General features: G+C 63.1%; 56 protein-coding genes (1 of these 56 cut by a window edge). 32 read left to right on the forward strand and 24 right to left on the reverse strand.

Annotated elements, in window-relative coordinates:
• Positions 1-100 precede the first annotated feature (100 nt).
• The 3 genes from cbiB to H1S03_RS00015 all read right to left on the reverse strand — a co-directional run bounded on the left by cbiB (position 101) and on the right by H1S03_RS00015 (position 3,197).
• A complete protein-coding gene (gene cbiB / locus H1S03_RS00005; RefSeq protein WP_185802609.1) occupies positions 101-1,000 on the reverse strand; it encodes an adenosylcobinamide-phosphate synthase CbiB in 900 nt (299 codons plus the stop codon).
• The gene (locus H1S03_RS00010) at positions 997-1,953 is read right to left on the reverse strand and encodes an aminotransferase class I/II-fold pyridoxal phosphate-dependent enzyme (protein ID WP_185802610.1); all 957 of its coding nucleotides are present in this window, start codon (positions 1,951-1,953) and stop codon (positions 997-999) included. Before H1S03_RS00010 ends, cbiB begins: the two co-directional genes overlap by 4 nt.
• A 233-nt stretch (positions 1,954-2,186) precedes the next feature.
• The gene (locus H1S03_RS00015; RefSeq protein WP_185802611.1) at positions 2,187-3,197 is read right to left on the reverse strand and encodes a glutathione S-transferase family protein; all 1,011 of its coding nucleotides are present in this window, start codon (positions 3,195-3,197) and stop codon (positions 2,187-2,189) included.
• 210 nt (positions 3,198-3,407) lie between these two features.
• Here H1S03_RS00015 and H1S03_RS00020 point away from each other — a divergent pair, with 210 nt between their 5' ends.
• From H1S03_RS00020 to H1S03_RS00035, 4 genes are all read left to right on the forward strand, one after another.
• Positions 3,408-3,743, forward strand: coding sequence for a hypothetical protein (locus tag H1S03_RS00020; RefSeq protein WP_185802612.1), 336 nt, complete (start codon positions 3,408-3,410; stop codon positions 3,741-3,743).
• A 300-nt stretch (positions 3,744-4,043) separates the two neighbouring features.
• Positions 4,044-5,642 (forward strand): OpgC family protein, encoded by a 1,599-nt coding sequence (locus tag H1S03_RS00025; protein WP_185802613.1) that lies wholly within the window; start codon positions 4,044-4,046, stop codon positions 5,640-5,642.
• Positions 5,643-5,645: 3 nt separating this feature from the next.
• On the forward strand, positions 5,646-6,365 hold the full coding sequence (locus H1S03_RS00030; protein WP_221892543.1) for a RibD family protein: 720 nt from the start codon (positions 5,646-5,648) through the stop codon (positions 6,363-6,365).
• Positions 6,362-6,913 (forward strand): cytochrome b, encoded by a 552-nt coding sequence (locus H1S03_RS00035; protein WP_185802615.1) that lies wholly within the window; start codon positions 6,362-6,364, stop codon positions 6,911-6,913. Before H1S03_RS00030 ends, H1S03_RS00035 begins: the two co-directional genes overlap by 4 nt.
• Here the strand turns inward: H1S03_RS00035 and H1S03_RS00040 are convergent.
• The 4 genes from H1S03_RS00040 to H1S03_RS00055 are packed head-to-tail and all read right to left on the reverse strand — an operon-like array spanning position 6,910 to position 10,066.
• Positions 6,910-7,686 carry a class I SAM-dependent methyltransferase gene (locus tag H1S03_RS00040; RefSeq protein WP_185802616.1) on the reverse strand — a complete coding sequence of 259 codons (777 nt, stop codon included), beginning with the start codon at positions 7,684-7,686 and terminating at the stop codon, positions 6,910-6,912. The two genes, H1S03_RS00035 and H1S03_RS00040, sit on opposite strands and share 4 nt — an antisense overlap.
• Positions 7,683-8,705, reverse strand: a complete 1,023-nt coding sequence (locus H1S03_RS00045; protein WP_185802617.1) for a glycosyltransferase family 4 protein — start codon at positions 8,703-8,705, stop codon at positions 7,683-7,685. The genes H1S03_RS00040 and H1S03_RS00045 overlap by 4 nt, the downstream gene beginning before the upstream one ends.
• The gene (locus H1S03_RS00050; protein WP_166193204.1) at positions 8,702-9,094 is read right to left on the reverse strand and encodes a 6-pyruvoyl trahydropterin synthase family protein; all 393 of its coding nucleotides are present in this window, start codon (positions 9,092-9,094) and stop codon (positions 8,702-8,704) included. The genes H1S03_RS00045 and H1S03_RS00050 overlap by 4 nt, the downstream gene beginning before the upstream one ends.
• A 12-nt stretch (positions 9,095-9,106) precedes the next feature.
• Positions 9,107-10,066 (reverse strand): zinc-dependent alcohol dehydrogenase, encoded by a 960-nt coding sequence (locus H1S03_RS00055; RefSeq protein ID WP_185802618.1) that lies wholly within the window; start codon positions 10,064-10,066, stop codon positions 9,107-9,109.
• A 38-nt stretch (positions 10,067-10,104) separates the two neighbouring features.
• Between H1S03_RS00055 and mdoH the strand changes: the two genes are divergently transcribed.
• The 4 genes from mdoH to H1S03_RS00075 all read left to right on the forward strand — a co-directional run bounded on the left by mdoH (position 10,105) and on the right by H1S03_RS00075 (position 14,826).
• A complete protein-coding gene (gene mdoH / locus H1S03_RS00060) occupies positions 10,105-11,922 on the forward strand; it encodes a glucans biosynthesis glucosyltransferase MdoH (RefSeq protein WP_185802619.1) in 1,818 nt (605 codons plus the stop codon).
• 89 nt (positions 11,923-12,011) lie between these two features.
• Complete coding sequence (gene dgcN / locus H1S03_RS00065; RefSeq protein ID WP_185802620.1) at positions 12,012-13,007, forward strand: N-acetyltransferase DgcN; 996 nt, start codon at positions 12,012-12,014, stop codon at positions 13,005-13,007.
• A complete protein-coding gene (gene dgcA / locus H1S03_RS00070; RefSeq protein ID WP_185802621.1) occupies positions 13,004-13,969 on the forward strand; it encodes an N-acetyl-D-Glu racemase DgcA in 966 nt (321 codons plus the stop codon). Before dgcN ends, dgcA begins: the two co-directional genes overlap by 4 nt.
• A gap of 2 nt (positions 13,970-13,971) precedes the next feature.
• Positions 13,972-14,826: a D-amino-acid transaminase gene (locus H1S03_RS00075; RefSeq protein ID WP_185802622.1), complete on the forward strand. Its 855-nt coding sequence runs from the start codon at positions 13,972-13,974 to the stop codon at positions 14,824-14,826.
• A gap of 96 nt (positions 14,827-14,922) precedes the next feature.
• On the opposite strand, the gene H1S03_RS00080 is transcribed toward H1S03_RS00075, so the two are convergent.
• A complete protein-coding gene (locus tag H1S03_RS00080; protein WP_166193185.1) occupies positions 14,923-15,219 on the reverse strand; it encodes a DUF1244 domain-containing protein in 297 nt (98 codons plus the stop codon).
• 65 nt (positions 15,220-15,284) lie between these two features.
• Positions 15,285-16,025 (reverse strand): N-formylglutamate amidohydrolase, encoded by a 741-nt coding sequence (locus H1S03_RS00085; protein WP_185802623.1) that lies wholly within the window; start codon positions 16,023-16,025, stop codon positions 15,285-15,287.
• Between the two features lie 183 nt (positions 16,026-16,208).
• Between H1S03_RS00085 and pyk the strand changes: the two genes are divergently transcribed.
• From pyk to pheT, 6 genes are all read left to right on the forward strand, one after another.
• Entirely contained in the window at positions 16,209-17,654 is a 1,446-nt protein-coding gene (gene pyk / locus H1S03_RS00090; protein WP_185802624.1) for a pyruvate kinase, read from the forward strand.
• On the forward strand, positions 17,651-17,878 hold the full coding sequence (locus H1S03_RS00095; RefSeq protein WP_166193176.1) for a hypothetical protein: 228 nt from the start codon (positions 17,651-17,653) through the stop codon (positions 17,876-17,878). The genes pyk and H1S03_RS00095 overlap by 4 nt, the downstream gene beginning before the upstream one ends.
• A gap of 135 nt (positions 17,879-18,013) precedes the next feature.
• A complete protein-coding gene (gene rpmI, locus H1S03_RS00100; RefSeq protein WP_166193173.1) occupies positions 18,014-18,214 on the forward strand; it encodes a 50S ribosomal protein L35 in 201 nt (66 codons plus the stop codon).
• 15 nt (positions 18,215-18,229) lie between these two features.
• Entirely contained in the window at positions 18,230-18,601 is a 372-nt protein-coding gene (rplT, locus tag H1S03_RS00105; RefSeq protein ID WP_166193170.1) for a 50S ribosomal protein L20, read from the forward strand.
• Positions 18,602-18,778: 177 nt separating this feature from the next.
• Positions 18,779-19,852 (forward strand): phenylalanine--tRNA ligase subunit alpha, encoded by a 1,074-nt coding sequence (pheS, locus tag H1S03_RS00110; RefSeq protein WP_185802625.1) that lies wholly within the window; start codon positions 18,779-18,781, stop codon positions 19,850-19,852.
• Between the two features lie 455 nt (positions 19,853-20,307).
• Positions 20,308-22,722, forward strand: a complete 2,415-nt coding sequence (gene pheT, locus H1S03_RS00115) for a phenylalanine--tRNA ligase subunit beta (protein WP_185802626.1) — start codon at positions 20,308-20,310, stop codon at positions 22,720-22,722.
• A gap of 33 nt (positions 22,723-22,755) precedes the next feature.
• Here pheT and H1S03_RS00120 read toward each other — a convergent pair whose 3' ends face one another.
• From H1S03_RS00120 to H1S03_RS00140, 5 genes are all read right to left on the reverse strand, one after another.
• A complete protein-coding gene (locus H1S03_RS00120; protein ID WP_185802627.1) occupies positions 22,756-24,333 on the reverse strand; it encodes an ABC transporter ATP-binding protein in 1,578 nt (525 codons plus the stop codon).
• Positions 24,330-25,439, reverse strand: a complete 1,110-nt coding sequence (locus H1S03_RS00125; protein ID WP_185802628.1) for an ABC transporter permease — start codon at positions 25,437-25,439, stop codon at positions 24,330-24,332. Before H1S03_RS00125 ends, H1S03_RS00120 begins: the two co-directional genes overlap by 4 nt.
• A complete protein-coding gene (locus H1S03_RS00130; protein WP_166193155.1) occupies positions 25,436-26,515 on the reverse strand; it encodes a microcin C ABC transporter permease YejB in 1,080 nt (359 codons plus the stop codon). Before H1S03_RS00130 ends, H1S03_RS00125 begins: the two co-directional genes overlap by 4 nt.
• 6 nt (positions 26,516-26,521) lie before the next feature.
• A complete protein-coding gene (locus H1S03_RS00135; protein ID WP_249777754.1) occupies positions 26,522-28,429 on the reverse strand; it encodes an extracellular solute-binding protein in 1,908 nt (635 codons plus the stop codon).
• A gap of 202 nt (positions 28,430-28,631) precedes the next feature.
• Positions 28,632-30,062 carry a c-type cytochrome gene (locus H1S03_RS00140; RefSeq protein WP_185802629.1) on the reverse strand — a complete coding sequence of 477 codons (1,431 nt, stop codon included), beginning with the start codon at positions 30,060-30,062 and terminating at the stop codon, positions 28,632-28,634.
• 169 nt (positions 30,063-30,231) lie between these two features.
• Here H1S03_RS00140 and H1S03_RS00145 point away from each other — a divergent pair, with 169 nt between their 5' ends.
• The 3 genes from H1S03_RS00145 (at position 30,232) to H1S03_RS00155 (ending at position 32,807) form a co-directional block, all read left to right on the forward strand.
• Complete coding sequence (locus H1S03_RS00145; RefSeq protein WP_185802630.1) at positions 30,232-31,086, forward strand: prephenate dehydratase; 855 nt, start codon at positions 30,232-30,234, stop codon at positions 31,084-31,086.
• Positions 31,087-31,209: 123 nt separating this feature from the next.
• Positions 31,210-31,827 (forward strand): TetR/AcrR family transcriptional regulator, encoded by a 618-nt coding sequence (locus H1S03_RS00150; RefSeq protein ID WP_185802631.1) that lies wholly within the window; start codon positions 31,210-31,212, stop codon positions 31,825-31,827.
• Positions 31,824-32,807, forward strand: a complete 984-nt coding sequence (locus tag H1S03_RS00155; RefSeq protein ID WP_185802632.1) for a glutathione S-transferase C-terminal domain-containing protein — start codon at positions 31,824-31,826, stop codon at positions 32,805-32,807. The genes H1S03_RS00150 and H1S03_RS00155 overlap by 4 nt, the downstream gene beginning before the upstream one ends.
• On the opposite strand, the gene cobT is transcribed toward H1S03_RS00155, so the two are convergent.
• The 4 genes from cobT to H1S03_RS00175 form a co-directional block, all read right to left on the reverse strand.
• On the reverse strand, positions 32,804-34,672 hold the full coding sequence (gene cobT, locus H1S03_RS00160; RefSeq protein WP_185802633.1) for a cobaltochelatase subunit CobT: 1,869 nt from the start codon (positions 34,670-34,672) through the stop codon (positions 32,804-32,806). The genes H1S03_RS00155 and cobT overlap by 4 nt on opposite strands.
• A 75-nt stretch (positions 34,673-34,747) precedes the next feature.
• Positions 34,748-35,467, reverse strand: coding sequence for a hypothetical protein (locus H1S03_RS00165; RefSeq protein ID WP_185802634.1), 720 nt, complete (start codon positions 35,465-35,467; stop codon positions 34,748-34,750).
• Positions 35,468-35,562: 95 nt separating this feature from the next.
• Positions 35,563-36,549, reverse strand: coding sequence for a cobaltochelatase subunit CobS (gene cobS / locus H1S03_RS00170; protein ID WP_166193134.1), 987 nt, complete (start codon positions 36,547-36,549; stop codon positions 35,563-35,565).
• Positions 36,550-36,625: 76 nt separating this feature from the next.
• A complete protein-coding gene (locus H1S03_RS00175) occupies positions 36,626-36,856 on the reverse strand; it encodes a DUF2842 domain-containing protein (protein ID WP_185802635.1) in 231 nt (76 codons plus the stop codon).
• 202 nt (positions 36,857-37,058) lie between these two features.
• On the opposite strand from H1S03_RS00175, the gene H1S03_RS00180 reads away from it, so the two are divergent.
• Both H1S03_RS00180 and H1S03_RS17700 read left to right on the forward strand, forming a co-directional pair.
• Complete coding sequence (locus H1S03_RS00180; RefSeq protein WP_166193128.1) at positions 37,059-38,081, forward strand: M42 family metallopeptidase; 1,023 nt, start codon at positions 37,059-37,061, stop codon at positions 38,079-38,081.
• A gap of 2 nt (positions 38,082-38,083) precedes the next feature.
• Positions 38,084-39,364 (forward strand): N-acetylmuramoyl-L-alanine amidase, encoded by a 1,281-nt coding sequence (locus H1S03_RS17700; protein ID WP_347339189.1) that lies wholly within the window; start codon positions 38,084-38,086, stop codon positions 39,362-39,364.
• On the opposite strand, the gene H1S03_RS00195 is transcribed toward H1S03_RS17700, so the two are convergent.
• Positions 39,331-39,813 carry a hypothetical protein gene (locus tag H1S03_RS00195; protein ID WP_185802636.1) on the reverse strand — a complete coding sequence of 161 codons (483 nt, stop codon included), beginning with the start codon at positions 39,811-39,813 and terminating at the stop codon, positions 39,331-39,333. The two genes, H1S03_RS17700 and H1S03_RS00195, sit on opposite strands and share 34 nt — an antisense overlap.
• A gap of 385 nt (positions 39,814-40,198) precedes the next feature.
• Between H1S03_RS00195 and H1S03_RS00200 the strand changes: the two genes are divergently transcribed.
• Together H1S03_RS00200 and H1S03_RS00205 are read left to right on the forward strand one after the other, a co-directional pair.
• Positions 40,199-41,662 carry a PRC-barrel domain-containing protein gene (locus H1S03_RS00200; protein ID WP_185802637.1) on the forward strand — a complete coding sequence of 488 codons (1,464 nt, stop codon included), beginning with the start codon at positions 40,199-40,201 and terminating at the stop codon, positions 41,660-41,662.
• 235 nt (positions 41,663-41,897) lie between these two features.
• Positions 41,898-42,242 carry an antibiotic biosynthesis monooxygenase family protein gene (locus H1S03_RS00205; protein ID WP_185802638.1) on the forward strand — a complete coding sequence of 115 codons (345 nt, stop codon included), beginning with the start codon at positions 41,898-41,900 and terminating at the stop codon, positions 42,240-42,242.
• 45 nt (positions 42,243-42,287) lie between these two features.
• On the opposite strand, the gene yghU is transcribed toward H1S03_RS00205, so the two are convergent.
• Positions 42,288-43,124: a glutathione-dependent disulfide-bond oxidoreductase gene (gene yghU / locus H1S03_RS00210; protein ID WP_185802639.1), complete on the reverse strand. Its 837-nt coding sequence runs from the start codon at positions 43,122-43,124 to the stop codon at positions 42,288-42,290.
• An 84-nt stretch (positions 43,125-43,208) separates the two neighbouring features.
• On the reverse strand, positions 43,209-43,889 hold the full coding sequence (locus H1S03_RS00215; RefSeq protein ID WP_185802640.1) for an HAD family hydrolase: 681 nt from the start codon (positions 43,887-43,889) through the stop codon (positions 43,209-43,211).
• A gap of 42 nt (positions 43,890-43,931) precedes the next feature.
• On the opposite strand from H1S03_RS00215, the gene H1S03_RS00220 reads away from it, so the two are divergent.
• The 3 genes from H1S03_RS00220 to H1S03_RS00230 all read left to right on the forward strand — a co-directional run bounded on the left by H1S03_RS00220 (position 43,932) and on the right by H1S03_RS00230 (position 45,989).
• Positions 43,932-44,378, forward strand: coding sequence for an acyl-CoA thioesterase (locus tag H1S03_RS00220; RefSeq protein ID WP_185802641.1), 447 nt, complete (start codon positions 43,932-43,934; stop codon positions 44,376-44,378).
• A 71-nt stretch (positions 44,379-44,449) separates the two neighbouring features.
• A complete protein-coding gene (locus H1S03_RS00225) occupies positions 44,450-45,568 on the forward strand; it encodes a T6SS phospholipase effector Tle1-like catalytic domain-containing protein (RefSeq protein ID WP_221892544.1) in 1,119 nt (372 codons plus the stop codon).
• A complete protein-coding gene (locus H1S03_RS00230; protein WP_185802643.1) occupies positions 45,561-45,989 on the forward strand; it encodes an OsmC family protein in 429 nt (142 codons plus the stop codon). The genes H1S03_RS00225 and H1S03_RS00230 overlap by 8 nt, the downstream gene beginning before the upstream one ends.
• A gap of 164 nt (positions 45,990-46,153) precedes the next feature.
• Here H1S03_RS00230 and H1S03_RS00235 read toward each other — a convergent pair whose 3' ends face one another.
• Positions 46,154-46,810, reverse strand: a complete 657-nt coding sequence (locus H1S03_RS00235; protein ID WP_185802644.1) for a cob(I)yrinic acid a,c-diamide adenosyltransferase — start codon at positions 46,808-46,810, stop codon at positions 46,154-46,156.
• Between the two features lie 45 nt (positions 46,811-46,855).
• On the opposite strand from H1S03_RS00235, the gene H1S03_RS00240 reads away from it, so the two are divergent.
• The 8 genes from H1S03_RS00240 (at position 46,856) to xseA (ending at position 55,553) form a co-directional block, all read left to right on the forward strand.
• Positions 46,856-48,301: a cobyric acid synthase gene (locus H1S03_RS00240; RefSeq protein WP_185802645.1), complete on the forward strand. Its 1,446-nt coding sequence runs from the start codon at positions 46,856-46,858 to the stop codon at positions 48,299-48,301.
• Between the two features lie 35 nt (positions 48,302-48,336).
• Positions 48,337-48,606, forward strand: a complete 270-nt coding sequence (locus tag H1S03_RS00245) for a WGR domain-containing protein (RefSeq protein ID WP_185802646.1) — start codon at positions 48,337-48,339, stop codon at positions 48,604-48,606.
• Between the two features lie 102 nt (positions 48,607-48,708).
• Positions 48,709-49,500, forward strand: coding sequence for a ribose-5-phosphate isomerase RpiA (rpiA, locus tag H1S03_RS00250; RefSeq protein WP_185802647.1), 792 nt, complete (start codon positions 48,709-48,711; stop codon positions 49,498-49,500).
• Positions 49,501-49,554: 54 nt separating this feature from the next.
• Positions 49,555-50,904 carry a glutathione-disulfide reductase gene (gene gor / locus H1S03_RS00255; protein ID WP_185802648.1) on the forward strand — a complete coding sequence of 450 codons (1,350 nt, stop codon included), beginning with the start codon at positions 49,555-49,557 and terminating at the stop codon, positions 50,902-50,904.
• Between the two features lie 63 nt (positions 50,905-50,967).
• Positions 50,968-52,149 carry an FtsH protease activity modulator HflK gene (gene hflK, locus H1S03_RS00260; protein ID WP_185803044.1) on the forward strand — a complete coding sequence of 394 codons (1,182 nt, stop codon included), beginning with the start codon at positions 50,968-50,970 and terminating at the stop codon, positions 52,147-52,149.
• Positions 52,149-53,111, forward strand: a complete 963-nt coding sequence (gene hflC / locus H1S03_RS00265; protein WP_185802649.1) for a protease modulator HflC — start codon at positions 52,149-52,151, stop codon at positions 53,109-53,111. Before hflK ends, hflC begins: the two co-directional genes overlap by 1 nt.
• A gap of 177 nt (positions 53,112-53,288) precedes the next feature.
• A complete protein-coding gene (locus tag H1S03_RS00270; protein WP_185802650.1) occupies positions 53,289-53,882 on the forward strand; it encodes an OsmC family protein in 594 nt (197 codons plus the stop codon).
• Positions 53,883-53,966: 84 nt separating this feature from the next.
• The gene (gene xseA / locus H1S03_RS00275) at positions 53,967-55,553 is read left to right on the forward strand and encodes an exodeoxyribonuclease VII large subunit (RefSeq protein WP_185802651.1); all 1,587 of its coding nucleotides are present in this window, start codon (positions 53,967-53,969) and stop codon (positions 55,551-55,553) included.
• On the opposite strand, the gene H1S03_RS00280 is transcribed toward xseA, so the two are convergent.
• The gene (locus H1S03_RS00280) at positions 55,550-55,939 is read right to left on the reverse strand and encodes a dsRNA-binding motif domain-containing protein (protein WP_185802652.1); all 390 of its coding nucleotides are present in this window, start codon (positions 55,937-55,939) and stop codon (positions 55,550-55,552) included. The genes xseA and H1S03_RS00280 overlap by 4 nt on opposite strands.
• A protein-coding gene (locus H1S03_RS00285; RefSeq protein WP_185802653.1) for a thioredoxin domain-containing protein crosses the window boundary here: on the reverse strand, positions 55,936-56,260 show its 3' portion. Its footprint extends 1,808 nt past the window's final position; the window shows 325 of its 2,133 coding nt (coding positions 1,809-2,133); its start codon lies off the right edge, out of view; it ends in the stop codon at positions 55,936-55,938. Before H1S03_RS00285 ends, H1S03_RS00280 begins: the two co-directional genes overlap by 4 nt.

The raw sequence follows: 56,260 nt of genomic DNA on the forward strand, positions 1-56,260 counted from the left end.
CCTCATCGCTCAGTTCATGTCGCCGCATCACAACCTCCTCTGTCGGAGATACTGAATCACGCGACGAACGAATGGGGAAGCCTGATTATGGGGACAGACCCTAGGCCAGCCAAAGCATCAGGCTCAACACCGCCAGCAAAGCCGTCAGCAAACCCCACGCCCGCCACATCAGCCGGGTCGCGGCCACGATGTCGCGCCGGGCGGGATCGCGGCCCTGCGGGTTCAGCCACGGGTCGTTCGACGGCCCTTCGGCATAGTCGCGCGGTCCGGACAGGCGCAGACCCAGGGCGGCGGCCATGGCGCTTTCGGGCCAGCCCGCATTGGGGGAGCGATGTCGCCGCGCATCGCGCCACATCACCGGCCAGACCGCCCGGTTCAGGGATGCGACCGCGATCAGGCATCCTGTCAGGCGGGCGGGGATCAGGTTCATCACATCGTCCAGACGGGCGGCGGCCCAGCCGAATGCCTCGTACCGGGCGGAGCGATGGCCGATCATGCTGTCAGCCGTATTCACCGCCTTGTAGATCAGCAAGCCGGGCAGCCCGGCCAGTACGAACCAGAACGCCGGCGCGACGACGCCGTCCGACAGGTTTTCCGCCCCGCTTTCGATTGCCGCCCGTGCAATCGCTGCTTCGTCGAGCGTTTCAGTGTTCCTGCCCACGATCATCGAGACGGCGTGTCGCCCCTGGTCCAACCCGGCATCCAAGCCCTCAGCCACCGCACGGACATGCGTGGTCAGGCTGCGCTGCGCCAGCAGGATCGCCACGATCACGATATGCAGCGGCCCGGGCAGGAACGACAGCACCCATCCCAGCCCGCCGGATGCGAGCAGCAGCAGGCAGAGCGCCAGCACGCCCGCGCGCCGTGAACGGTCGTTCAGGCGACGTTCCAAGGCGGCGACCATCTGTCCCATCCCGACGGCGGGATGGGGGATGCGCGACCACAGCCACGCCGGCTCACCCACCAGAGCATCCAGAAGCAGGGCGGCGGTCAGGATCACGCCAGCGCCCGTGCAATACGCTCCAGCCCGGACGCATCGGCGGGCAGGCCCAGCCTGATCCAGTCGGGCCGGTCCTCGAACACGCGGCTCCAGATATGATGGCGGGCCAGTCTGGTCTGCGTGGCGAGGCCGTCGTGCACCACATACAGCCGAAACAGGCTGGTGCCACCTACGATGCGCGCGCCGCTCATCGTCATCACCCGGTCCAGATGACCCGCCATCGACGCCAGATGAACCCGCGTATCCTCGGCCCAGTCGGGGTCGCTCAGGGCTTGCGTGCCGATCGTCAAGGCAGGGCCGGAGGCCGCCCACGGCCCCAGATGCTGCCGCAACAGACGGGCATTTTCCTGCGAGCAGATCGCGAAGCCCAAGCGCAGGCCAGCCAAGCCCCAAAACTTCCCGAAGCTTTTGAGCACGACGAAGTTCGGGTGGCTGGCATGCGCGACATGTGAGGCACAGCCGACATCCGCGAAGCTCTCATCCACGATTGTCAGGGTTGTGTCATGCGGTGTCACCCGGTGCAGCCGTCCGTCGGGATTGTTGGGGTGAACAACGATCCGCGTGGCCGGAACCACTTGCGACGGTTCCGTATCCTCCACCGCGAAGCCCGCTGCGCGAAAGGCCGCGGCATGCTCGTTATAGGTAGGGCCCGAGACATGCACCGGACCCGCCCCGGCCAGGGCCGGCATGGCCGCGATCAGGGCCGAGGCGCCGGGCGCTATGACGACCTCGGCCTCATCAGGTATGGCCCAGAAAACGCGCGCCGCGTCCTCCAGCGCCGCGAATGCGGCGCGGTCCGGCAGGTCGGTCCAGCTCGACATGTCGATGGGGGGGATCGGATAGGAATTGGGATTGATGCCGGTGGACAGATCGAGCCATCCCGCGCGTGTGCCCCCATGACACGCGATAGCACGATCCAGATCTCCGCCGTGCTCACGCTCTGGTCGAATCATGATTATTCAAATAACCTCAGGGTTGTTAGAAGTCCGCCTCGGATGCTAGGGTCACAGGACCATGCAGTTCAGGCGGGTTCAAGGGCAAGCGCTTCCGACGTGGGGAAGGAGTGCTGCGGGGGGTGAGTGACAGGCCCTGAAGAAGGGCGATGCCGATCTTGGCCGGGGGGCGGATCGGCGTCAGGTCAGGGATGCGAACAGCCGACAGGCCGTTTGCCCCAACCGATTGTCACTCACCCATTCTGCCCTTCAGGGCTGTCAGGCACGTCTGGGCCGCGACCATGCGGGCGCGTCCAGTCGGTGTTCGGCCCGACGGGAACGATCCGGTGCGGATTGATATTTGCATGACTGTAGTAATAGTGCCGCGCGATATGGTCGAAATGAACCGTCTCCGCGACACCGGGCCACTGGTACAGTTCCCGTGTATAGTCCCACAGATGCGGATATTCGATCAGCTTGGCGCGATTGCACTTGAAGTGCCCGTGATAGACCAGATCGAAGCGGAACAGCGTGACGGCCAGCCGCCAGTCCGCCTCGGTTATCCGCGCGCCCATCAGGTAACGACGCGTGGTGAGGCGATCCTCCAGCCAGTTCATCGTATCGTTGAGGGCACCCACAGCCTCATCATAGGCGGATTGGGTCTTGGCGAAACCAGCACGATAAACGCCGTTGTTCAGCGTTTCGTAGATGCGCGCGTTTACCGGCTCCATCTCCTCACGCAGGTCTTGCGGCCAGAAATCGAGGGTGTTGCCTGTCAAACCGTCGAACGCATCGTTGAAAATGCGGATGATCTCGGAGCTTTCGTTGTTGACGATGGTGCCGGTCTGCTTGTCCCACAGAACGGGCACGGTCACCCGGCCCGAAACGTCTGGATCGGCCTTGATATAGATCTCGCGCAGGAAGGATTTGCCGAACAGGGTGTCGCCCGTCGCGCCGGGAAACGTCTCGTCGAAGGTCCATCCATCGTCGAGCATGTGGGGATGCACGACGGAAATGCTGATATGGTCGGTCAGCCCCTTGAGCACGCGAAAGATCAACGCCCGATGCGCCCATGGGCAAGCATATGAGACATAGAGGTGATATCGCCCGCTTTGCGCCGCGAACCCCGTCTGCCCCGACGGCCCGGCGGTTCCGTCCGGTGTGATCCAGTTGTGAAACGATGTCGGTTTGCGATCGAATGAACCGTCATCGGTGTGGTCCAGCAAATCCTCACTGACCCATTTTCCTTCGACCAGCTTGCCCATGATGCTACCTCCCTGTTCAGCTGATTATGTGACGTAGGTCCTCGGCTGATAAGGGCGAAGTTTCGGGCTAAACTGTTTACGGCCCGACAGCGCGATATGCGCCTATTTGGTGGGTCGACACGAATCTTTCTTCGTGTTGGGGTAAGACGACTTAATATATCCGGTTTGGTCATGCGAACTCGGATCATGCTTCGCGAATGAGGGGATCAGATGGACATTCACCTGCCGGAACACATCGTGGCGGAGCTTGGGCATGTGGAGCCAAGCGACCGCAAACACCGGCTTCGTGTGCGTGACGGGTCGCTGGTCGTCGATGTGATCGACCTGGACGAGACTGGATTTTCCGTCGCATCCGATGCGGCCCCCCTGCGCGGTGCTGTGGCCGTTCTGGATGGCTCGCGTCATATCGCCGATTGCCTTATCGTGGCAGCTGAGGGCGAGGGGCGTATCATGCGCTACGAGTACAAGCGGTGGACGCAGGTCTCACCAAAGGCCCCCTTGGACTACGTTCGGGAGGAGAACGCGCCCATAGCCCTGTTGCGATAATCGCGGCGGACCTGTCGGGGGCAGGTGTGTCTACCGGATAGAACCGATATTGTGGTCCCGGTATTGCTGTCCGGGGCACGGTTTCCATAAGTCGCTCTTGCCCGGGCAGTGGCATCACAGGCGGGTGCGTGGCCTCGGCATGATGCCAACGTGCTGGCGAATGCACACTCGTCGATCACTTAGATGGAATGGATTGCTGCGATGCCGGACCTCGATGAGCATGGCGTTCCGACCGATCAGTCGCGCGCGCACGACCCGATCCGTGGCGGCCTGTCCCCGGGGCATTGAGAGACGGCGCAAATGACCACAGCTCAATCTGCTACCCCGCTGGCCACACCCGCGAAATATCGCGATCCCAGATTGGATTTCTTTCGCGGGCTGGCGATGTTCGTCATCCTGCTGGCGCATACGCCCGGCAATACGTGGACGTTGTGGGTTCCCGCGCGGTTCGGATTCTCGGACGGGGCGGATCTGTTCGTCTTCTGCTCGGGCATGGCGTCGGCGCTGGCCTTTGGCGGCATCTTCGCCAGGGCGGGATGGTGGCTGGGCACGGCCCGGATCGCGCACCGAATATGGCAAGTCTACTGGGCGCATATCGGCATCTTTCTGGTCACGGCGCTGCTGCTTTTTTCCATCGACCATTTCGGTATGGGCGACCCGGCGGTCCGCTATATCGAACGACCCTATATCGTGCCGTTCTTTACCCAGACGGGCGAGGCTTTGCTGGGTCTTCTGACGCTCGGCTATGTGCCGGGGCTGTTCGACATCCTGCCGATGTATATCGCTATCCTGGCGATGATTCCGGTTGTGATGTTGATCCATCGAGCGCTGGGAACCGCAGCTGTCCTAATCGCCGTGGGCGCAATGTGGCTGTGCGCCAACCTGTCGGGCTGGGCACTGGAGGTGGAAGACCCCGCCCCGCTGGGCACCTTCGGAGAAAGACTTTACGTGACAGGACAAGCGCTGTCCTTTCTGAGCCTGCCCGGCAATCCATGGGGTGATGGGCGCTGGTTCTTCAATCCATTCGCGTGGCAGATCGTCTTTTTCAGCGGCTTCGTCCTCGGCATGAAATGGGTGCCCGCCCCGCCGCGCAGTCGCAGGCTGTTTTGGGTGGCAGTTGTGTTCGTCCTCATGGTTGTGCCGTTCGCGTGGTTCAAGATCCATCGCGGCCTGTATCTGCCCGATGAATGGGCGGTCCAGAACTGGATCGAGGCAACGCGCGACGCCATCCGCCCTCTGTGGTGGAAAACGGAACAGGGCGCGTTGCGATATCTGCATTTTCTGGCCACCGCCTATATCGCGTGGATGCTGGTGGGCACCGGCGGCAGGCGGTTGAGCGAGGGTTTCGCGGCCCCGCGAGCGGCGAAGCCGCTGGCGCTCGCCCTGGCAGGCGTGGTGCTGGTGCTGACCGTTCCCTACACCTATGTCGATTCGATCAGAAACCACGTCCCGCCGCTGAACGATTTCTTCGTCTGGTTGCTGGACGACCGGGCACCGGCCCTGCTGGGCATAAGCCTGTTTGCCCATCCGGATCGCATCGGGCTGTTGCAGATCGCGCATCTGATCGCCGCGATCGTGCTGCTGTGGGCGGCGATTGGCGAGGCCGCCCGTCACTGGGTCACGCATGATCTGGTCGGGTATGTCGTGCCCGTCATTCGCAAGGTCGGGACGCAAAGCCTCGCCTGTTTCATGGTGTCGATCCCGCTGAGCCAGATCGACGGCTTGTTGCTGGACGTGATTGGGCGTGCGCCCTGGTCGTGGTGGCTGGTGAACTGCTTTGGCATGGGGATGCTGATCGCGACGGCTTACTTTGTCGGCTGGATCAAGGGCAGTCCGTGGCGCGGCACCGCACCCGCGACAGATGCGCCCGAAGTTGGGCGTGGTGCCCTTGCGCGCTAGGTCATGGCGAAACAGAGGAACGCCATGGATATCTCCACCAAGCCTGTCACACCGCTGCTGCCACGTCGATGTGAGACGGGGCCGGTGGTGATCGCGCAACTGGGGCAGACGCTGGACGGTCGCATCGCGACGGTCACGGGGGCCTCGAAATACATCAATGGCAGCGCGGCACTGGACCATCTGCACAGATTGCGCGCGCAGGTCGATGCCGTGCTGGTCGGGGTCGGCACCGCGATGGCGGACGACCCGCAACTAACGGTCCGTCGGGTCGATGGGGCACATCCTGCGCGGGTGGTGATTGACCCCAAGGGCCGCGCATCCGCCGGGCTGCGGCTGTTCGGTGATGGACAGGCGCCGGTATTCGTCGTGACCAGTCCGGGCGTCGCCGTTCCCGACGGGGCGACCCCGATCCGCATTGATCCGCGTGACGGCCAGTTGCCCCCTGGGGCCATCGTCGCGGCCCTGTCCGCGATGGGATTGCAGCGTTTGCTGGTGGAGGGCGGGGCGGACACGCTTGCACGATTCCTTGACGCGGACGCGGTCGATCTGCTCCATATCCTCATGGCTCCGATGATCCTGGGTTCGGGCAAGGCCGGTCTGGCGCTGAAGCCTGTCGAAAGCCTGAAGGAGGCCCGCAGGCCGCAAACCGGGGTTCACGTCTTCGATGACGGGGATGTCCTGTTCACCTGCGATCTGCGCCAGAATTGGGAGAGGGACGAATGACCTACACCTACCCGGCCGCGCGCCGTGCCCTGCACTGGATCATCGCGGTTCTGGTCCTGCTGATGCTGCCCTATGGGATGATCTTTACCGATTTCGACAACAAGCCCGTGATCGAGGGCATTCTGGGAACCGGATCGTTCGACGTGATGTACGATCTGCACAAAAGCACCGGGATCCTCATCCTGTGCCTGATGGTGATCCGGATCGTGCTGGCATTTCTTCAACCCAAACCACCATATCGTGCCCCCCTGACCAAGGCGGAGAAAGCAGGGTCGGGCGCGGTTCACGGTCTGCTCTATGCGCTGCTGGTCATCATGCCGGTTCTGGGATGGGTCGGGGTCAGCGCGTATCGCGCGCCTTTGCCGTTTTACGGCCTGTTTCAGGTGCCGCCCATCGTGGCGCAGAACCGCCCGCTGGCGGAGAATGCCTTCGAGTTGCACGAACTGGCGGCCAAGATCGTGATCGTGCTGCTGATCGCCCATATCGGTGCGGCGCTTTATCACGGGTTCGTCAAGAAGGACGGCTTGCTGCGGCGGATGCTGGGTTAGTCGCGCGGCAGGGCCAGCAGATCGGTATGACCGATGCGCACATGATCCGCCGCGGCCCTGCCGGCGGCCCAGTCCTCTAGCTGCGCGTCGGTCAAAGCGCCACTTTGCGCGACAGCCTCGGCGGATCCGGCGGCGAGGGCTGAGATCAGGTCGCGTTCCTTACCGTCCAGTATCCACGGGCTGTCGCCCAGCCAGACGCGGTGCGTCTCGCCAGCCAGCTTTTCTGCCAGGTATCGCGCGGCGTCCGGGCCCATGGCGGGGCCGAACCCCTTGTCCGTGCGCTGATGATCCAGAAAGGCGGCTTGCGCCACGCCCTCATGCGGTGGCTCCGGCGTCCAGACCTCCACCCCGTCATAGCTGAGCGCCATGTAGAGCGCCGTCCCGCGTGGCAGGGCACAGGCCAATCGGTCGAGCCATGTCGAGGAGGCAAGGTCGATCAGCGCGGAGCCGCAGATGATATCGGGTCGAACATCGCTGATCACGGCCTCCAGATCCTGAACCAGATCGAGATGGCGTGCCGGGGCGAAGGTCGGCTCATCGCCATGGCGGCGGTGGGCCTCTGCCAGCAGGGCGGTGTCGATATCCGTCAGGGTCCAATGGCCCCCCAGCGCGGGTGCCAATGCGCGATAGCTCGATCCGGTGCCGCTGCCTAGATCGAGAACGCGAACAGGCCGTCCGGCGGTCCAATCGGTCAGTCTGGCGATCAGGGCGCTGTCGCGGGCGCGACTGTCGGCGGGTTCGCGCAAGTTCAGCCAGTCGATGGAAAAACTCATGTCGCCACCCGGTTCAGAACATCGCGGATCACGCTCGCCGTATCCGGCCAGCCGGGCAGGGACAGCGCGTGGGCCCGCCCGCCGCTGGCCAGCCGTTCGGCCAGTTGCCCGTCGGTCAGCACCGCCCGCAGTGAGCGTGCCAGCGCGCGTGCATCGCCCGGTTCGGTCAGCAGCCCGGCCGTGCCGGGAACCACGTCGCTGACTGCGCCGCCTGCGCATCCGACGATGGGCAGACCGCTCAGCATCGCCTCGGTAAAGGCCATGCCGTAACCCTCGTAGTGGGAGGGCAGGCAAAACAGATCCGCCTGGCTGCGCAAATCGGTCAACGCTTGCTGTGAAATGGGGCCGATCTGTTCGATCCGGTCGTGCAAGCCGGTCTCCGCGATCAATGTTTGCAAAGTGTCGAACCATTCCGCGTCAGGTTTCGGCCCCGCCCAGATGGCCCGCCACGGCAGATCGCTGATCGAGGTGAGCGCCTCGATCAGCACGTCGTGCCCCTTGCGCGGGGTCAGGGATGCGACGGTCAGGATGATGGGCGGCGTTCCCGTGCGTGGGGCGACAGGGGCAGGATCCAATCCCGGCTCGGCCACATGAATGCGGCTTTCGTCCACATTGTACAGATCGTGCAAGGTCCGGGCCGTCGTCGTGCTGGTCACGATCACCGCTGCGGCGCGTTGCAGGGCGGCGCGCTCGCTGCTCATGAGCTGTTTCGCCGTTTCGGGCGCGATCCCCGTTTCCAACGCGAGGGGGTGGTGACACAATGCCACGATCGGGTTTGGCAGGGCGCTCAGCGCTTCCTGCGGGAACGCGCCGAAGGCCAGCCCGTCGATCAGAAGCGGGCCGTGCGCGCCCTTCAGCAGATCGAGACTGTGCGCCACATCCCCGTCCGAGGGGAACGGAAACCCGCCCGGCAGCGCCAGATGTGTCAGGTCCGGCAGTTCACGCAGCACCGCACGATCATAGGCGTAGCCGCCGCTGGTCGTGTTCAGGTCGCCGGGGATCGCGAAGGTGCCTGTCAAAGGGCGGCCTCGTACCAGGCCTTTGCCACATGGCTCTCGTTCAGGGTGATGCGCAGGGCGCTCAACCCATCCGCGCCAGGGCCAAGCGCACCGCGCGCCGCCGCCTGCGCGATTTCGCCGTGGATGTGGTGACACAGGAATTCCGTGGTCGTGACCTTGCCGGGGAAAACCTCGTCCAGATTGCTGTAGTTCAATGGTGACAGGACCGCCTTGAGCACATCGTGCGCACGGCCCATGTCCACGACGATGTTATCCTCGGACAGGGTTTCGCGGAAGAACGTCACGTCCACGACAAAGGTCGCGCCGTGCATCGCCTGGGCCGGGCCGAATACGTCGCCCTTCAGGCTGTGGGCGATCATGATGTGATCGCGAACCTCCACTGCAAACATCCGAATATCCTTTCAATATATGATCGCGGTCGCGATGCCGTCGGCATCCGGGGCGATCCGGGGGGGAATGTCACGCTCGGCATTTTCAAACGCGACCTCGTGGGTCAGCAACACGTCGAGGGCCGTGTCGTCAAGCAATCCTATCGCGGTGCGAATCCTGTCGGCGTAGCTGGTTGTGGATCGGTGCGAACGCGCGACATGGCCGACTTGCGAACAGCGGATCGACAGGCGTTGCGCGTGGAACGCCCCGCCAAGGGGGACCGTGATCTGACGGTCGCCGTACCAGCTCATCTCGATCACCTGACCTTCGAACGCCAGCGCATGGATTGCCGCGCTCAACCCGGATTCGCTTGCCGAGGTATGAAATACCGTGTGACACTCGGACAATGTTTCCGCGCGGGTGGTGAAACTCACGCGAAGTTCACTCGCCGTTTTTGCGCGGGCTCCTATCCTATCCACCAACGTAACATTCGCTTTTGCGATAGTGCGCGCCAGATAAGCCACCAGACAACCGACCAGACCGCCCCCGATCACGGCGACGCGGGCGCCGGGGGGCAGTTCGGCATCCCAGATCGCGTTCAGCGCGGTTTCCATATTCGCGGCGAGAGTCGCGCGCCTGACGGGCAGGTCCGTTGGCAACACATGCACCGCGTTGCGGTCGGCACGAAAGAAGGTCTGATGCGGATGCATCGTGTACACATTGCGATCCCGGATGTCGGACGGTCCCTCGATCACACGGGCGACGCAGGCATATCCGTATTTGATCGGCAGGGCGAAATCCCCCTCCTGATTGGGCAGGGCCATCCGCTGCCATTCCGAGCGTGGAACCAGACCGGCGGCGACGATCCGCTCCGTTCCGCGCGACAGGCCGGATGCGACTGTCTGCAACAGCAACTCACCGGTGCCCAGAGCACCCTCGCGGATCTCGACGCCGCTGCCTTGTCCCGTGTACCAGATCGCCTGCGCGCGCATGTCTTGTCCCCGTTCCGACCGATGCAAAGAGTAACCTCATGATCGAACACGTCCACCCGGTAGGGGCAGATGCCGGTCTCGCGCATGTGCGCACGCCTGCGGGTCTTCAGGATCGGCGCATCGTCACGCGTCGCCGACGGATCGTCTTCGCACTGAATTTTGTGTCGATGCTGGCGGTTCTGGCGGGGCTGGTTGTGGTTTTCGGCGTCGGGGGCTGGAACGTCACGGATATCGTGATCGTCGTATGCGTCTGTATCGGCGCGCCGTGGACCATCATGGGGTTCTGGAACGCGGTGATCGGACTTTGGCTGATGCACGGGGTTCGCGATGGGCTGGAACGCGCGGCCCCCCAGATGGTCGATGCTGATGCCACGGCCCCGATCAGCACCCGCACGGCCCTGACGATGTTCTTGCGAAACGAGCCGCCCGAACCCTCCATCGCCCGGTTGGTCGAGATGCGCAGATCGCTGGATGCGACAGGGTGGGGCGGCCATTTCGATATCTATATCCTGTCCGATACTGACGATGAGCAGATCGCGCGGCAGGAACGCCAAGCCTTCGATAAGGCCCAGGGATTGCTCGGTCCGACCGCGATCTATCGCCGGCGCACGGATAATGTCGGGTACAAATCCGGCAATCTGCGCGATTTCCTGCGCCACTGGGGACGCCGCTATGACTATTTCCTGCCGCTCGATACTGACAGCCTGATGTCGGGTGCGGCAATGGTGCGCATGGTGCGTATTCTACAGGCACATCCCCGGATCGGAATTTTGCAGAGCCTCGTCGTGGGCGCGCCTGCGACCTCGGCCTTCGCGCGGATCTTTCAGTTCGGGATGCGGCACGGGATGCGCAGCTTCACGCTTGGCGCGGCGTGGTGGCATGCCGATTGCGGGCCGTATTGGGGCCACAACGCATTGATTCGCGTCAATGCATTCCGCAAGCATTGCCGCTTGCCCACGCTTCCGGGGGGCAGTCCGCTGGGCGGGCATATCCTCAGCCACGATCAGGTCGAGGCCGTGCTGATGCGTCGCGGGGGTTTCGAATGCCGTATCATGCCGGTGGAGGGGGAAAGCTGGGAGGAAAACCCGCCGACCTTGCTCGATTTCACGAAACGTGACCTTCGCTGGTGTCAGGGCAACATGCAGTATGGGCGCATCCTGTTCTGGCGCGGCCTGAAACCGATGAGCAGGTTTCAGATATTCGCGGCGATGATGATGTATTTCGGTGCGCCCGCCTGGATGCTGATAACCGGGGCCGCGGCGTTGAAGCTGATGCACGGGCTGGACCAGCAGGTGAATGTGGCCTTCGGGCTGTCCATGTTCTTCGTGATGATCGGGATGAGCCTGTTCCCCAAGATCGCAGGCTGGATCGACGTGGCATTGCGACCGGGCGCTGTCGCCAGCTATGGCGGGAGGGTCCGCTTCGCACTGGGGGCGCTGACGGAAACTGTCTTTTCCATGCTGTTGGCCCCGGTTGTGGCATTCCGCGTGACGCTGTTTCTGATCGGTCTGGCGTTCGGGCGATCCGTGATCTGGGGTGGGCAGAACCGTGATCCCCATGCCTTGCCGTGGCGCGATGCGGTGGCAGGGCTTTGGCCGCAAACGGTTGCGGGATCGGTGCTGGGGGGATTGTTGCTGTGGCTTGAGCCTGCGGCGTTGCCATGGGCCGCCCCCGTTCTGGCGGGGCTGGCGCTGGCGATTCCGTTCGCCCTGTTGACCGCCTTGCCCGGGGCCGGGCGCTGGATGTATCGCCGGGGCCTGTGCGCGACGCCTGATGAGGTGCAGCCGAATCCGGTTTTGCATGGCGCGCAAATGGGCAGTCCGCCCCGAACCGTCCCTTCACCGCGTGCGGCGTGATCTGTTGAGCGGTCTGGCGCGCTTTCCTGTTTGACCATCCCCTCGGCTACGGCCTAGCGTCAGACGAATCTAACGCCGAGGATGCCACCATGATCGACGCCCCATATCTTCTGTTTCTGGGCGATGCGCCTGACCCGCTGGCCGCGAAGGTGGCGCAGGGTATCTGCGACTGGCGCCCGGACATGGCGATCGGCCAGTTCCGGCTGGACGGGTGCAAGGCGGATATGAAACTGGCCGACATGACCATCGCAGAGGCGGTCGAGGCGGGGGCCAAGACGCTGGTGATCGGCGTCGCGAACCGGGGGGGCGTCGTCTCCCCCCTCTGGCAGGACGTTCTGATCGAGGCGCTGGCATCCGGCATGGACATCGCCTCCGGGCTGCACAATCTGCTGCGCGACGAACCGGCCCTGGTCGAGGCGGCGCGCAAGCATGGGCGCACATTGCATGATGTGCGCATCCCGACGGTGAAATACCCCATCGCCAGCGGCGTGAAGCGGACCGGAAAGCGGTGCCTGGCCGTCGGGACGGATTGCTCGGTCGGCAAGATGTACACCGCCCTCGCCATGGATGCGGAGATGCGCGAACGGGGCATGAAGTGCACGTTCCGCGCCACCGGTCAGACGGGCATCCTCATCACCGGTGACGGCGTGCCGCTGGATGCGGTGATCGCGGATTTCATGGCCGGTGCGGTTGAATGGCTGACCCCCGACAACGATGCGGATCACTGGGATCTGATCGAGGGGCAGGGCAGCCTGTTCCATGCCTCCTATTCCGGTGTGACCATGGCATTGGTGCATGGCGGTCAGGCCGATGCCCTGATCCTGTGTCACGAGCCGACCCGCACGCATATGCGCGGTCTGCCCGATTACGATCTGCCGACACTCGAAGACCTGCGCGACACGGCGCTGCACCTCGCACGGCGGGTCAATTCCGCTTGTGAAGTCGTGGGGATCTCGATCAACACGGCCGCATTGTCCGACGCGGAGGCGGAGAAATACCTCACCGAGGTCGAGGCGCGCATGGGCCTGCCCGCCGTCGATCCGTACCGCCATGGGGCGGCGCGGCTGGTGGACGCGCTGTCGTGATCCGGGCGCGCGAGGACAGCTTCCGTCTGGCCGAGGTCTTTACGATTTCGCGCGGATCACGGACCGAAGCGAAGGTCGTCACGGTGGAGGTCGCGCGCGACGGTGTCGCGGGGCGTGGCGAATGCGTTCCCTACGCCCGCTATGGTGAGACGATTGCGTCTGTGCTGGCACAGATCGACGGGCTGGACCCCGGGATCGAACGGCACGCCTTGCAGGCGGCACTGCCCGCCGGGGCGGCGCGAAATGCCGTGGACTGCGCGTTGTGGGATTTGTGGGCAAAGCAGACCGGGCGTCCGGTGTGGGAGCTTGCGGGCCTGCCCGCACCGCACGCCGTGACCAGCGCCTTTACCCTGTCGATCGCGAAACCCGATGCGATGCGGGCGAGTGCGGCGAAACATGCCGCGCGCCCATTGCTCAAGACCAAACTTGGCGGCGGGCCGGATGACCTCGCCCGTATCCGCGCCGTCCGCGCCGGCGCGCCCGACGCCCGCATCATCGTGGATGCGAACGAGGGGTGGCGCGCCGCGCAGTATGAGGCATTGGCCCCGCAACTGGTCGCACTGGGCGTCGAACTGGTCGAACAGCCCTTTCCGGCGGGTGAGGATGACGCGCTGCTGCATCTCGACCGGCTGCTGCCGGTCTGCGCCGACGAAAGCTGCCATGATCGCGGCAGTCTGGACGCGCTGAAGGGCAAATACGACATGGTCAACATCAAGCTGGACAAGACCGGCGGTCTGACCGAGGCGCTGTCGCTCTACGACGCGGCGCGCACTGCCGGGTTTCAGGTGATGGTGGGCTGCATGGTCGGATCCTCCCTTGCCATGGCACCTGCGGTTCTGGTCGCCCAAGGGGCGGAGATCGTCGATCTGGACGGGCCGCTTCTGCTGGCGGAGGATCGCAATCCCCCGCTCGATTTCATCGGCGCGGAGGTTCAGCCCCCACGCCCCGAGCTTTGGGGATAAGCATGTCGCGCATCGTTTACGTCAACGGGGAGTTCGTGCCCGAGGAAGACGCCAAAATCTCGGTTTTCGACCGGGGGTTCCTGTTCGCGGACGGGGTCTACGAGGTGACGTCGGTCCTGGATGGCAAGCTGGTGGACTTTCCCGGTCACATGACCCGGCTGGGCCGCTCGCTGTCCGAATTGCAGATGGACGCGCCGGTTTCGCAGGAGGAGATGGAGGCGATCCATCGCCGCCTGATTGCCGATAACGATCTGGTCGAGGGGATGATCTACCTTCAGGTCACGCGCGGCGCGGCGGATCGCGATTTCGCGTTTCCCAAGGATACCAAACCCTCGCTGGTGCTGTTCACGCAGGCCCGGGATCTGGTGAATGCCCCGGCGGCGGCCACGGGTCTGAAAATCGCGTTCGTCGATGACATTCGCTGGGGCCGGCGCGACATCAAGACGGTGCAGTTGCTCGCCCCGTCACTGTGCAAGATGGCCGCGAAGGCGCTGGGATGCGACGACGCATGGATGGTTGAGGATGGACACATCACGGAAGGAACATCCAACAACGCCTATATCGTGACCAAGGACGGGGCCATCGTCACCCGCAACCTCAGCAATTCGATCCTGCACGGCATCACCCGCGCCGCCGTTCTGCAACTGGCGGCGGAGGCGCAGATCCGGGTGGAGGAACGCGCCTTTACGCCGGATGAGGCGCGCGACGCGCAGGAGGCCTTCGTGACGGCCGCGTCCTCCTTCGTCATGCCGGTGGTCGAGGTTGACGGCGTCACGCTGGGCAATGGCAAGCCCGGCCCGATCGCGAAACGCCTGCGGGAATTGTACGTCGCAAAGGCGCGGGCCGCCGCGATTTGAGCGAACATGCCTGCGGCACTGCGCAGTGATGCGTCGTGCCGCGATGACCTTCTGAGCCATTGGTGGTGTTATTCAGTGCGCCTTTGGCAGTACTTATCAATGCGCCTTTGGCGCAGTGGCGAAGGCAGCCTTCTGCGCGTCCGTCGCTTCGGATTGATATTTCTCGACCCATTCGGAATAGGGCATGCCATAGACGATTTCGCGCCCCTCGGTCTTGTCCATCTCGATGCCTCGGGCGTTTGCTTCCTCCTGATACCAGCGGCTCAGGCAATTCCGACAAAACCCGGTCAGGTTCATCATGTCGATGTTCTGCACGTCGGTGCGGCTGCGCAAATGATCGCGCAGGCGGCGAAAGGCGGCGGCTTCGAGTTCGATTTGCGTCCGGTCGTCCATGTCAGTCCTCCGTTTCATACTCGATGTAGGGCGGCACGGGCCCATATTTCCAGTAGCCCGACCAATTACAGACCCGACACGATCCGTTCGAGATGCGGCGCAAGCCGTGCGGCCCAGGCGTTCTGCCCGGCTTCATCCGCGATCAGATCGTTGCGGATCTCGATCAGGACGTTGGGAAGCCCTTGTTGCATCGCGTGGCGGTCCTGACTGTCGTCGCCATATTTACCGGGATACGGTTCGTTGTTCCCGACGCAGAATCCCTCCGCCTGCAGGGCCGCGATGATCGGCAGGGCCATGCGCCCGTCGATTTCGTCCCACAGGATGCCGACATGCCACGGGCGGGGCGGACGCCCGATCAATTGCGGGGTGTAGGAGTGTATCGCGACAATGGCCGGGGTGACGCCCCCGGCGCGGTTTCGCGCGATGTGGGTGTCGATGGCGTCATGATAGGGGCGGAAATAGGCCTCGATCCGGCGTGCGACCTCTGCGGCATCGGCGTGGCGATTCCCCTCGATGACGGAGCGGTCGTAGATGCGGCGCACAAGTGTCGGATCACGCTCCGACCTGTTGGGGTCGATCACGATGCGGCTGAACCGCGACAGGATTGCCGTGGCCCCCAGCATGTCGGCCAGCGCGAGCGTGACGCCCCGCGCACCCACGTCGTAGGCGATGTGCCGTGCCATGTCCTGTTCGCTGAGCCCGATATCGCCGATGGCGTCGGGCACGCGGTTCGAGGCATGGTCGCAGGTCAGGATGATCCGTTCGTTCGAGCCGCCCTGGTGAATCTCGTGGCTGTCAAGGATCATCTGGGCCGCTCCGGTCTGATTGTTTTCGGTGTGTAGCGCCGGGAGAGATGCTATTCCAGTCGTACAGCCCTCAAAAAGACAGGATATGTCCTGCTTTTTGCGCGACATGACAGGTTTGGACCAGTAAAGACCGAGGCGACCGAACCGCTTTGAGCTTCCGGCTCCGGACAAAAGGAATACGATATGAAACGCGACCGCCGAGTGAAAATCGTGGCTACCCTTGGCCCTGCATCCTCGAGCCGCGCCATGATAAAGGCCCTGTTCGTCGCAGGTGCCGATGTGTTCCGCCTGAACATGAGCCATGGCAGTCATGAGGAAATCTCCGAGCGGCACCAGCTGATCCGTGAAATTGAGCATGAGATGGGCCGGCCCATCTGCATTCTGGCCGACCTTCAGGGGCCCAAGCTGCGCTGCGGCACCTTCGCCGATGGCCCGGTGGAGTTGGAGGAGGGGCAGCCCTTCCGTTTCGATCTGGACGACGTGGCCGGTGACGCGACGCGCGTGCAGCTCCCGCACCGGGAGATATTCGAGGCTTTGCAGGAGGGGTCCACTCTTCTGGTGAACGACGGAAAGATCCGCCTGCGTGTGAAATCGTGCGACAGCGAAAGCGCCGATTGCGTGGTCGAGGTCGGCGGAGAGATCTCCAACCGCAAGGGCGTCAACGTGCCCGACGTGGTTCTGCCCCTCGCCGCGTTGAGCGAGAAGGACCGCGCCGATCTGGAATTCGTCTGTGATCTGGGCGTGGACTGGCTGGCGTTGAGCTTCGTCCAGCGGGCCGAGGACGTGCTGGAGGCCCGCAGCCTGGCCAAGGGTCGTGCGGCGCTGATCGCCAAGATCGAAAAGCCCGCCGCCGTGCGCGCGTTCGATGAAATCCTGGAGGCAAGCGACGGTATCATGGTCGCGCGCGGCGATCTGGGCGTGGAACTGCCGGTTCAGGCCGTTCCTCCGATCCAGAAGAAGTTGATTCGCAAATGCCGCGAACTGGGCAAGCCTGTGATCGTCGCCACCCAGATGATGGAGAGCATGATCTCCGCCCCTGTTCCGACCCGCGCCGAAGTTTCCGACGTGGCCCACGCGATCTACGAAGGGGCCGACGCGGTCATGCTGTCCGCGGAATCCGCCGCCGGCGATTACCCGGTGGAAGCAGTTCAGACCATGGACAACATCGCGGTCGAGGTTGAGCAGGACGAGGTGTACCGCCAGATCATCGAAGCCAGCCGCACCCGCGCCAGCCGCGGCATGGCCGACGCGATCACCACCGCCGCGCGTGAAGTCGCGGAAACGATCGAGGTCAAGGCGATCTGCTCGTTTACCCAATCGGGCACGACGGCGATCCTGGCCAGCCGCGAAAAACCGCGCGTGCCCGTCATCGCGTTGACGCCGCTGATCGGCACGGCGCGTCGGCTCAGCCTGGTGTGGGGGCTGCACTGTGTCGTCACCTCACCTGTGGACCGGTTCAAACTGGCCGTCGTCGCCGCCGTGCGTGCCGCCGTCAGCGAGGGGTTCGCGGATGAGAGCGACAAGATCATCGTGACGGCTGGCGTGCCCTTCAACACACCGGGCACCACGAACATCCTGCGGGTCGCGCCCTGTCGTGAGAAGGAAATCTATGAGGGTGAGCAGGGATGACGGGTCTGCTCTGGCTGCTGTTCGCCTTTGGCCTCGCGACGCTGGGCATGATCGGCCGTTCGGTCGAGGCGCTGGTCGGTGGGCAGCGGACATTGGTCCGGGCCGCCGGATGGTCCGGCCTCGCCCTTGGGATGGGCCTGTATATCGAACTTGCCACTCCCGCGCCCGCCAGTTTCACCGCCGTCATGCATGCGCTGATCCGGGTGGCCGCCGAAATCTTTTGATGCGCGCGGGGGTGCAGGCCATCGCCGCTTGCACTTCACGCCCCGCGGCCCTATAGCAACCGCTCAATCCCGATGCGCCCGGCGAACAAGGGCTGCCGAGTCGCATCATCACGACCTCTTCGAAAGGAGATCGAAATGCCCAAGATGAAGACCAAGTCGAGCGCGAAGAAGCGCTTCAAGATGACCGCCTCCGGTCGCGTGAAAGCTGGCCAGGCAGGCAAGCGTCACGGCATGATCAAGCGTACCCGCAAATTCATCCGCAACGCGCGCGGCACCACCATCCTGTCCAAGCAGGATGAAGGTATCGTGAAGACGTACATGCCGTATAACCGCTGATAGGAGGGCGCATAAATGTCACGAGTTAAGTCTGGTACCGTTACCCACGCCCGCCACAAGAAGGTCCTGAAAAAGGCCAAAGGTTATTACGGCGCGCGTTCCACCAATTTCCGCACCGCAACCCAGGCGGTCGACAAGGCGCAACAATACGCGACCCGCGACCGCAAGGCACGCAAGCGGTCCTTCCGCGCGTTGTGGATCCAGCGGATCAATGCCGGCGTTCGCGCCCATGACGAGGCGCTGACCTACAGCCGCTTCATCAACGGTCTGAACCTGGCGGGCATCGAAGTGGACCGTAAGGTTCTGGCCGATCTGGCAGTGCATGAGCCCGACGCGTTCAACGCGATCGTGGATCAGGCCAAGGCGGCCATCCCCGCCGCTGCGTAAAACCGCAGTCGCAGATATCACGAAAGGCTCCGTTGCGAAGGCAGCGGGGCCTTTTGCGTTTGGTGTTCCTTTTTGCTCGCTTTTGCGTTGCCCGCTCTTCCAACGTCGAAATCGTGGCTGAGCTTGCATTCGGACGTCTATGTGGTACCTCCGGCGCACGTTCAGACTGAGGGCCACATGACCGATCTCGACACTTTGCGCCAAAGCTGGCTGACCCGCATCGCCGACGCCTCCGATGAAGCCGCGCTGGAGGAGGCGCGCGTCGCCGCCATCGGCAAGAAGGGGGAGGTCAGCCTGAAAATGCGCGAACTGGGCAAGATGTCGCCCGAGGAGCGTCAGACCGCCGGTCCCGCGCTCAACGCGCTCAAGAACGAACTGACCTCCGCCCTGGCGGCCCGCAAGGAAAGCTTCGCCAACGCCGCGCTGGAGGAGCGTTTGCGCTCCGAATGGATGGATGTCAGCCTCAGCCCGCGCCCGATGCGCCAGGGCTCGATCCACCCGATCAGCCAAGTGACCGAGGAGGTTACGGCGATTTTCGCGGACATGGGCTATTCCGTGGCCGAGGGTCCGCAGATCGAGACGGACTGGTACAATTTCGACGCGCTCAACATTCCCTCGCACCACCCCGCGCGGGCGGAGATGGACACGTTCTACACCGCACGGGCCGAGGGCGACGACCGCCCGCCGCACGTCCTGCGCACCCACACCTCCCCGGTGCAAATCCGGCACATGCAAAAACACGGCGCGCCCTGCCGCATCATCGCGCCGGGCCGCGTCTATCGCGCCGATTACGACCAGACCCACACGCCGATGTTCCATCAGGTCGAGGGGCTGGCCCTGGGCGAAGACATCTCCATGGCGAATCTGAAATGGACGCTTGAGGAATTCTTCTCCGCCTTCTTCGGACGTGAGGTTCGCACCCGGTTTCGCGCCTCGCACTTCCCGTTCACCGAACCCTCGGCCGAGGTCGATATCCAGTGTTCGTGGGAAAACGGTCAGGTCCGCGTGGGGGAGGGCGACAGTTGGCTCGAAGTCCTCGGCTCCGGCATGGTGCACCCGCATGTGCTGAAATCCGGCGGCATCGACACGACGAAGTTTCAGGGCTTCGCCTTCGGCATGGGCATCGACCGGATGGCGATGCTGAAATACGGCATTCCCGACCTGCGCGCCTTCTTCGACAGCGACTTGCGCTGGCTGCGCCACTACGGCTTCAGCGCGCTCGACCGCCCGATGGTGCAGGCTGGTGTTTGAGTTGGCGACAATTACTATTGGGATTGTGGTCTCAGCGTTAGGATTTATCTTCGGACGAATTTTTTCGGAGTCCCAAGCGGTTCTTAAAGAAAAGCGTCGTGTATATGAGGCGTTTCTTACCGAAGGTCCCGTTCCGAACGATGCTTACTCCGATTGGTCTTCGGAGTTGGATCTTAAACGGGCCGAGGCATTAGGACGAGTATATGGACCTGTCCTATTCTATGGATCGCCAAATGTGACTCTCGCAATTAGCGCATACATCGCAAAATTTCACGAGGCTGATGCAGAGTTGTCACCATCCAGTCCACCACTGCACCCGAAGTACAAAGAGCTAGCGCGAGCACAAAATGATGTAATTTTGGAAATGCGTCGAGATGCGTTTGGATGGTCCATATTCGGGTATCGAGGCAAATCAAGAGTGCCAAGTATGTCCAGTAATACGCTAGGATAAAGTTATGAAATTCACCCTGAACTGGCTGAAGGATCACCTCGATACCGAGGCGTCCCTCGATGAAATTCTTGATGCGCTGACCGATCTGGGGTTGGAGGTGGAGGGCGTGGACGATCCTGCCGATCGCCTCGGCACCTTCCGCATCGGCTATGTCAAGGCGGCGGAGAGCCATCCCGACGCCGATCGCCTGCGCGTGTGCACGGTCGAAACTCACAAGGGTGAGCAGCAGATCATCTGCGGGGCGCCCAATGCCCGCGCGGGGATCAAGGTCGTGGTGGCCCAGCCCGGCGACTATATTCCCGGCCTCGACACCACCATTCAGGTTGGCAAGATCCGGGGAGTCGAAAGCTTCGGCATGATGGCGTCCGAGCGGGAGTTGGAACTGTCGGACGAGCATGACGGCATCATCGAATTGCCCGAAACAGCCGAGGTTGGCCAACGCTACATCGACTTCGCCGGCATGAACGATCCGACCATCGAGATCGCGATTACTCCGAACCGTCCCGACGCACTGGGTGTGCGGGGCGTGGCGCGTGACCTTGCCGCTCGCGGCATCGGCACGCTCAAGCCCGCCGGGGTGGCGCAGATCAAGGGTACGTTCGACAGCCCCATCGCCGTATCGCTGACCGACGAAGTGGCAGGCGGCGCGTGCCCGCTCTTCACCGGACGAATGATCCGGGGCGTCACGAACGGACCGTCGCCCAAATGGATGCAGCAACGCCTGATTGCCATCGGCCTGCGTCCGATTTCGGCTCTGGTCGATATCACCAACTACGTGACCTATGACCGCGCCCGCCCGCTGCACGTCTTCGATGCTGGCAAGGTGACGGGCGACATCCATGTGCGCTTCGCCAAGGAGGGGGAGAGTATCCTCGCCCTCGACGGCAAGGAATATGCCCTGACCCCCGAAATGACCGTCGTGGCCGACGATGCAGGGGCCGAGGGGATCGGCGGCGTGATGGGCGGTGAGGTGACCGGCTGCACGGCGGACACGACGGATGTTTTCGTCGAATCCGCGTGGTTCGATCCGGTGCGCACGGCGCATACCGGGCGCGCGCTCAAGATCAATTCCGACGCGCGCTATCGCTTTGAGCGGGGCGTCGATCCGGCCTTCACCCGCGACGGGATCGAGCTTGCGACCAAGCTGATCCTCGACATTTGCGGTGGTACCCCCTCGGACGTGGTGCTGGCAGGCGCGGTGCCCGATACCGCGCGCAGCTATACGCTGGATCCGACACGGGTCGTCAGCCTGGTGGGGATGGAGATCGCACGAACCGAACAGATCCGCATTCTCGAAGCTCTCGGCTTTGCCTGCAAGGACAGCGGCACCACGGTCGAGGTGGCGGTGCCCTCATGGCGCCCCGACGTGCATGGTGAGGCCGATCTGGTCGAGGAAGTCGCCCGCGTCGCCTCTCTCACCAAACTCGAAGGCAAGCCGATGCCCCGCCTGTCGCCCGGCGTGGCCCAACCGGTGCAGACGCCGATGCAAACCCGCCTGATCGCCGCGCGGCGCAAGGTGGCCAGCCTGGGCTACAACGAATGCGTCACCTACAGCTTTATCCAGCAGGATCACGCGGCGCTGTTTGGCGGGGGCGGTGAGGACGTCCGGCTCGAAAACCCCATCAGTTCCGAGATGAGCCACATGCGCCCGGATCTGCTGCCCGGCCTGCTGACCGCTGCGGCGCGCAATCAGGCGCGGGGCTATGCCGATCTGGCTCTGTTCGAGGCAGGCATCGCCTTTGACGGAGGGGAGCCGGGGGACGAGGTGCTTTCCGTATCCGGCTTGCTGACCGGGCACACCGCGCCGCGCAATGCGCATGGCACGCGTCGGGCCGTGGACCTCTATGATGCGAAGGCGGATGTGGAGGCACTGCTGGCGGAGCTTGGCGCGCCGGTTGATCGCCTGATGCCCCTGCGCAACGCGCCCGACTGGTTCCATCCCGGCCGGTCCGCCGTGCTGGGTCTGGGGCCGAAGAACCCGCTCGCCGTGTTCGGTGAACTGCACCCGCGCGTCCTGTCCGCGATGGGGATCAAGGGAGCGGCGGTGGCCTTCACCATGTTCCCGGCCAAGGTGCCGTTCCCCAAGCAGAAATCCTCCACCCGCGCCGCGCTGGTATTGGCTGATCTACAACCGGTGGAACGCGATTTCGCCTTTGTCGTCGATGCCGATGTCGAGGCGGACAAGCTGGTGCGTGCAGCGAAGGGTGCGGACAAGAAGCTGATCGCCGATGTCAGCGTCTTCGACGTGTTCGGCGGGGAAAAGGCCGCCGCGCAGATGGGTGAGGGGCGCAAATCCGTCGCCATCGCGGTGCGCCTGCAACCCACCGACGCGACCCTGACCGACAAGGAGATCGAGGCGGTCAGCGCCAAGGTCATCGCCGCCGTGGGCAAGGCGACCGGCGGAACCCTGCGCGGCTAGGCCAGCATCACTCAGACCCGTAGGGGCATCCCGTCAGAGATGCCCCTTCAGCGCCGCGCTCATCAACTGCCGGGTATAGGGATGTTGTGGACGGTCGAAGATCGTGGCGACGTCGCCTTCCTCCACCACATCGCCGCGCTTCATCACCATGACGCGGTGGCTCATCGCGCGTACGACCTTCAGATCGTGACTGATGAAGATATAGGCGAGGCCGTAGCGGGCCTGCAAATCGCGCAGCAACGCCACGATCTGTACCTGCACCGTCATGTCCAGCGCCGAGGTCGGCTCATCCAGCACGACGACCTTGGGCCGCAGGATCATCGCCCGCGCGATGGCGATGCGCTGTCGTTGTCCACCGGAGAATTCGTGCGGGTAGCGGTCCATCGCGGCAGGGTCGATCCCGACTTCCTCCAACATGTCCGCGACGAGCTGGCGCCGATCCGCCTTGGCCGTGGTGCCGTGTACGCCCAGACCCTCTGCCACGATCTCCACCACGCTCATGCGGGGTGAGAGGGAGCCGAACGGGTCCTGAAACACCATCTGGATGTCGGCGCGCACGGGGCGCAGCGCCCGGTTCTTCAGCCCCTGAATGTCCCGCCCCAGCAGCACGATCGGCCCGTCGGAGGAGATCAGGCGCATGACCGCCAGGGCCAGCGTCGTCTTGCCCGATCCCGATTCCCCGACCACGCCCAGCGTTTCCCCCGCGCGCAGGCGGATCGTGGCCGCGTTCACGGCCTTCACATGGCTGGTGGTCCGCTTGAGCAGGCCCGTCTTGACCGGAAACCAGATGCGCAGATCGTCGGTCCGCACCAGTTCGGGTGCATCGTCGGGGATCGGGGCAGGGGCGCCTGATGGCTCCGCCCCCAACAGCTTGCGCGTGTAATCGTGTTGCGGATCGTCGAAAACCTGATGCGTCGGCCCGGTTTCGACGATCACACCATCCTTCATCACGCAGACCCGATCCGCGATGGAGCGTACGATGGTCAGGTCATGGGTGATGAACAACATGCCCATCCCCTCATCGCGTTGCAGCGTCTTGAGCAGGTCGAGAATCTGCGCCTGAATGGTAACGTCCAGCGCGGTCGTCGGCTCATCCGCGACCAGCAGCTTCGGCCCATTGGCCAGCGCCATCGCAATCATCACGCGCTGCCGCTGCCCGCCCGACAATTCATGCGGATAGCTGTTCAACCGATCCTGCGGGTTCACGATGCCCACACGGTCGAGCAATTCGATGATCCGCTTGCGCGCGGCCGAACCGCTCAACCCCTGGTGCAGCGCGAGGCTCTCGCCCAACTGCTTTTCCAGCGTGTGCAACGGGTTGAGCGAAGTCAGGGGTTCCTGAAAGATAAAGCTGATGTCGTTGCCGCGAATCTCACGCAGGGTCTTGTCGCTGGCACCGATGATTTCGCGCCCCTGAAACGTAACGGAGCCTTCGACCGTCGCCACATCCGGCAGCAGATCGACGGTGGACAGGGCCGTCAACGATTTGCCCGACCCGGATTCACCGACCAGCGCGACCGTTTCACCCGCCTCGACTGCGAAGCTGACGCCCTTGACCGCCTGCATTTCGCCGAAGGACACGCGCAGATTACCGACTTTCAGCAAACTCATGCCAGCACCTTGCGCGGATCGAACGCGTCCCGCACCCCTTCAAAGACGAAAACCAGCAGCGACAGCAGGATCGCGAAGGTGAAGAACGCGGTGAAGCCCAGCCAGCTTGCGTGCAAATTCTCCTTCGCCTGCAATGTCAGCTCTCCCAGCGAGGGGTAGTTGGATGGCAGGCCGAAGCCCAGATAGTCGAGCGTGGCCAGCCCGCTGATCGAACTGGTGATCAGAAACGGCATCAACGTCACCGTCGCCACCATTGCGTTCGGCAGGATGTGGCGGAACATGATGACCCGGTCACTGACGCCGAGCGCGCGTGCCGCCCTGACATACTCGAAATTGCGGGCGCGCAGGAACTCCGCTCGCACCACACCGACCAGTGCTGTCCATGAAAACAGCGACATCAGGCCGACCAGCAGCCAGAAATTCATGGTGAAGATCGCAGCCGCGATGATGATGACATAGAGGAACGGTGTCCCGCCCCAGATCTCGATGAAGCGTTGGAACAGCAGGTCCGTCCAGCCACCGAAATAGCCCTGGATCGCCCCCGCCGCGATGCCGATGACAGACGATATTCCAACCGTGGCGATGGCGAACAACAGTGATGTGCGCACGCCGTAGATCACCCGCGCCAGCACGTCGCGCGTCGTGTCATCGGTGCCCAGCCAATGATTGGCGTCGGGCGGGCTGGGGGCGCGAAACACGTCGTCGTTTACGGTGTCGAAGGAATAGGGGATCGGGGGCCAGACGATCCAGCCAGCCTCGATCGGGGCACCTGCGACGGTGCCGCTCTCGGCCTCGGCCAGAATTTCCTCCGGCTCGTAATAGCAATCCTCGATTCCGCCGGTGCGGATCAGGCACTGGATCGCCCGATCCTTGAAATCGACGTTCAGGCCGGGATCGCCGCCGAAATCCGATTCCTCATAGGTGCCCGCGAATACGGGGAAGCTGATCTCCCCGCGAAAGGACACGACCAGCGGTTTGTCGTTGGCGATCAGTTCAGCGAACAGCGACAGTACGAACAGGGTGAGGAAAATCCACAGCGACCAGAAGGCGCGACGGTTCGATCTGAACGCCGCGATGCGTCGTTTTTGCAGGGGATTGAGTGTCATGTATTCCGGCTCTCGAAATCAATGCGCGGATCGACGAGGACATACATCAGATCCGACAGGATACCGACGATCAGACCGACCAGACCGAAGAAGAACAACGTCCCGAACACCACCGGATAATCGCGCCCCACCGCAGCCTGAAAGCCGAGCAGCCCCAGACCGTCGAGCGAAAAAATCGTTTCGATGATCAGGCTGCCGGCAAAGAAGACCGACAGGAACAGCCCCGGAAAACCCGCGATGATGATCAGCATGGCATTGCGGAACACGTGTCCGTATAGCACTTGCCGTTCGCCCAGCCCCTTGGCGCGGGCGGTCATCACGTATTGCTTGCGAATCTCGTCGAGGAACGAATTCTTGGTCAGCAGGGTCAGAGTGGCGAAGCTGGCAATCGTCGTCGCCGTCACCGGCAGGGCGATGTGCCAGAAATAGTCGAGCACCTTTCCCACCAGGCTCAGCTGATCGAAATTGGCCGAGGTCAGCCCCCGTGCGGGGAAAATCTGGAAATACGAACCGCCCGCAAACAGGACCAGCAGCATGATCGCGAACAGAAAACCCGGGATCGCATAGGCCACGATGATGATGCCCGAAGTCCAGGTGTCGAAGCGTGATCCGTCCCTGACCGCCTTTCGAATGCCCAGCGGGATCGAGATCAGATAGGCGATCATCGTGGACCACAATCCCAGAGAGATCGAGACCGGCATCTTTTCCAGCACCAGATCGACAACAGAGATGGAGCGCTGGTAGCTCTCTCCGAAATCGAAGCGCATGTAGTCCCACATCATGTTGAAGAACCGCTCCAGCGGCGGTTTGTCGAGACCGTATTGCGCCTCCAGCTCCGCGATGAAATCAGCGGGCAGGCCGCGTGCGCCCTGATAGTCCACATCGCCGCTCTGACCGACATCGCCACCGGCACCGCCGGTGATGCGGTCGGTGACGCCGCCCTCGCCATTGATCTCGGCTATGATCTGCTCGATCGGGCCGCCGGGCACGAATTGAACCAGTGCGAAATTGATCACCATGATCCCGAACAGGGTGGGTATGATCAGCAGCAGACGTCTTAGGATATAGGCCCCCATGATGGATCAGAGCACCCCGGCCGCGCGCAGAACCTCGGCCTTGTCCTCATCCCACCACCACGCATCTGTGTTGATCGAGAAGGGCGGCTGCACCTCGGGTCGGGAATAGACATCGAGATAGGCGATGAAGTGACGGCCGCTGTAGAATTGCGGAATCCAGATATGCAGGCTGCGCAGCACCCGGTCCAATGCCCGAACCCGCACGTTCAACTCTTCACGATTCTCCGCATGGGCGATCTGTTCGATCAGGTGGTCCACCCCCTCGTTTTGCAGGCCCATGATGTTGGAGGTGTCCGGCTCGTTCGCGGAGGTAGAGCCGAAGATGCCGACCAGCTCCTGCCCCGGTGTTAGACCCATCCTGTATCGGCGGGCGGTCAGATCGAACTCGAAGTTCTTTTCGCGCTCGGCTGCTTGCGCCTGATCAATGACGGGGGCATCGACGCGAATTCCCAAGCGTTCCAGATTCTGGATGAAGGGGTTGATAATCCGCTCGAACGCACGGCTGTCGTTGAGGAATTCGATCACGAAGGGTTCACCGTTTTCATTGACCAGGACACCGTCCTGCAACGAATAGCCGGCCTCGCGCATCAACGCCGCGGCCTGCCGCAGGACGCGACGGTCCAACTGCACCGGCTCGGACACGATGGGGGTGTAGGCGGCTTCGGTGAACACGCTGTCTGGCACCATGCCGCGCACAGGCTCCAGCACTGCCAGTTCCTCCTCCGAGGGCAATCCCTCGGCCTGAAGATACGAGTTTTCCCAGAAACTGTCGGTGCGCTGATACAGGTCGTAGAACAGGGAATCGTTCGACCATTCGAAGTTGAACATCATCGCAATGGCCTGCCGGACGCGTGGGTCCTGAAACTTCTCGCGCCGCATGTTGAACCACCAGCCCTGTGTGCCGGTCGGGGTGCCGTCGATCAGTTCCTCACGCATGACCCACCCGTTCTGGATCGCGGGGAAGTTGTAGGCCGTCGCCCAAAGACGCGAGGAATTCTCAGCGCGGAAGGTATAGCCGAGCGCCTTGAACTGCTCGAACGCGACGGTTGAATCCGCGTAGTATTCGATACGCTGTTGATCGAAATTGTTCCGACCGACATTCACCGGCAGATCGGCGCCCCAGTAATCCTCGACCCGCTCATAGAGGATGTAACGCCCGCCGTCGGTCTCCTGCAACTTGTAGGGGCCTGAGCCGGGAACAGGTTCCATGCTCGATTCGGCGAAGTCGTTTTCCGCCAGCCATGCGGAGGGAAAAATCGGCAGGCCGCCCACCATGCCGGGCATGTCGCGCAGCGGCGCATCCGGGTGGAACGTGTATTTCAAGCGTCGCTCGTCCAGCACCTCGACACTCTCGACATCGCGAAACAGGCTGAGGCGATAGGTCGGGCGTCCCTTTTCGTAGAGCGCCTGATAGGAATCCGCCACGTCCTGCGCGGTGATCGGTGTGCCGTCGTGGAACCGGGCCTCGGGGCGGATGTTGAAGATGATCCACTCGCGGCTTTCGGGGTATTCGATGGTTTCGGCCACCAGACCGTACAGCGCATCCGGCTCATCAGCCGAACCTGTCATGAGCGAATCGTACAGCATGCTCGCTGAACTCGCCGCATTGCCCAGCAGGATGTAGGGACGCAACGAATCGAATGTGCCAAAGCCCCAGGTGGTGAAATACCCGCCCTTGGGCGCGTCGGGGTTCACGTAGTCGAAATGCTCGAAATCCGGCCCGTATTTCAATTCCCCAAACGAGGAAATTCCGTGCGCGGTGATGATTTCCTCATGGCTCTCCGCGCGCAGCGATGTCGTGGCGAGCGTCAGGCCCACCGCAAGTGCCACCAGCCCGCTCATCCATCGCCGCGCCTTTGAAGGGTCACTGGTCAGAACCTGTGAATTCATCTGCTTCGGTCGAAGTCTGATCATACGGTGTCGCCTTCCGCGATAGGAGATTTACCAATGTCCCAATGGTTAGGTCGCTGCACCGGTAAGGGCAAGACGCGAAGCCATGAAGCCTTCGTGATCGTTGGACCTTCCTGTCACGCCGTTCGGGGGGGTATCGCATGAAAAAGGCCACCCCGCAGGGTGGCCTTCGATCTCTCGCTCATTGGGGGCTCGGTCGGGAGGCTTACTGCGAAGCCGCCTCCAGATAGGCGATGACGTTCGCGCGATCCTGCTCACGACGCATCCCGGCATAGGCCATCTTGGTTCCGGGAAGCCAGGTGCGAGGCGCGGTCAGGTATGCGTCGAGGTTCTCGTAAGTCCAGGTGCCGTCCTTTTCCGCCATGGCGGAGGAGTAGTTGAAATCCTCGACGGAGCCGATGTCGCGGTCGATCACGCCGTACAGCGAAGGTCCGACGCGGTTTACGCCTTCCTCCACGACATGACAGGCGCGGCAAGCGCGGAACGCGCGCTCACCATCCTCGGCGGAGGCATTCGCCATGAAGGCGGGCATGTCGGCTGCGCCACTCTCAATCGGTGCGGTCTCAACCGGTGCAGCCTCAATCGGTGCGGTCTCAACCGGTGCGGTTTCGCGCGCGGGGGCGGGATCGGTTGGCGTGGCGGCTTCCTCTTCCTCGATTGCGTCCACCGCCGGCGCGGTCTCCTGCTCTACCGGAGCGACGCCCTCGACCGGTGCAGGCTCTGTCTCGATGCTTTCGAGCTGCTCCTCGATCACTGTGGGAACGCTGATCACTTCGGCGTCATTCGTCAGATCGGTGTCGGTCGCTTCGGCTGCTTCCTCGCCCTCGACAGTGGCGTCATCCTCAACGGCTGCCTCGCCGTCGATGGCATCAACGCCCTCGATCATTTGCTCGGCGGGCTCCACCAGGGAATCAGTGGTGGAATCAGCAGTGTCCTCAACCGCTTCTTCGGGCTCTTCTTCGACTGGCGCTTCCTCGGTCGGCGCTTCTTCGATGGCGGTCGTCTCTTCGAGGGTTTCCTCGCCTTCCACGACTGCATCCTCGGTTGCGGTGTCTTCGATAGCGGCGTCCTCGGTCGCGGGCTCTTCCTCGGGCAACACGATGAAGTCTTCGAGGGTTTGACCCGACGCTTCGACCAGATAGGCGATGATGTCGGCGCGATCCCCGGCGCGGCTCATGCCGTTATAGCCCATCTTCGTGCCCGGCGCCCAGCCGCGCGGGCTCTCGATGAAGTGGGAGAAGTTCTCAGCCGTCCACACCCCGTCGATTGTGAGCAGCGCATCGGAATAGGTGAAACCGTCCACCGCAGCGATATCGCGGCCGATCACGTTCAGCAGGTAGGGGCCGACCTTGTTGGCTTCCTCAGTCGCGGTGTGGCAGGCGGCGCAGGCGCGGAACAGACCTTCGCCATTCTCGGCGGATGCGGTGACGAGCAGTTCACCGATGCTCGGGCCTTTTTCGACCTCGGCGACTTCGGCGTCGCCCTCGGGCAGGGCGATCTCGTAGGCGAGGTGCGCCTCGTCATGCCCGCCTTCACCCAGGCCGTAGACGAGGTCACCGACCCACGAAAACAACAGAAGGGTCAGCACGGCGCCCAGAACGCCTGCGATGATCTTGTTTAGTTCCAGACTGTCCATGCGACGGTGCCTTCCTGAAAATCTGACACACCCAAAGCGGAGCGACCGCAGGGCGCGAAAATTCTATCTCGCGTGTAGTACCCGTTCCCCGGCAGCTTTTTCAAGGTATAGAAGGCGCGACCATGCGCCAACATGTTACCGGCGCGACTTTCCATGCAGGACGAATGAAATGACGGGCACGCAAACGAAAACCGGGTTGATCTCCTTTCAGGGCGAACTGGGCGCCTATTCCCATCAGGCGTGCCGGGAAATGTACCCCAATATGGAGCCATTCCCCTGCGCGACCTTCGAAGCTGCAATAGAAGCTGTCCGCAAAGGCAATGCTGACCTGGGGATGATTGCGGTCGAGAACTCAACCTACGGGCGCGTTGCGGATGTGCATCAGCTTCTGCCCGAGAGTGGCCTGCGTATCGTGGGCGAACATTTCGTGCGGGTCCATATCAACCTTCTGGGCGTACCGGGCGCGAAGCTGGAGGATGTGCGTGAGGCGATGAGTCACACCGTTCTGCTGGGCCAGTGTCGCGAATTCCTCAACGCCTACGGTATCACGCCCGTGACCGGTGCCGATACTGCGGGGTCCGCCCGTGCGGTGGCGGAGAAGGGCAATGCCGCGCTGGCCGGTCTGGCATCGGAACTGGCGGGCGAGATCTACGGCCTGGATGTGTTGGCCCGCCATATCGAGGATGCGCAGAACAACACGACGCGATTCATCGTCATGGCCCCCGAGGGGTTGATGCCGGAACCGTCCGCTCGACCGATGATGACCAGCTTTCTGTTTCGTGTGCGCAACATCCCCGCCGCGCTTTACAAGGCGATGGGGGGATTCGCGACCAATGGTGTCAACATGACCAAGCTGGAAAGCTACATGACCGACGGCTCCTTCACCGCGACGCAATTCTTTGCCGAGGTGGATGGCCATCCCGACGATCCCGCCGTCGCGCGCGCGTTGGAGGAGCTGGAATATTTCACCTCCTCACTCGAAATCCTCGGCGTTTATCCGAAAAGCAAATTCCGGCTGGAATGAGTTGCCCCGTGGCTTGCCGCCTTTGGAACCAGCCACCGCTGTAACTGGCGCATGTTGTAACTGGCCAATGTTGTAACCTGTACACGCGTTCAGTTACGGTGGGGGCAGCAAAGGATATGGGGCATGGCGAGGAAAAGTGGATCGAGTGGTGAAAAAACCCGCGCGATGGTCGAGGAGGCCGCGACCCGTCTGATTGCGCGCCATGGTTTCGCTGCCGTCTCCATGCGTCAGATCGCGCGGGAGGTCGGCGTGCAGGCCGGGGCGCTGTATCTCTATACGCCTGACAAGCAAAGCCTTCTCAAGGATATCATGAGTGGGCATCTGCAACATCTGCTTGAAAGCTGGGCCGCCCACGCGCCCGATCCCGATCTGCCCGCCGCCGCACGGCTGGAGCGTTTCGTGCGGTTCCACATCGACTATCATATCCTGCGTGCCGAGAAGGTTTTCATCTCGTACATGGAACTGCGCAATCTGGACTGCGATAATTTCGCTGAAATCGAGCGGCTTCGCAGATCATATGAGCATATCCTGGAGGAAATCCTGATCAGCGGCGCGGCGGAGGGCGTTTTTCACCACACGGATACACGCCTGACGACGCTGGCCATGATCGCGATGATGACGGGGGTCTCCACCTGGTATCGCGATGACGGCCGCTTGCCGCCCGATGCGATCACGACGCGCTATGTCGATATGGCGTTCCGGCTGGCCGGTGGTGAGCCGCTGGCAGAGGCCGCGGAGTGAGCGCACGCTACGAGCTGATCGGTCTGACCGCGTCACCCTATTCGATGAAGACGCGGGCCTTGATGCGCTATCGCAGGATCCCCTTTGACTGGATTGTTGAACTGCCGCAACTGACCGGACGTAAAGTTGATGTCTCTCCGATTCTGCTGCCCGTGCTGCGGCATCCGATGGGGCGGGACATGACTGATTCGACCTCCATCGCATTGGTTCTGGAACAAGAGATCGTCAACCAACGCAGCGTTCTGCCGCCCGGTGATGCCGCGTTCCTGTGCGCGTTGATCGAGGATATGGCCGACGAATGGCTGACCAAGGCGATGTTCTGGTATCGCTGGCGCGATGCGGCCTCCGCCGATTTCGCGACCGGGTGGCTGACGGCAGAGGTCGGTGCCGCAATCGCGCAGCCCATGGCGGGCACCTTGTCCCAGACCTTGCGCAACCGTCAGATGGGGCGGATGCCGATGGTCGGGGCCACGGCTGAAAACGGACCGACGATCGAGGCGGGCTATCGCGCGATTCTGGATGCGATGCGCGCGATCTGCGCCTCGGGCTTCCTGTTCGGCTCCCGGCCCAGCCTCGCCGATTTCGCCCTTTACGGGCAACTCAGCCAGCTTGCCAGCGATCCCGGCCCCTCGCAGATCATGCACGATACCGCGCCCGAGGTTCTGCACTGGCTGCGGCGGATCGACGATGCGTCCGGCTTGCACGGCGAGTGGACGGATGACAGATCGACCCTGACGGATCTGCTGACCATCGTCGGGGGGGATTATCTGCCTTTTCTCAGGGCGAATGCCGCCGCCCTCGAAAAAGGGGCGACATGGTTCGACGTGGATCTTGCCTCAGGCAGATTTGGCGGCGCACCGTTTCGCTGGCAGGGGAAATGTCTGGCGCGATTGCGCGAGCTTTACGTTTCCGCCGATCTCGGCAAACCGGTTCGCGATCTTCTGGCGCGAACCGGATGCTGCAACGTGCTCGAAGGTTAGCGCCGCTGGCGTTCAGCCCTGGCCCGGGCCTTGGGGTCGCTTTCGAACAGGGCGGCGAGCTGCTCCGTCATGGCACCTGCCAGTTGTTCCACATCCGTGATCGTGACGGCGCGCTGATAGTAGCGGGTCACGTCGTGACCGATGCCGATTGCCAGCAATTCCACCTGCTTGCGCCGCTCGATCATCGCGATCACATCGCGCAGGTGCTTCTCCAGATAGTTCGGAGGATTGGCGCTGAGCGTGGAATCGTCTACCGGTGCGCCGTCCGAGATCACCATCATGATGCGTCGCGCCTCGGGCCGGCCCGTCAGGCGTTTATGGGCCCATTCCAGCGCCTCGCCGTCGATGTTCTCCTTCAGCAGGCCTTCCTTCATCATCAGGCCCAGATTCGGGCGAACCCGCCGCCAGGGGGCATCCGCCCGCTTGTAGACGACGTGGCGCAAGTCATTGAGACGCCCCGGATTTCCCGGGCGACCGGCTTGCAGCCATTTCTCACGGCTTTGTCCGCCCTTCCACGCACGGGTGGTAAAGCCGAGGATCTCGACCTTGACCTGACACCGCTCCAACGTCTGGCTGAGGACATCCGCGCAGATCGCGGCGATGGAGATCGGGCGCCCGCGCATCGAACCGGAATTGTCCAGCAGCAGCGTGACGACCGTATCGCGAAATTCAGTGTCCTGCTCGACCTTGAAGCTTAGCGGCATTGTCGGATTCGCCACCACTCGGGCCAGGCGTCCGGCATCCAGAACGCCTTCCTCCTGATCGAAATCCCAGGAACGGTTCTGCTGCGCCTGAAGCCGCCGTTGCAGGCGATTGGCCAGACGGCTGACCGCGCCCTTGAGCGGTTCCAACTGCTGATCGAGATAGGCGCGAAGGCGTTCGAGCTCCTCCGGCCCGGCCAAGTCCTCCGCCGCGATCTCCTCGTCGAAGGTGGTGTCGTAGACCTTGTAGCCCGGATCCGCCTCACTGATGGGCGGGGGCGGGGTGTCGGCGGGGGGTTCGCCCTCCTGCATCTGGGCCTCTTCGGTCACTTCCGCGTCGTCGGCATCCTCCTGCGCAACTTGCGATTCGGCCGCATCCGGGTCGGTTTCGGACTGCTCCTCCGAGGTTTCGTCGGAGCTGGCGCTGTCCTGCTGCTCGTCGCCCTGATCGTCCTGCGATTGGGGGTTTTCCTCCTCCTCGGCCTCGGTCCCCTCATCCTCGGGGTCGTCGGAACCATCGGGGTCGTCGCCCAGCTCCTCACCATAGCCCAGATCGTCGATCACCTTGCGAGAGAAGCGGGCGAAGGCCTTCTGATCGGTGAGCACATCGTCAAGGTCGCCCAGTGTTCCGCCGGCCTGACCCTCCAGAAATCCGCGCCACAGCTCCATCACGTTCGCCGCACCGGGCGGCAGATCGCGCCCGGTTGCCAGATGCCGCACGAGGTATCCGGCCGCATGGGCGAGCGGGGCCTGCGATGCCTCGGTTATATCGCCATATCCCATCTTTTTCGCATCCGCCGCGATCTTGGCGTCGATATTGCCCGCACATCCTGGCATCGCGCGGGTGCCCACGGCCTCGCACCGGGCGGTTTCCATCGCCTCGTAGATGTCGCGCGCGGTTTCCCCCTGCGGCGAATACCGCGAGTGCGTCGCGGAATTGTGGAAACGTGTGCGCAGTGCATAGGCATCCGCCACACCGCGTGCCAGCATGACCTCGTCCCGGGTCATGCGCCGCGTGACCTGGGGCAGCCGGGCGGAATCATTGGTCAGGCCGGGTGGGTCCACGGAATACGTGACCTTCATTTCCGGTTCATCCGCGAGGGTTCGGGTCGCCTCCGCCAAGGCTTTCTTGAACGGATCGGCGGGGTTGTCGGTGGGTTTCATGGGGCCTCCGCCGGGTCGAAAATCAGGTGGCTGCGCTGGGGTCGCTGTGCGACTGCGCTGTGTAGGGCGACTGTCTTATTCATCTGTTCCGAACATTTCCGGATCATCCTGTCCCAATTGCTCGCTCAATGACGGGCGTTCAAGGGGGGCGTCCCCCTGCATCAGCCGGGCACAGGCAAGCGTATCGAGCCTGCGCAGCGGCGTGGCGAAATACGACCCCGTGCGGGTTTGCGCGTTTTCCCATTCTGTCATGTATTGCCGGGCGACTTCCAGAATGGAATCGCCACTTTCCCGCTCCGCCGCCTCCTGAGACAGGCCAGCGGCCAGCCTTTCCTCGATCACGGCGGTGGTAAACTGTGAAAATCGCTGCCGGTGGGCATGGGCAAGTTGCGGGTTGATCTCGTTCGCGGCGAGGATGGTCACCAGACTGGATTCGAATGCCGCGCAGCGGTCCAGCATCTCGATCCGGGTGGCACCGTCCCGGCGCATCTGTGTCAGCGGCGGCATCGTTCGCGTGGAGCCATCTGTTTCAGCAGGGGCGATGATCACGGGCGCCAGCATCGGATCGGCGGCCATTTCACGTTGCATGGGGGTCAGATTCGGGTCCGTCAGATCGAGGACACGCGGCCTGCCGGCGGCAGGGACCTCTCCCAATTGTTCGGTCGCTTCGGATGAAAACAGCGGCGGGCGTTGCGCGTCGTTGGCATTGGGAACGTCTATGATCAGCGGCCCGTCCTGCGCGGCCAGCGGTTGCGTGAGAGCCAACATCACAAGGGCAGGGTAAAGGCGTCGCATGTCCGGTGCTCCATCCAGGGGCGACCAAAATGCCACCCTCCTGCGAGGAACGCTCGCACGGGGGCGTTCGTTCACCGGCAGGACGCGGGGACGCTTCACCCCAGGCTGACGCTGGCGGCGCTTTCGGGCAGTTCCTCATCAAAGCAGCGCTGATAGAATTCCGCCACGGTCTGCCGCTCCAGCTCATCACACTTGTTCAGGAAGGTCAGGCGGAACGCGAAGCCGACATCGCCGAAGATGCGGGCATTCTCCGCCCAGGCGATTACCGTGCGCGGTGACATGACGGTTGAGATGTCGCCGTTCATGAACGCCGTCCGCGTCAGATCCGCGACGGTGACCATCTGTGCGATGGTCCTTTGCCCCTGCGCATTCTGATAGGTCGGGCTCTTCTCGACCACGATGTTGGTTTCGGCATCGTGTGGCAGATAGTTCAGCGTGGCGACCAGCGACCAGCGGTCCATCTGACCCTGGTTGATCTGCTGCGTGCCGTGATACAAGCCCGTCGTATCGCCCAGACCGACAGTGTTGGCCGTTGCGAACAGCCGGAAATAGGGGTTCGGCGTGATGACCTCGTTCTGGTCGAGCAGCGTCAGCTTGCCGTCCTTTTCCAGCACACGCTGGATCACGAACATCACGTCGGGGCGGCCAGCGTCGTATTCGTCGAACACGATCGCGGTGGGATTGCGCAGCGCCCAGGGCAGGATGCCCTCCTGAAACTCGGTGACCTGTACGCCGTCCTTGAGCTTGATCGCATCCTTGCCGATCAGGTCGATCCGGCTGATATGGCTGTCCAGGTTCACCCGAACGCAGGGCCAGTGCAGGCGGGCGGCGACCTGTTCGATATGCGTGGATTTGCCGGTGCCGTGATACCCTTGGATCATCACGCGGCGATTGTGGGCGAAGCCTGCCAGAATGGCGAGGGTGGTGTCGCGGTCAAACTGATAGGTCGGATCGACCTCGGGGACGCGATCGCTGACCGCCTCGAATCCCTTGACCGTCATGTCGCTGTCGATGCCAAAGGCGTCGCGCACGGAAACTTCGCGGGTCGGTGTCTCGTTCATCGGGGTCGCTCCGTCGGCCATGTCTTATCCTCTCGCGCGCAAAATCGCGCCTTTGTCGGTGATTTCAGCGGTTCGTGCAAGGCCGCGTGGCCCTGTGTCACTCCGTCTCGGCGGTTTCGTCGGGGTCGGCCTTGCCCACGCCCTTGAACACATTCTTGAATGGCAACGCCCACGCGACGCCAAGGAAGGCGTAGATCAGCAATTCGATCAGGATCGGCAGACGGGGCAAGGCCCCCATGATCGCCCAGGCCACCAGAATGTATAGCGGCAGACCGACCAGCAGGAGGAAGATCGACCAGCGCCGACGGGATTTGTAAGACATGCTCATGCCCGCTGAGATAGCGTCGCGGACAGGGTTTGAACAGGGGCCGAAACGTGACGTGAGGACGCGCCGCCCGGTTGGGGGCGCTTGATGTGGGCGGGGCGTCGAAATATCCCGGTTGCCGGGGTGCGAAAACCTGGCGTCACGCTTATGTTCGCCTCAGACCCTTATGGCCCCTATTCCCTTACGATCCCTATGGAGGATTCTCATGGATACCGATCTGCTGAAACGCCTGTGTGAAACCCCCGGCGTGCCGGGACGTGAAAATCGCGTGCGCGACCTCATCATGGCCGAGATCGAGGGGCTGGTGGACGAAGTTACCGTCGATCCGATGGGCAGCCTGATGGCCAAGCGGAACGGGCCGGGCAAACGGGTGATGATGCTGTGCCACATGGATGAGATCGGCTTTCTGGTCAGCCATATCAGCGAGGAAGGCTGGATCTACGTCAACCCGGTCGGCGGCTTTGACAACCGCAACCTGTTCTCACGCCGGGTTCTGGTCTGCACCAAGGACGGCGACATCAAGGGCGTGATGAATCCGGGCGGCAAGCCGGTGCACATCGCCTCCCCCGAGGATCGCAAGAAGATCCCCGAAATCTCGGAGTTCTTTGTGGATATCGGCCTAGGCAAGGCCGCTGCCGACAAGGTGCAGGTCGGTGATTACGTCGTGATGGACGAGCCGTTTCTGGAGATGGGCGACAAGGTCGTGTCCAAGGCGCTGGACAACCGCATCGCCTGCTGGCTAGGCATCGAGGCATTGCGCGCTGCCAAGGAAAGCGGCCATGAATGTGAATTGCACGTCGTGTTCACCGTGCAGGAGGAAGTCGGCCTGCGCGGCGCGCGCACCGCAACCCATGCGATTCAGCCCGAGATCGGCTTTGGCATCGACACCACGCTGTCATGCGACACGCCCGGCGTTCCGAAACCGCAAGCGGTGACGGAGCAGGGCAAGGGCTTCGGGATGCACATCAAGGATGGCAGCTTTATCGCCGACATCGCCTTGGTCGAGGAGATCGAGGCGCTGGCCCGCAGCAAGGACATTCCATTCCAGCGCACCATTCTGGCCGCGGGCGGTCAGGACGGTGCGGCGGCGCAACAGGCCGCATCGGGCGCGCGGGCCGTCGGCATCGTCGTGGGAACCCGCTATATCCACACGGTCACGGAAATGATCGACAAGGGCGACCTGATCGCGGCACGTGACATCCTCGCCGCCTGGGTTGCGGCGAACTGATCTTGCAGATCCGGCAACGTCCCTCGCCGAACCATGGCGATCGGCGGGGGCATGTTCCCTCGCTGATCGTCATACATTACACGGCGATGGACAGTGCGGAGGACGCGATTTGCCGCTTGTGCGCGACTGAACATCAGGTCTCCGCCCATTATGTGATCGGGCGGGAAGGCGATGTATCGCAGCTGGTCGCGGAGGATCGCCGCGCCTGGCACGCCGGCGCCGGGCGGTGGGGGCGGATCACCGATGTGAATTCCCACTCCATCGGCATAGAGCTGGACAACGACGGCACCTCACCCTTTCCCGATGCTCAGATGCGCGCACTGGATGACTTGTTGCGCGGCATTCGGGCGCGCTGGAACATCTCAAAGGAAAATGTGATCGGGCATTCCGATCTGGCACCGGGCCGCAAGAGCGATCCGGGGCCGCTGTTCGACTGGGGCAGGCTGGCCCGGCAGGGCCATGCCCTGTGGGTGCCGGAGGGGGAGGCGCAGGTCGCTGATTTTCGCAGCGCCGCACGGGATGCAGGCTGGACTGCGGACGCTTCCGATGCGGTCCTGCTGGACGCCATCCGCCTGCGCCACCGCCCCGAGGCACGCGGGCTGCCGCTGGATGCGCGGGACATGTTCATCCTGCGCTGGCTGGGCGATGCCACAGCACGGCGCGGGCCGGAGGATATTCTCCACACCTATGAACGGCAGGCACGCCACTTCGACGCGAAACGGTCGCGTGGTGGGATGGAGGATGGATGGCTCACCAAATTCGCGGGTTTGCTGCCTGACGGCCCGATCCTCGATTTGGGATGCGGCGCAGGCGCGCCGATCGCGGAATGGTTCGTGGCGCGGGGCCGTGGCGTGACAGGAGTGGACGGAGCCGCCGCCATGCTGGCCCTCGCGGCACAGCGGATGCCGGAACAGGACTGGATTCAGGCGGACATGCGCGGGCTGGCGCTGAACCGACAGTTTGCGGGGCTGATCGCGTGGAACAGCTTCTTTCATCTGACGCCGCAGGATCAGGCGGCGATGTTCCCGATCTTCGCGGCGCATCTCTTGCCGGGCGGACCGTTGATGTTCACATGCGGCCCCGCCGCCGGTGAGACATGGGGGCAGGTGGGCGGTGAAGATGTCTATCACGCCAGCCTGTCGCCCGACGCCTATCGCGATCTGCTGGATCGCCACGGTTTCGAGGTGGTGGACTTCGTGGTCGAGGATCCCGACTGCGCCAGGCACAGCGTCTGCCTGGCGCGCAAATGTCAGGATTCGTCGCGGGCCACCAGCATGGTCTGAAGGATATCGGCCATGTTCTTGGTCTGCTGCGCGTGGGCCGTACCGCCGACGCCCAGACGCCGGCCGCGCTGCCACCACAGCCCTGGCACCCAGTGTCGCGGCCGGGCGTCGCGCAGCAACAGGACAAAACCGTTCGAGGGCTTCAGCGCGAACAGCCCCCGGTCGATCCTCACGATCTCCTCCAACGATGTCAGCACGGTACCTTCCTCGTCGATCAGAGCGTCCTGCGTCAGGTGAATGGATTTGTGCCCCGCCCGCGCCAGCCGTCGGGACTGCCACAATGCCACGCCGCCAAGGCCGATCAGCAACAGCAACGACAGCGGTGACGAAGGGGGGGACAGGATCGCGACGCTCAACAGCGCGGCCCCCAGTCCTGCCGTGACGATGACCCCCGCCCAGCGGCGTAGCGGCGATACCTCGATACTGTGGATGATTTCGGACTGGTTCATCGGTGCCTCCTGCTGCGCGGCAGGGTTACGGCCTGCGGCGGGCGCCGTCACCTGTTTTCGGTACGGAGGGCGATTTCGGCATCCGTCGCAGGTGATTGGCGTGACGCATGCCTCCATTCGTCGGATCGAACTGCCCTCCACGACCATTCGCCACGCAGGTGCGGGACATATGTCAATAGGCATGATGTCCGGCTTTGCCCTGATTTGTTGGACCCGAGGGCGATCCGGCCTTGCGATGGGCAAAACCGCCTGAAATCAAATACATTTTTTCAAAGTGAGATAACATTCCGCAGAATGGAAAACGCAATTTATCACGGAGCCTTTACCGGATTTGCGTGTTGTACGAGCACCAACGAGGCAACTTTTTCATTATTGGAGTACAAGCATGAAACATTTCGGACTCGCTACATTGCTGCTGGCCGGCACGGCCATTACCCCTGCGTCGGCACAGGATCTGAACGAGAACTGTTCAGAACTGTACGACATGTTCGAGCAGGCGGGTAACGACCTGTCCGACGATTTCGCAGATGCTGGCGAGGTTGCGCTGCTCAACGATGATGCACAATGCGTTGTCTATATCGAGCGTGTGGCGATTGCAGGCTCCATCACCGCAACCGACAGCGATGTCGAAACCGCACGTGAATCCTTCTCCGACAGTGAGACGATCACTCAGGAAGTCGAAATCACCACACAGGCGATCGTCGAGGGTGATGTGCTGGTTCGCGTTCCCCAGCCGGAGGTTGCCGTCGATCAGTCCGGCGCGGATATTTCCGTGAACGACACGCCGACCAGCGTGACTGTCGATCAGCAGGCCGCCGACATTCTGGTTCGTCAGTCAGCGCCCCGGATCTCCGTCGCGATGCCGACGCCCACCATCACGATTGAGCAGGAAGCGCCTGAAATCATCGTCACGATGCCGCGTCCCGGCGTGAACATCTACGATGCGGAGCCGACTGTCGAAGTCATCATGGCAGAGCCCACCATCCGCGTGACCCAGCAGGAGCCGCAGCTTGACGTCAACGTCCAGGCTCGCTTTGCCGAGGAAGGCGAAGAGATCGATCCCGATGCCGACTACATCCAGTCGCGCACCGAGATGATCGACAGCGAAGGCAATACCGTCGATACCGATGTGGTTGAGAACTTCGAACTGACTCAGGCTGAATCCACGGTACGTCTGACGCAGGGTGAGACGGATTCCGAGCAGGTTACCTACAACACTGCTGAGCCGGTCGTCCGCTTCGAATCTGCCGAACCGATCGTCGAATTCCAGATGGATGGCGAGCCGACCATCGACTACCAGCAGTTGGGCGAGGCACGCGTTACCTTCCGTGAATTCAACGATGGTGAGGAAGCTGACGAAGCCCTCTCCGCCGATCTGGATATGGACGTCACGCCGGACACGGATCTGCCCGCCGAAACCGGTCTTGTGACCGAAGGCGAAGCGGACCTTGATATGGACTCCGAGGCAAACGCGCTGGACGAGGAAAGCAGCCGTATGCTGGGCCGCACCGACGCATCGCAGCCGACGAACAGCGACATGTTCGAAGTGGTTGTTGACGATCTGTACGGTATGTCCGTCGAAAACCTCGAAGGTGAAGATCTGGGCGAATTCTCCCGCGTTGTCGCCAACAATGGCCGTATGTATGCGATCATCGAGCATGGCGGTTTCCTGGGACTGGGTGAGTCCGAAGTCGCACTTCCGCTGGATCGTATGATGCTCGGCGATGATCGCCTGATCCTTCAGGGCCTCACCGAAGACGAACTGGAAGCACTGCCGGAATATGACTCCAATCTCGACCTCGAAGTCGAAACCGGAACCCGCGTGCAGATCATGCAAAATCGCGGCTAAGCCACAGCGATAGATACCGAAAGGGGCCGGACGACCGGCCCCTTTTTCGTGCGCGCACTATACGAAACTTGAGCTGCGTTCCGCGAAATCTTGGCACCATTTACAATTCTCGGGATCTGTCCGCTTATCAGGCTGTCGCCCAGTCGCCGTGCATATGCGCGCCGAACGAAAACGACCAAAGTGCGGCGGTTCATCCGGCGTCGTGCATTCCGGGGAATGAAACGGGGAAACGCCCATGCTGGCAGTTATTTTCGAGGTCGAGCCCAAGGCCGACCAGCGTCAGGCCTATCTGGATCACGCGGCAGGGATGCGCGATCTGTTCGAAGGGTTGGAGGGCTTCATCTCCGTGGAGCGGTTCGAGAGCCTGACCACACCCGGAAAGCTGCTGTCGCTGAGTTTCTGGGAGGACGAGGCGGCGCTGGATCGTTGGCGTAACGTTCAGCGGCACCGAACTGCGCAGAAGGCCGGGCGGAATGAGTATTTTGCTGATTATCGCCTGCGCATCGCCGGGGTGATCCGCGATTATGGTATGAACGAGCGTGCACAGGCCCCGGCCGACAGTCGCGCGATACACGACTGAGGCCGGGACGAGTGAGGCCGAGGCAACTGAGTCTTGTGCGCCGGATCAGTCGAAATCGGCGGCGGAATGACGTTCCGGAACCTGCTTGTCCTCATCCCCCCAGGTGCGGTTCACCCGCACACCGCGCTTGACGGCGGGACGCTCCGCGATTTGTTCCGCCCAGCGGGTCACGTGCGTGTATTCGTGAACCGACAGGAACTTCGCTGCGTCATAGAGCTTGCCCAGCACCAATGCGCCGTACCATGCCCAGATTGCCATGTCGGCGATGGTATATTCGTCGCCCGCGATGAACGGACGCTCGGCCAACTGTCGGTCGAGCACGTCGAGCTGGCGTTTCACCTCCATCGTGAACCGGTTGATCGGATATTCGAATTTCTCGGGCGCGTAGGCGTAGAAGTGCCCGAAGCCGCCGCCCAGATAGGGCGCGGAGCCCATTTGCCAGAACAGCCAGTTCATGGTTTCCGCCCGCGCTGCTGGCTCTTTGGGCAGGAAGGCATCGAACTTGTCCGCCAGGTACAGCAGGATCGAGCCGGATTCAAAGACCCGCACCGGGGTGTCGCCGGATCGGTCCACAAGGGCCGGGATCTTGGAGTTCGGGTTGGCCCAGACAAAGCCGGAGCCGAACTGGTCGCCCTCACCGATATTGATCGGCCAGGCATCGTATTCGGCACCTGCGTGGCCCTTTTCCAGCAGTTCCTCCAGCATCACCGTGACCTTGACGCCGTTGGGCGTGGCCAGGGAATGCAGTTGAAGCGGATGCTCCCCTATGGGCAGATCCTTGTCATGGGTCGGGCCCGCGATGGGCCGATTGATGTTGGCGAATTTTCCGCCGCTTTCCGTGTCCCATGTCCAGACTTCGGGCGGGGTGTAGGTGTCGGTCATCGGTCGCTCCTCGATTGGGGTGTGGTGTCATGTGTGTGCGCGGCGCGGCAGATCAACCGAATATGGCGTGACACATTCGGTGTACTAGGTTTGCGTGTCCAGCCAATCAGGCAGCAGACCGATATCCGCGATAACCGCATCGGCGGCGGACAGCGCCGCCGCGTTTGCCACACCCGTCAACACACCCAGGGTCCGCATTCCAGCGGCCCGTCCGGCATTGATGTCGTGTGGGCTGTCCCCCACCATCATGCACGACTGCGCCGGCATGTTCATCAGCCGCGCGCAGGCCAGCAAGGGCGCCGCGTCCGGTTTCATGCCGTGGCCGCTGTCATAGCCGACAATGGCGTCGAAGTAATGGGCCAGATCGAGGGCGGCGAGTTGTTCATCCGCCGCAGCAGCGGAATCGTTCGTCATGATCGCCATGGGAATGTTGCGGGTCTTCAGCGCTTCCAGCACGACCAGAAGATCGGTGGCGGGCACCGGCGTGACGGGACGCTCGATCATGTGAGCGATCAGGTCCGCGCGGTGCCATTCGGGCAGCAACGGCAGCATCAGATCGGCGGATTGATCCGGCGTGCCGGCAATCACCGGGCTGTCGGGGGCATAGGTGCCGGTGTCCAGATCGAACCCCACCGCATCCGACAGGGCGCGTGCGTGAACATCATCCCGCCCCAGGTCGCGCATCAAATCGACGCACCACGGTGCCCAGGTCTGGGTGAAGCCGAACAGCGTGCCGTCCTTGTCGAAGATGATGGCTTGCGGCATGGATGGTCCTGACGAAATGAATTGAGCGAGCCGGATGTAGCAATGACCAAGGCGGCCCCCCTGACCCGTGACGCTTACCGCGTCTTTCAGCGTCTGCCAACGCGCTGGCGCGACAACGATGCCTATGGGCACATGAACAATGCCGTCTTCTATGAATATGTCGATACGGCCGTGAACGCCTGGATCATCCGCAGCGAAACGCTGATCGTGCCGCACGGGCCGGTAATCGGGCTGGTGGTCGCGTCGGAATGCCGGTTTCATGCGGCCCTGGGCTTTCCCGATCCGGTCGATGCGGGGTTGCGCGTGGCGCGGATCGGGCGCAGTTCGGTCCGATATGAGGTTGGTCTGTTTCGGGGCGATGCCACCGATGCGGCCGCCGAGGCAGGGTTCACCCACGTCTACGTTGATGCGCAGACGCGCCGCCCGGTGCCGCTGCCGAAGGATTTCACCACGGCCCTGCAAACGCTGGAATGCGCCGCCCCGAAGTGAGCGAAGCGCCGCTTGCATCCGGGGCAAGGCCGGGGTCCCTTGCCCGAAGATCAGACAGAATGTCAGCCACGATGCCAGACGAAATTCCAGACAAACTGCCAGCCAAAATGCCGGAGCGTCCGTCCCGAACGCACATCTTCATTATCGACGGCACGTTTTCGCGGCTGATCGAAGGGCATGAGACGAATGCAGGGCAAACCTACCGTTTGCTCGAAGAAGTGGGGCAGACGGTCGCGCAGTCCGTCGGTTATCACCCCGGCGTGCAGGGGCAGGGGTGGAGCAAATGGCTGGCCGCCGCCGCCGGGCTGGGGATCAACGAAGCGATAGCTGAGGGGTACGCCACCCTTGCCTCACGCTATCGTCTGGGCGACCGGATCGTGTTGATGGGCTATTCGCGGGGGGCCTATGCGGTGCGCAGCCTTGCGGGGTGGATCGGTCAGGTCGGTCTGCTCAAGGCGCAACACGCGATGCAGCGGCGGGTGCAACGCTCGTTCCGTTATTACGAATCCTCCCGGCGCAGCGTGTCGGCCAAACGCTTTTCCGAGCGGTACTGCCACCGCGATGTCTGCATCGAGATGGTGGGCGTCTGGGACACCGTGTCGGCGCTGGGGCTGCCCTATCCGCTGCTCAACAGGCTGGCGCCGATGGTCACGGATTTCCATGACGACCGGATCGGTGACGGGGTGCGCCATGCGTATCACGCGCTGGCCATAGATGAGACCCGCGCCGCCTATGATCCCATCCTGTGGCAGCCTCGGGCCGATTGGCCCGGCAACATGCAGCAGATATGGTTCGCGGGCAATCACGGCGATGTCGGCGGCCATGTCTGGCGCAGCCCCCCTGCGCGACCGCTGGCCAATATCTCGCTGATCTGGATGCTGGAACGGCTGGAGAGGTGTCATGTCGAGTTGCCGGAGGGCTGGCGCGACCGTTTCCCGACCGATCCGCTGGCCCCGTCCGGCGGGAACTGGCGCGGATCGGCCAAGCTGTTTCTCTTTCGTATCAAGCGGCTGGTTCAGCCCGGCGCGTCGCAGCAGGTGCACCCCAGCGTGGGTGCTCGCATCCGCGGTTTGCGCGGCTATCGCCCCAGTGCGGAAATTGCCGTGGCGCACGCGCTGTCGGTTCCCTTGGAACAGGAAGACACTTCGCACGTTGTGCCAGACACCAATCAGGAGTTTACGCATGATTAAGAAATTTGGTTCCGCGAAGTGGCAGGGCAATCTCAAGCAGGGCAAGGGCCACGTCTCGACCGAGACGGGTGTGCTGAACGACCAACCCTACGGCTTCAACACCCGGTTCGAGGGGGCGGACGGCACCAACCCCGAGGAGTTGATCGGCGCGGCCCATGCCAGCTGCTTTTCCATGGCGCTGTCCATGATTCTGGGCGACAGTGGTCTGACGCCTGACAGCATCGAAACCAAGGCGACGGTCTCGCTCGAAGAAAAGGATGGCGGCTTCGCGATCACCACCATCCACCTGGACGTCGAGGCCTCTATCCCCGGCGCCAGCGAGGAGGATTTCCAGACAGCCGCAGGCAAGGCCAAGGAAAATTGCCCGGTCTCCAAGGTTCTGTCCGGGGCGAAGATCACGATGGATGCCAAGCTGAGCTAACTGGCGAAGCAGCATGTCCGGCGCGGCCACCGCCGGTATGTCCGAACCTTGATGACGGAAGCCTTCGCGGATCAACCCGCGAAGGCTGCGATGCCGGTTCACGTGCGCATAGCGCCGCAGGACTCAGTTAGTCCGACGCGCCCAGGTTTTATGCAAAAGAACGCTCAGTATTCTATCCCGCGCGCTGCGGCGCGACCCTCTTCGTGGGGATGGCGGCTGTCATTCATGTCTGTAATCAGGTCCGCCGCCTGCCGCACAGCATCGGGCGCATTGCGACCCGTCAGGATCACCGAGCACGCTGCGTCACGTGCCGCGATGGCGTGCAGCACTGCCCCCGGATCCAGATCGCCCTGATGCAGGGCCCAGTTGATTTCATCCAGCACGATCAGATCGTAGTCGCCGGAAACCATCATCGCGGCCCCTTGCGCGAACGCCTCCAATGCCGCCTGTGACGATTGTTCCTTGTTCTCATCTGACCAGTCGAACCGTGCGCCGGATATGTGCCAGTCCACTTGCGGATGGTCGGCGAAGAATTTCTGCTCGCCGGTTTGCCATTCGCCGGTGACGAACTGGATGACACCAACCCTGTGCCCCCAGCCCAAGGCGCGGGCAACAGCACCGAAGGCGGAGGTGCTCTTTCCCTTTCCATCGCCGGTCAGAACCATGAGGATGCCGCGCTGTTCACGCAGCGCGGTGCGTGCGTTGCGCTGCGGCGCGGGGGCCAGCGCGCTGTCTGCCCGATCCGTGTTGGACGCCCGATCCCCCGTGGAGGGTTGCATCGGGGTGTCGCTCTTGCCATTGCCCTCGTCTTGATCGCTCATGGTCGCTCCCTTCGGGGTTGAACGAATGGTAGGAGGCGAAGCGCGATGGGCAAGGCGGTAATGATCCAGGGCACCGGATCGGACGTTGGCAAATCGCTGATCGTGGCGGGGCTGTGCCGGGCGTTCGTGCGGCGCGGATTGCGGGTCATGCCGTTCAAGCCGCAAAACATGTCCAACAACGCCGCCGTTACCGCCGATGGTGGTGAAATCGGGCGCGCGCAGGCCTTGCAGGCGCTGGCCTGCGGCGTGCCGCCCGGCGTGGACATGAACCCCGTGTTGCTGAAGCCAGAGAGCGAGACCGGCGCGCAGGTCGTCGTGCAGGGAAAGGTCGCGTTCCGCGCGCAGGCCCGTGCCTATGCTGAGCGCAAGGCGGAACTGCTTGCTGCGGTGGCGGACAGCTTTACCAGATTGCGAAACAATGCCGATCTGGTGATCGTGGAGGGCGCAGGCTCCCCGGCGGAGACGAACCTGCGCGCCAACGATATTGCCAATATGGGCTTCGCCCGCGCGCTGGATGTGCCCGTGATCCTGATGGGGGACATCAATCGCGGCGGCGTGATCGCACAGCTTGCAGGCCATGCCGCCGTGATGGACCAGGAGGACCGCGCACAGGTCGCGGCATTCGCGGTGAACCGGTTTCGCGGCGACGTCTCGCTGTTCGATGAGGGGGTCGCGGATATCGAGCGATTTACGCGCTGGCCCAGCGTCGGCGTGATCCCCTGGTTCGCGGAGGCTTCGAAACTGCCGGCGGAGGATGCGCTGGGCATCGCCTCGGGCGGGACCGGGGCATTGAAGATCGCCGTTCCCATGCTGGCCCGCATCGCCAATTTCGACGACCTCGACCCGTTGAAGCTGGAACCGGGTGTGCAAGTCGTGATGGTGCCGCCCGGTCAGGCGCTGCCCGGAGATGCCGCGCTGGTGATCCTGCCGGGCTCCAAAAGCACGACCGGCGATCTGGCGTTTCTGCGCGCGCAGGGGTGGGACGTGGATATCGCGGCCCATCTGCGGCGTGGCGGGCATGTGCTGGGCATATGCGGTGGCTATCAGATGCTGGGCCGGGTGGTCGATGATCCCGACGGCGTGGACGGCGTGGCGGGCAGTGTCGCGGGGCTGGGGCATCTCGACATCCACACGACCATGCGCCCGGTCAAGCGTCTGGGACTGGTGCATGGCACGATGGCCGGGGGGCAGGTGCCGGTGTCAGGCTACGAAATCCACATGGGTCACACCACCGGCATCGACACGGACCGGCCATTGCTGCATCTGGACGGTCGCCCCGATGGCGCGACCTCGGCCGACGGGCAGGTCAGCGGCACCTATCTACACGGGTTGTTTGCGCACGACGCGTTTCGTGCGGCATATCTGACCCGGCTCGGCCATCAGGCGGGCGATCTGATCTATGCGCAGGTGGTCGAGGACGTGCTGGACCGGTTGGCCGAGCATCTGGAAGCGTCGATGGACCTCGACGCGATTGCGGCGATCGCGCGCTGACGCTAGAATGGGGCGACTGATCCCGGAGGATGCCCGTGACGACCTGCCTGATGCTGCTGCCGCCGCGACGCGCCCGGATGCGACCTCATTTCTACCGGGTGGAAATCGTCGGCAATCTGTTCGGTGAGTTTTCCGTCATCCGTGAATGGGGCCGGGTGGGTGGACAGGCGCGGGAACGTGTCGATCTGTTTGAGGGACTGCTGGAGGCATCGCACGCCGCCGACCGTCTGCGCCGTGCCCGCCTGCGCCGGGGGTATACTCGCGCCGGGCCCCGCGATGGGGCTGGCGAAGCTCGTAGTGGGTGACGCACATGTTTCACAGCTGTGTGAAGAAAGTTCCGGTGCCCTCTCGCGCCGGGCGACTTCGCTGATATAAGGCGGGAAAACATCCTGCCGGAGATATCCTGAATGAACACCCTCCCTCCCGCCGATCGGGCGAAATTCGCGGCGGCGCGCGCCGCGCTCTCGCTGGTTGAGCCGGACATGAAGCTCGGTCTGGGGACCGGATCCACCGCGAACTGGTTCATCAGGCTGCTGGGCGAACGGATCCGGGTGGACGGCATCAAGCTGACCGCCGTTGCCACCTCGGACCGGACCGCGGCATTGGCCCGCAGCGAGGGGATCGACGTGATCGACCTGGATGAGGCCGGCTGGCTGGACCTGACCATCGACGGCGCGGATGAGGTCGACCCCGACCTGAACCTGATAAAGGGCGGTGGCGGGGCGCATTTGCAGGAAAAGATCGTCGCCACCGCGTCGGACCGCATGGTTGTCATTACCGACGACAGCAAGCTGGTGGCCACGCTGGGCGCATTCCCCCTGCCGGTCGAGGTCATCCCGATGGGCTGGAAATCGACCCGCGCCATCATCGAGGAGATGCTGGAGCAGATCGACGTTTCCGGGCGCGAGGTGACGCCGCGCATGGATGGTGCCGTGCCGTATCGCACCGACGAGGGCAACCATATCCTCGATCTGCATCTGGAAAGGATCGGGGATCCGCACCGGCTGTCCCCCTTGCTCAATCAGGTGGCCGGTGTGGTCGAAAACGGCCTGTTTCTGGGCATCGCGGATCAGGTTATGGTCGGCTACGAAAGCGGAGAGGCGCATCTGCTTGAGGAAGGCGGCGTGATGCGGCCCGTGGCCTTTGCCGACGGGATCGACGGGCGGGCGTTTCTGAAACGTGTGCTGAACCAGGTATAAGGCGTATTGTCCTGATCATTTGAGCGAACAGGGCGGCATTGCAGGAGCATTCTAATGAGCGATTTCGACTACGATCTTTTCGTGATCGGTGGCGGCTCCGGCGGCGTGCGCGCCGCGCGGATCGCGGCAGAAACCGGCGCGCGCGTCGCCATCGCGGAGGAATACCGCTATGGCGGAACCTGTGTCATTCGGGGCTGCGTTCCCAAGAAGCTGATGGTCTATGCCTCCCGCTTTTCCGAGGCGTTCGAGGACGCCGCCGGTTATGGCTGGTCCGTAGGCAAGCCCGAATTTTCCTGGCCGGTCCTGCGCCGCAACATCCACGCCGAGCTTGACCGCCTCGAAGGCATCTACCGGCGCAATCTGGCCAATGCCAGCGTCAAGGTTCTGGACGGGCGCGCCACTGTCGTGGATGGCAATACGGTGGAGATGGATGGGCAGCGTATCACGGCGGGCCATATCCTGATCGCTGTCGGCGGGACACCGTTCGTTCCGAATGTTCCGGGACGCGAGCATGTCATGGTCTCGAACGATATCTTCCTGATGGAGGAGATGCCCGCCTCGATCGCCATTGTCGGCGGCGGATATATTGCCTGTGAGTTCGCAAGCATTCTCAACGGTCTGGGCGTCAAGGTCGATGTGATCTACCGGTCCGAGCAGATCCTGCGCGGTTTCGACCGCGAAGTCCGCGACCATGTCGCCGGCGAGATGGAGAAGAAGGGCGTCCGCATCGTGACCGATTGCGATGTCGAGCAGATCGAGAAGACGGATACCGGCGTTCGGCTGGAATTTGAAAGTGGCGACAGTGCCGAGTATTCCGCCGTTTTCTACGCCACGGGCCGTGTCCCCAACACGCACGATCTGGGATTGGATGATGCGGGCGTCGAGACGGGCAAGGGCGGCGCGATCCGCGTGGATGATTGGTCAAAGACCACCGTCGATACGATCTACGCCGTGGGCGATGTGACCGACCGCGTGGCGCTGACACCCGTGGCCATCCGCGAGGGGCAGGCCTTCGCCCAGACCGTGTTCGGGAACGATCCCACCCAGGCCGATTACGACCTGATCCCCACGGCTGTGTTCACCCAGCCCGAGATCGGCACCGTCGGCATCTCCGAGGATCACGCCCATAATTACGGTGAGGTCGATATCTACTGCACGACCTTCCGTTCGATGAACCACGTGATTGCGGATCGTGACGAGCGGATGTTGATGAAGCTGATCGTCGCACGCTCCGACGGCAAGGTTCTGGGGTGCCATATCGTGGGCGATGCCGCGGGTGAGATGATCCAGCTTGCCGGTATCGCGATCAAGATGGGGGCAACCAAGGCCGATTTCGACCGCACCGTCGCCGTCCACCCGACTGCGGCAGAAGAGCTGGTTACGCTCAAGTCACCAATCCGCTAGGTTGATAATGAACGCGGGAATATCCACTTCTCGCACAGATACGCACAACAGACAGGACACATGATGCCCTATAACGACAATTCCGGCGGGCCCTGGGGCAAGAAGGGGACCGACCGGGGTGAGAACAAGGGAAGCGACGACCGCAACCCTTGGGGAAGCGGCAACCGCCCGAACAATGGCAACGGGCAGGGCCCGAACAACGGCCAGACCCCCGATCTGGAGGATATGCTGCGCAAGGGGCAGGAACGCTTCAAGGTCTTGATCGGCGGACGCAATGGCGGTGGCACCGGCGGCAACAACACCGGTACCGGCGGCGACGGCCCTTCGCCCAAGTTTATCTTGCTGATCGCCGCTGTGGTGGCTGTCGGCGCGTGGCTGTTCGCATCCGTCTATACCGTGCAGCCTTCGCAGCGGTCGGTCGAGATGACCTTCGGCGAGTATTCCTCGACCGGATCGCCGGGCCTGAACTTCGCGCCGTGGCCGATTGTCACGTATGAGATTGTCGAAGTCACCAGCGAGCGGACCGTCAATGTCGGCACCGGGGATCGTCCGGGGCGCGGCGATGATGGCCTGATGCTGACCGGGGATGAGAACATCGTCGATATCGACTTCGAGGTGGTCTGGAACATCGGCGACCCCGCCGCGTTCCTGTTCAATCTGCGCGACCCGCGCGATACCATCGAGGCGGTGTCCGAGTCCGCAATGCGTGAGGTTATCTCCCGCTCCGAACTGGCGCCGATCCTGAACCGGGATCGTGGCGTGATCTCGGCCGAGGTGTCCGAGTTGATCCAGCAAACGCTCGATACCTATGACAGCGGTGTGTCCATCGTTCGTCTGAACTTCGACCGCGCCGACCCACCCGAGGACGTGATCGACGCCTTCCGCGACGTTCAGGCCGCCGAGCAGGAGCGCATCACCTTGCAAAACCGCGCCGACGCTTATGCGAACCGCGCATTGGCATCGGCCCGTGGTGAGGCTGCACAGTTGTTGCAACAGGCCGAGGGCTACCGCGCCCGGGTCGTGAACGAGGCCGACGGTGAGGCCGCGCGCTTCGTCAGCATCCTGAACGAATATCAGGGGGCCGAGGAGGTGACGCGCAAACGTCTCTACCTTGAAACGATGGAGCGTGTGCTGGGCACAGTGGACAAGATCATCATCGACCCCTCCACCTCTGGTGGTGAAGGCGGGCAGGGCGTCGTGCCCTATCTGCCGCTGAATGAACTCCGCAGCGGAGGTAACAACTGATGAACCGTCTCGTTCTCGCCATCGCAGCCGTCGTGCTGCTTCTCGTCCTGCTCTTGTCGTCCATCTTCGTGGTGAACGAACGGCAGCGGGCGCTCGTCCTGCAATTCGGGCAGATCAAGGATGTGAAGGAGGAGCCGGGCATCGGTTTCAAGATCCCGTTCATCCAGCAGGTCGTTTACTATGACGACCGTATCCTCAGCCTCGACACGGACTCGCTTGAGGTGACACCGCTCGACGATCGCCGTCTTGTCGTCGATGCCTTCGCCCGCTGGCGGATTTCGGATGTCGAACGCTTCCGTGAGCGGACCGGCGCGGATGGCGATTTTGCCATCATCGCGGGCCAGCAGCGGCTTCAGACCGTTCTGAACTCCGCCCTGCGTGAGGTTCTGGGTTCGGTCACGTCCAACACTGTGTTGTCGGCGGACCGGGTCGCGCTGATGAACCAGATTCGCGATCAGGCCGCGCGTGAAACCGCCGAACTGGGTATCGAAGTGGTCGATGTGCGGATCAAGCGGGCCGACCTGCCCGAACAGAACCTTGAGGAAACCTTCAACCGGATGCGGGCCGAGCGGGAGCGTGAGGCCGAGGATGAGCGCGCCCGTGGTCAAGAGGCGGCGCTGCGTGTGCAGTCGCTGGCAGACAGGACCGCGACCGAGCTTCGTTCCGAGGCGCAGCGTGACAGCGACATCATTCGCGGTGAAGCGGATGCGGCGCGGAACCGGATCTTTGCTGATGCCTTCGGTCAGGATCCCGAGTTCTTTGCCTTCTACCGTTCGCTGTCCGCTTACGAGGAGGCGCTGCAGGAGCAGAATTCCACTCTGGTGATTTCGCCCGACAGTGAGTTCTTCGAATATTTCGACGGCGATCAGATCGAAGGCAGCGCCCGCGCCGCCGACGGTGTGCGCCCGACGAATGCCCCCGTGCGGACCGAATCCAACGTCCCGGCCCCTGTCGGACAGTGAATTCGTCGTACCTTGAATCGAGAGGGCGGGCCGTACTGGTCCGCCCTTTTTCGTGGCATCAATGACCCCTTGAACTGATGCGCAAGGACCGCTTGAGTGGGGCCGCAGCCTGTTCAGGCTGACATTCAACCGGTCAGACACCAACAACAACAACAGCCGGATCCAAGGGGAAGAGACATGAGCGATACCAAGGAATTTCACGTCGGTGAACTGTCCGCCAAGATGCCCGAGCCCACGCAATACGAACCCAGCCCCTTCAAGAAGGGCCGTCCGCCCGAGCCGCTTCAGTTTGAGGTCAACATGACGGCGGAGGCGCATGACCGGCAGAAGAAATCAGGCTCGGTTCAGGTGAACATTCCGGGATTTTCCCCCGTCAAACTGTATTGCGACGAACAGGTTCCCGTCGGAGACGACACCGCGCCGCCCCCATTGGCGTTTTTCTGCGCCGGCATCGGGTTCTGCCTGATGACGCACCTGACCGACATCTACACGGCGCGCAAGATCAAGATCAAATCCATGAAGATCGAGCAGAAGGTGCGGTTCGAGACGAATCTCAGCAACATGCGCGAACTGGGTCACACCACCGATGGCAAGACATTGGGGATCGAGACGCATGTCCTGATCGACAGCGATGAGCCGCAGGAGCGAATCAAGGATCTGATGGATGAGGCTGAAAACGCCTGCATGGCGCATTTCGCGCTGCGCAATCCGATCCCGTGGCAATCGCGCCTGATCCACAACGGTGAGGAACTGCTGAACCGCGAAGGGTGATCGGCATCTTGCCCCGTGCAGCCGGGTAGGATCGCTGCGCGTTCTGCTCTTTTCACACCTGCCCAAAACGCTATGGTCCGGGTCATGAGTGATCTTTTCGACGATGATGAACCGGGGGCCGGCGGCAATGCGCCGACGGTCACGATTTCCGAACTGAGCGGTGCGGTGAAGCGCGCCATCGAGGGCGGTTTCGGCCATGTGCGGGTGCGCGCGGAGGTGGGGCGCGTGTCCCGCCCCCGCTCGGGCCATGTTTATCTCGACCTCAAGGATGACCGCGCGGTTCTGGCCTCCGTCATCTGGAAGGGGGTGGCCAGCAAGCTGCGCACCCAGCCGGAGGAGGGGATGGAGGTCATCGTCACCGGCAGGCTGACGACCTTTGCCGGGCAGTCACGCTATCAGATGGTGATCGAAAGCCTCGCCCCCGCCGGGATCGGCGCGTTGATGGCGATGCTGGAAAAACGCCGCACGGCGCTGGCCGCCGAGGGGCTGTTCGATGCGGAGCGCAAGCGCCCGATCCCCTTCCTGCCCAAGGTCATCGGCGTTGTCACGTCCCCCTCCGGCGCCGTGATTCGTGACATTCTGCACCGCCTGCGCGACCGGTTCCCGCGAGAGGTCCTGGTCTGGCCCGTCGCCGTGCAGGGGGAGCGGTGCGCCGAACAGGTCGCTGCGGCGATCCGGGGGTTCAACGCCCTGCAACCCGGTGGCCCGGTGCCGCGCCCGGATCTGCTGATCGTCGCACGGGGCGGCGGCTCGCTGGAGGATCTGTGGGGGTTCAATGAGGAAATCGTGGTGCGTGCCGCTGCCGACAGCGAGATCCCCCTGATCTCCGCCGTCGGGCATGAGACGGACACGACCCTGATCGACCACGCTGCGGATCGTCGCGCCCCGACACCGACCGCAGCGGCGGAGATGGCCGTGCCGGTCCGGGCCGAATTGCGCGCGGCGCTGGCGCAACTGGACGAACGGCGCGTTGGAGGCATGTCGCGAATGCTGCGCGACCGCAGTGACCGGATCCGGGCCAATGCGCGCGCTCTGCCGCGTCCACAGGCCCTGGTTTCCGAACGGCGGCAAAGGCTGGACATGGTGGGTGACAAACTGCCCGCCGCACTGGGCCGCACGGCGGATCGCAAGCGGCTGGCCCTGACGTGGGCCGGCGCGGCGCTGGACCCGGCACGTCTGACCGCCCGATTGGCCGAGCCGCGCGTGACGCTGCGCAAACTGTCGCTGAGCCGTGCCCTGCAAGGGCGGATAGAGCGGGCGCAAAACGCCCTTTCAAAGCACCGTCTAGACCCCACCGTTCTAAGCCGAAGTGTCACGCAGCATCGCGAAAGGTTGACGGCACGGACCGACCGCCTGACCCGTGCCGCGGCCCGCGACCTGCCCGATCGCAGGGCGGCGCTCGCCTCACTGAGCCGTACGCTTGAGACGCTGAGCTATGAAAAAACGCTGGAGCGCGGCTATGCCGTCGTCTGGCGCGATGGTGAGCTGGTCAAGGATGGCAACAGGCTGACCCCCGGCGACCGTCTGACCATCGCGTTCGCGGGCAAGGTCACGACCCCGGTTCTGGTCGAGGGCGAAGCACCGCCCCAGCCGATGCCGGAGTCGAAACCGAAGCCACGGACAAAACCGCGTCCGCCCAAGACTGACGGCGGGCAAGGCAGTCTGTTCTAGACCGTTCCCGCCGGGTCGCAGATCACCGGATCGTCGTTGATGTCCGACAGGTCCAACAGCGTGTTACTGCTCAGGCTGGTGATGCGCATCTTCAGGCTGCCATCGGGAAACCGGAAGGTGGACCAGCAGTGCAGCGTCGGGCTGTCCTCATACTCGAAACACAAGGCGGAGCCGCGCACGCTCACCTCACCATACAGGCATTTGCCGCTGGCGCTGCGCAGGAAAACTTCGGTGCGCGACAGGAACTGTTCGCGCCCCATCTCGCGGCCCTGCGCCGAATATTCCAGAACCCGCCCCTCAACCAGATCGAGCACGCTTTCAGGATCCACGATCTGCTGCGCGGCTAGGGGGGTGGCAATCAATAGGGCGGCGAGGGTGCGGATCATGGCAAGCGGAACTCCACCGTGACAGGCAATAGGCATTCGGAAGTGGAACATGCCTGCCAGGATAGGGTCACCCCGTGCGTGTCGCCCGCAATGGGCAGGGTCAGATGCCCTGCCCATACGGGCTTGCCATCCTGTATCGCGGCCTCGGGCCACGTCACGCGCGCCCCGTCTATGCGCAGAGGCGTCAGGTCATCCTGCCCGTCGGCGGCGAGGGTCCAGTCCTGCGCGATCTCGAAGATCAGCTCGTAGCCTTCGTCCGCCGGATGCAGCCGCACATATACCGGCCCGATCCGGCGGGCCCAGTCCGATGTTCCCTCGGCC

It is taken from the genome of Pontivivens nitratireducens (assembly GCF_014235845.1).
In the GTDB taxonomy this organism is placed as follows: domain Bacteria; phylum Pseudomonadota; class Alphaproteobacteria; order Rhodobacterales; family Rhodobacteraceae; genus Pontivivens; species Pontivivens nitratireducens.

Bases quoted from the DNA above. Each gene is read 5' to 3' on its own strand.
- rpmI (WP_166193173.1), top strand. From the start codon at position 18,014: ATGCCCAAGATGAAGACCAAGTCGAGCGCGAAGAAGCGCTTCAAGATG.
- pyk (WP_185802624.1), top strand. From the start codon at position 16,209: ATGAAACGCGACCGCCGAGTGAAAATCGTGGCTACCCTTGGCCCTGCA.
- pheT (WP_185802626.1), top strand. From the start codon at position 20,308: ATGAAATTCACCCTGAACTGGCTGAAGGATCACCTCGATACCGAGGCG.
- H1S03_RS00165 (WP_185802634.1), bottom strand. From the start codon at position 35,467: ATGCGACGCCTTTACCCTGCCCTTGTGATGTTGGCTCTCACGCAACCG.
- H1S03_RS00075 (WP_185802622.1), top strand. From the start codon at position 13,972: ATGTCGCGCATCGTTTACGTCAACGGGGAGTTCGTGCCCGAGGAAGAC.
- H1S03_RS00015 (WP_185802611.1), bottom strand. From the start codon at position 3,197: ATGGGCAAGCTGGTCGAAGGAAAATGGGTCAGTGAGGATTTGCTGGAC.
- H1S03_RS00080 (WP_166193185.1), bottom strand. From the start codon at position 15,219: ATGGACGACCGGACGCAAATCGAACTCGAAGCCGCCGCCTTTCGCCGC.
- dgcN (WP_185802620.1), top strand. From the start codon at position 12,012: ATGATCGACGCCCCATATCTTCTGTTTCTGGGCGATGCGCCTGACCCG.
- H1S03_RS00095 (WP_166193176.1), top strand. From the start codon at position 17,651: ATGACGGGTCTGCTCTGGCTGCTGTTCGCCTTTGGCCTCGCGACGCTG.
- gor (WP_185802648.1), top strand. From the start codon at position 49,555: ATGAGCGATTTCGACTACGATCTTTTCGTGATCGGTGGCGGCTCCGGC.
- H1S03_RS00195 (WP_185802636.1), bottom strand. From the start codon at position 39,813: ATGAACCAGTCCGAAATCATCCACAGTATCGAGGTATCGCCGCTACGC.
- H1S03_RS00140 (WP_185802629.1), bottom strand. From the start codon at position 30,062: ATGGACAGTCTGGAACTAAACAAGATCATCGCAGGCGTTCTGGGCGCC.
- H1S03_RS00025 (WP_185802613.1), top strand. From the start codon at position 4,044: ATGACCACAGCTCAATCTGCTACCCCGCTGGCCACACCCGCGAAATAT.
- H1S03_RS00220 (WP_185802641.1), top strand. From the start codon at position 43,932: ATGACCAAGGCGGCCCCCCTGACCCGTGACGCTTACCGCGTCTTTCAG.
- H1S03_RS00020 (WP_185802612.1), top strand. From the start codon at position 3,408: ATGGACATTCACCTGCCGGAACACATCGTGGCGGAGCTTGGGCATGTG.
- H1S03_RS00200 (WP_185802637.1), top strand. From the start codon at position 40,199: ATGAAACATTTCGGACTCGCTACATTGCTGCTGGCCGGCACGGCCATT.
- mdoH (WP_185802619.1), top strand. From the start codon at position 10,105: ATGATCGAACACGTCCACCCGGTAGGGGCAGATGCCGGTCTCGCGCAT.
- H1S03_RS00230 (WP_185802643.1), top strand. From the start codon at position 45,561: ATGATTAAGAAATTTGGTTCCGCGAAGTGGCAGGGCAATCTCAAGCAG.
- H1S03_RS00130 (WP_166193155.1), bottom strand. From the start codon at position 26,515: ATGGGGGCCTATATCCTAAGACGTCTGCTGCTGATCATACCCACCCTG.
- H1S03_RS00040 (WP_185802616.1), bottom strand. From the start codon at position 7,686: ATGAGTTTTTCCATCGACTGGCTGAACTTGCGCGAACCCGCCGACAGT.
- H1S03_RS00035 (WP_185802615.1), top strand. From the start codon at position 6,362: ATGACCTACACCTACCCGGCCGCGCGCCGTGCCCTGCACTGGATCATC.
- pheS (WP_185802625.1), top strand. From the start codon at position 18,779: ATGACCGATCTCGACACTTTGCGCCAAAGCTGGCTGACCCGCATCGCC.
- hflC (WP_185802649.1), top strand. From the start codon at position 52,149: ATGAACCGTCTCGTTCTCGCCATCGCAGCCGTCGTGCTGCTTCTCGTC.
- H1S03_RS00215 (WP_185802640.1), bottom strand. From the start codon at position 43,889: ATGCCGCAAGCCATCATCTTCGACAAGGACGGCACGCTGTTCGGCTTC.
- rplT (WP_166193170.1), top strand. From the start codon at position 18,230: ATGTCACGAGTTAAGTCTGGTACCGTTACCCACGCCCGCCACAAGAAG.
- rpiA (WP_185802647.1), top strand. From the start codon at position 48,709: ATGAACACCCTCCCTCCCGCCGATCGGGCGAAATTCGCGGCGGCGCGC.
- H1S03_RS00235 (WP_185802644.1), bottom strand. From the start codon at position 46,810: ATGAGCGATCAAGACGAGGGCAATGGCAAGAGCGACACCCCGATGCAA.
- H1S03_RS00180 (WP_166193128.1), top strand. From the start codon at position 37,059: ATGGATACCGATCTGCTGAAACGCCTGTGTGAAACCCCCGGCGTGCCG.
- H1S03_RS00175 (WP_185802635.1), bottom strand. From the start codon at position 36,856: ATGAGCATGTCTTACAAATCCCGTCGGCGCTGGTCGATCTTCCTCCTG.
- yghU (WP_185802639.1), bottom strand. From the start codon at position 43,124: ATGACCGACACCTACACCCCGCCCGAAGTCTGGACATGGGACACGGAA.
- cobS (WP_166193134.1), bottom strand. From the start codon at position 36,549: ATGGCCGACGGAGCGACCCCGATGAACGAGACACCGACCCGCGAAGTT.
- H1S03_RS00205 (WP_185802638.1), top strand. From the start codon at position 41,898: ATGCTGGCAGTTATTTTCGAGGTCGAGCCCAAGGCCGACCAGCGTCAG.
- xseA (WP_185802651.1), top strand. From the start codon at position 53,967: ATGAGTGATCTTTTCGACGATGATGAACCGGGGGCCGGCGGCAATGCG.
- hflK (WP_185803044.1), top strand. From the start codon at position 50,968: ATGCCCTATAACGACAATTCCGGCGGGCCCTGGGGCAAGAAGGGGACC.
- cobT (WP_185802633.1), bottom strand. From the start codon at position 34,672: ATGAAACCCACCGACAACCCCGCCGATCCGTTCAAGAAAGCCTTGGCG.
- H1S03_RS00240 (WP_185802645.1), top strand. From the start codon at position 46,856: ATGGGCAAGGCGGTAATGATCCAGGGCACCGGATCGGACGTTGGCAAA.
- H1S03_RS00125 (WP_185802628.1), bottom strand. From the start codon at position 25,439: ATGACACTCAATCCCCTGCAAAAACGACGCATCGCGGCGTTCAGATCG.
- H1S03_RS00120 (WP_185802627.1), bottom strand. From the start codon at position 24,333: ATGAGTTTGCTGAAAGTCGGTAATCTGCGCGTGTCCTTCGGCGAAATG.
- H1S03_RS00050 (WP_166193204.1), bottom strand. From the start codon at position 9,094: ATGTTTGCAGTGGAGGTTCGCGATCACATCATGATCGCCCACAGCCTG.
- H1S03_RS00030 (WP_221892543.1), top strand. From the start codon at position 5,646: ATGGCGAAACAGAGGAACGCCATGGATATCTCCACCAAGCCTGTCACA.
- H1S03_RS00085 (WP_185802623.1), bottom strand. From the start codon at position 16,025: ATGATCCTTGACAGCCACGAGATTCACCAGGGCGGCTCGAACGAACGG.
- H1S03_RS00270 (WP_185802650.1), top strand. From the start codon at position 53,289: ATGAGCGATACCAAGGAATTTCACGTCGGTGAACTGTCCGCCAAGATG.
- H1S03_RS00055 (WP_185802618.1), bottom strand. From the start codon at position 10,066: ATGCGCGCGCAGGCGATCTGGTACACGGGACAAGGCAGCGGCGTCGAG.
- H1S03_RS00010 (WP_185802610.1), bottom strand. From the start codon at position 1,953: ATGATTCGACCAGAGCGTGAGCACGGCGGAGATCTGGATCGTGCTATC.
- H1S03_RS00225 (WP_221892544.1), top strand. From the start codon at position 44,450: ATGCCAGACGAAATTCCAGACAAACTGCCAGCCAAAATGCCGGAGCGT.
- H1S03_RS00280 (WP_185802652.1), bottom strand. From the start codon at position 55,939: ATGATCCGCACCCTCGCCGCCCTATTGATTGCCACCCCCCTAGCCGCG.
- H1S03_RS00150 (WP_185802631.1), top strand. From the start codon at position 31,210: ATGGCGAGGAAAAGTGGATCGAGTGGTGAAAAAACCCGCGCGATGGTC.
- H1S03_RS00135 (WP_249777754.1), bottom strand. From the start codon at position 28,429: ATGATCAGACTTCGACCGAAGCAGATGAATTCACAGGTTCTGACCAGT.
- H1S03_RS00145 (WP_185802630.1), top strand. From the start codon at position 30,232: ATGACGGGCACGCAAACGAAAACCGGGTTGATCTCCTTTCAGGGCGAA.